This window comes from Corynebacterium sp. p3-SID1761, assembly GCF_055862885.1.
The window spans coordinates 1-48,825 of the sequence record NZ_JBSQBJ010000016.1; the positions used below are offsets into that span (position 1 = coordinate 1).

Sequence of the window (48,825 nt, forward strand, 5' to 3'; positions counted from 1 at the left end):
CTCACGGTTACCGGGGCTTTTTCATTACACTCTTCATTTCTCAACGGCCTGATTGTAGATACAAAAAGTCCAGTGCACGCATCTTGTGCGTCCACTGGACTTCTTTGGCGTTATAAGGCTTTTGCCTTAGGCGCGTCAGGTCTAGGCCTCGACTGCCTCGTTCTCGACGATGTTCACCACGCGACGACGACGCTTGGTAGCGAACTGTACGGCGCCGGCCTTCAGAGCGAACAGAGTGTCGTCGCCACCGCGACCGACGTTCTCACCCGGGTGGAAAGAGGTACCACGCTGACGGATCAGGATCTCGCCGGCCTTGACCTGCTGGCCGCCGAAGCGCTTTACACCGAGACGCTTGGACTCGGAGTCACGGCCGTTGTTGGAGCTAGATGCACCCTTCTTGTGTGCCATTTGTCTCTCCCTCCTTAAGGAAGATTAGTGAAGTGTCTCGGTAGTTTACTTGATACCGGTGACCTTCAGAACCGTGAGGGTCTGACGGTGGCCGAAACGGCGCTTGTAACCGGTCTTGTTGCGGTAGTGCATACCACGGATCTTCGGTCCGCGGACGTGCTCTACGATCTCAGCGTTGACGTTGACAGATGCCAGCTTGTCACCGGTGGTGACGTTTGCGCCATCGACGACGAGAACCGGGGTGAGAGCCACGGACGAACCCGGCTCACCCTCGATCTTCTCGACCTTGACGAGGTCACCTTCGGCAACCTTGTACTGCTTTCCGCCGGTCTTGACGATCGCGTACATGTAGGGCTACCCCTTTAATTTCTCTTATCGGCTCAGGCAGCCTCCTTCTTAAGCCGAAGGCCATCGTGCACGCGATGGATCCCTTCACCCTTAAAGGAAGCATCCTGACTGTTACTTTTGCTTAGCTGCGTCCGTTCCCCCGAAAATCGGAGCACACCATGCGAACGCACCAAGCTGGATAGCGAGTACATTCGCATAGTCCCCGACGACGCGCGCGTTAAAGCTGGTCACCGGCGGAACGAACAGCGACTGGTTAAGACTACCCGGTCAGAGGGGTAAAAACCAAATCCCTTTGCTTTCGCTCGAAACTAATTCTTCTTCCGCACCACTCGACGGCGGCGCCCCCGCGAACGGGTGTTCTTCGAGGCACTTTCGGTGCTTTCTTTCTCGACGCCGAAGTCCTCCGGCCGTGGAGCAACATCAGACTTAGAGTTGCCACGTGTCCGACGCTTACGGCGTGGAGATTCGTCGAACTCGCGCTTGGCTTCCTCATAGTTGGAAGGCCGGCTAGCGGATTTGTCGGCGTCATCCACAGAAGAACGAGCAGCGCGATCAGCACGAGCTACGTGGGCGTTCTGGGCAGTTGCCTGGCGCGAGCGCACTACACGACGACGGCGGCGACGACTCGACGCAGATGCACGGTCGCTAGTCCCACTGTCCTTTGCTGAACTTTCACTGGCCGAGCTATCAGGCGCAGCATTGTGCGCAGAGTTAGGCGCGGTGTTAGGCGCAGCATTGTCGGCAGCCGAAGGCTCGTCTGGATCCGCCTGGGCAGAACGCTTCCGAGCACCAGCCACAATGCTCTCAATATCGCCGGTGCTTCCAGTACGACCAGCGCTTCGAGGCTGGCCACGGCGAACTACGCGGCGGCGTACTCGCCGGCGAGCGCTCTGCGAGACGGTCTCGCGCTGGTCCTGTGGCTCCTGCGACTCTTGAGCTTCTTGCGGAACCTGCTGCTCGTGCTGTTCCTGCTGCTGGCGCTGTTTGCGATCCTGTCGATCTTGCTTTTGCTGCTTTCTCGCGTTGTCTTGTTGCTTGCCCTGCTGCTTGTTTTGCTGCTTGTCCTGGTGTTTGTCTTGGTGCTTACCTTGGTTCTTGGCCTGTTGGCGCTCCTTGCGGTGCCCGTGATCCCGGCGCGGCTCCGGGTCCTTCTGCTCTACAGGATCCGGGTGCATGATGAACCCGCGACCGTCACAGGCCTCACAGGGGGTAGAGAACGTCTCCAGCAGGCCGGTACCGAGACGCTTACGGGTCAGCTGCACCAGCCCCAGCGACGTCACCTCCCCCAACTTGTGACGAGTACGGTCGCGTCCCAGGAACTCAGACAAGCGACGCAGCACCAGATCCTGGTTTTGCTGCAGGAGCATGTCGATGAAGTCCACCACGATCATGCCGCCGATGTCGCGCAGGCGCAGTTGGCGCACAATTTCCTCAGCCGCCTCCAAGTTGTTCTCGGTGACGGTGGCCTCCAGATTTCCGCCCGAACCGACGAACGATCCCGTGTTGACGTCAATGACCGTCATCGCCTCGGTGTGGTCGATTACCAGATAGCCGCCCGACGGCAGCCACACCTTGCGGGCCATTGCCTTTTCCAGCTGCTGATCCAGGTCCAGCGGTGCGAAGGCGTCCTGACCGTCATGCTGCCCACGGTTCCACTTGTGAACTCGCTCCATCAGCTCCGGGGAAGTTCGTCCCAGATAGTCGCGCACGGCCTTCCAAGACTTGTCGCCGTCGATGACGAGCTCGGAGAAGTCTGCATTGAAGACATCGCGTACCACTTGGATAAGCATGTTCGGCTCTTCATAGAGCGTCACAGGCTTCGCGCCCTTGGACTCGCGCTCCTTATTCTCCAGGTTGCGGATTTCCTCCCAGCGCTTCTGCAAACGCTGAACGTCCTCAGTGATCTGCTCTTCGGTCGCATTTTCCGCAGCAGTGCGGATGATCGCGCCGCCATCACCGGCGATAACCTCACCCAAAATGTCCTTGAGGCGCTTGCGCTCGCCAACAGGCAGCTTGCGCGAAATTCCCGCAGTGGTACCCGCTGGGAAGAACACCAGGTAGCGGCCCGCAAAACTAATGCGGTTGGTCAGACGTGCACCCTTATGCCCGATCGGGTCCTTCAGCACCTGGACCAGAATCTGGTCTCCCGGACGCAGAGCTTGGTCGATCTTGCGGTTCTTAGAATGCAGGTGCGGCGAGCGCCAATCCATCTCGCCCGCATACAGCACGGCATTGCGCCCTGTACCAATATCCACGAAGGCAGCTTCCATGCTGCCCAGGACGTTTTGCACACGACCGAGGTACACATTGCCGATCAGCGACTGGTGTGTAGCATCTGCCACGAAGTGTTCAACCAGCTGGCCGTCTTCTACCACGCCGACCTGCGTCATCATGCCCTTGTGGTCGGTGCGCTGCGCATCGCGGACGATCATCGTGCGCTCGACCGACTCGCGTCGTGCCAGGAATTCCGCCCGGGTGATGGCCTTGTAGTTCTTGTCACGGTTCTTCGCGCGCCAGCGTCGCTGCGACTCAAGACGCGTGGAGCCCTTGAGCTTCACCGGCTCGTCCACCATGTCTTCGGTGGAGCGCTCGGCGGGGTGCAGATCCTCAGGTGCAGTGACCTTTGCTACCTCTTCGGCCTTGTTTTGCTTCTTGCCGTCTCGCTTCGCATCGTTCTTGTTTTTCGACGCCCGCATCTCCGCTTGGCGCACGCTTCCCACGCGACGAACGACGCGCCGGACTCGACGGCGACGAGTCGGCTGCTCGGTATTCTCTGCGGACACTGGCGCTTTATTGTCTCCTTCGGACACAGGCGCCTTATTGTCTCCTGCGGACACTGGCGCCTTAGCGTCTCCTACGGACACCTCAGGCTCTACCTGCTCAGGCTCCGCAGTCTTCGCCGGCTCCTCCGCCTTTCTCTGCGTCGACTTCTTCACTACGCGCTTGGCAGTGCGCTTGGCAGTGCGCTTTGCTGTGCGCTTCGCGGGGCGCTTGGACGACTTCTTTCCTGCGTCTTCATCGCGGTTTTCCGACTTATCTTCAGCTGCTGCACTAGCCGCAACTACTGCCGCTTCTTCCGGCGCGGTATCCGCCACAGCATCCGGGCTTTCCTGCTGAACGGGGTTAGGCTTCTCAACTGCCTTTTCAGCTGGCTTATTTACAGACTTCTTCGTGGTCCTCTTAGCGGTCTTCTTCGTGCTCTTCTTTGCAGGCTTCTGCTCAGCGACCTCTTCCGCCTGCTTTTCGGTCGACTTTTTGGCGGCCTTCTTCGCAACCGACTTTTTTGCAGTCTTCTTGGCGGTTTTCTTGGCTGCGTCCTTGGTAGCTTTTTTGGCCGTGGTCTTCTTGGCAGGTTCCTTCGGCTCTTCGGAGGCTTCAGAAACCTCCGTTTCCGCAACCTTCTCATCCGGCTGAGAGGACTGTCCGCTGGAGCTAAGGGCGTCCAGAACAGAAAAGACCTGCGCCTTCGTCAACGTTGAAGCGGTCTTTTTCCCCTCAATACCGTGGTCCGCAAGTACAGCCAGGAAGTCCGTCGCCCGGATCCCCAACTGCTTAGCAACGGTGTGGACGCGAACCTTCTCCCCCACACTTTCTCGATCAATTTTCGCAGCCTGCGCTGCAATTTCCGGGCTAGTAGTCGCCACGAAATCTCCTTATAAAGTCTTCAAAGTTTGCCTGATCGTTGTGCCGCATCGTCGTTGTGGGCATTCGATCCATCCCCATTGTCTCACATCCACCCGCTCATGCAGTGAACAAGCACGAGCGAAGCAAAGCCGGACTGTTACGCTTTACGCTATGGCCACCCCCGCACAGCCTTCCGTACCTTTCGACAGCACAGTGCTCTTAGACGTTGCCAGCAGCACTCGCCCAAGCAAGGGTGCGCAATTGGCCGTGGCAGTCGCATTCGGCATCATGATGTTTATTCTGTGCTCGCCCATTTCCGGCCCGCTACCAGCGCTGGGTATCGCGGTGTCTGCTATCGTCGCCGGAATTCTTTGGTGGCGCTATCTGCGACGCAACGGCCTCCGCGGCAACGACTATTCCCCTCTGAAGACCGACGCCGAAGCCGCCCGCACCCCGTTCAGCTGGAAGGAGGAAGGCCGCCTCGTTCTACTCCTTGCCCTCTTTTTCGGTGCAGCGCAGTTCGCACCACTTTTTTCCGACCGCAGCGGGCTGGCCTATGCCGGAGTTGTCGCGCTCCTCACCGTGGGGTTGACGTACTGGATCATTACTTTTGACGCCTGGCGCCCGGCCCGCTACACCATCCCAGAGAAGCTAGACCAGGGAATTCGGATCGAAAAGCCCGCCGAATGGTTGCAGGCGTTCCTGTACTGCCGCCGCTGTGTGCCCGGTGGGCTGCAGATCCTCAGCGATACGCTGAAAGGCGAACTCGCGCACTACGGTTGGACTGCTAACGACGTAGACGCTGCACTAAACAAGCTAGTTAAGCAGGGCAACGCAGTAAAGATCCGCGAACTTCGCTCGACCGATGGGACGCAAAATTGGCTAACGCTGACCGAGGAAGGTTCGCAGAAGTTTCAAAAGCGCTACCGGGCCGGCTAAGGCAATCTCCCCTGTGGCCTCTGACCCTTATGAACAAAAGAAACCGCGGATGCGATTGCGTCCGCGGTTTCTTTGCAAGCTGCTGTTTACAGGTTCGGGAACCAGATGCCAATCTCGCGCTCTGCGGACTCCGGGGAGTCAGAGCCGTGAACAACGTTCTCCGCAACAGAGAGTGCGAAGTCGCCGCGGATGGTGCCAGGGGTGGCCTTGGATACTGGATCGGTGCCGCCAGCCAGCTGACGCCAAGCTTCGATGGCGCGCTCGCCCTCTACGATGCCTGCTACCAGCGGAGCAGAGGTGATGAAGTCCACCAGCTCGCCGAAGAAAGGCTTATCGGAGTGCTCGGCGTAGTGCTTCTCCGCAGTCTCACGATCAGCGGTACGCAGGTCCAGCTCCACAAGCTTCAGACCCTTCTTTTCGATGCGAGAGATAATTTCGCCCACGTGGCCGTTCTTAACACCATCGGGCTTGATCAGAATCAGAGTGCGTTCAGTCATGTCAGCAATTCTACACATGGCCACCCCGTGTGCAGTGCGACACCTGCAGCGTTATACGCGACTGCGCACCTGATCCATCAGCGCGTACGCACGGTCACCCGGGCACGCCGTTGCGGTAGATACGTCACCCCAGTCACGATGGCCCGTAATGGTTCGGCGTGTCAGATTCAGGCGGGCGGCATTGTTTACATAACGCACGCTGCCACGTGGATCCAGACGCAAGCCACGGCACAGGTGCCCCAGAACCCGCACGAGAGAATTGATAGCGGCGGGGGTCGGAGTTTGCGTCATAAAGTTACCGAGCAAACACACACCAATGTTTCCATCATTCGCGTTGTACACGTGACCTGCGGTGACCGACATTGGCGTACCGCCCAAGCTACCCGGTTGGAATACAGCCTGGCCATCCATACCGGTGGAACGCCCTTGGAACACGGTGCCATCGGGGGCGATCAGCAGGTGATAACCGATATCGCCCCAGCCACGACCGCCGTTAGCGCTGGAGGCGTGGAAACCATAGATACTGCGGACATTCGCAGCGTAATCACCGTTGGCCGGGGTGGCCATTGCGGTGTGGTGCACGGTAATCAACTGCGCGCGAGTGAAGCGGGGCGTCCACCCCATCAGCGCTTCATTCGCACCCCACTCGCGGCGAGAAACCACACGCAGGCCATCAATGACATTCGCTCCACCACCGGCAGGCGCACCCGGAGCGGGCAATCCCGGAACTGCCAACCCGCTGGAGGCAAGAATGCCAGCGATGGTTCCCGCAAGAGCTAGCGAACCCGCTACACCCGCAGCGCCAGTTTCCAAGCTGCTCTGCAGCTCCGCCGGATTAGAAGGCAGATTTATCGGCGCGGCATAAGGCGCAATTCCAGCGCCAAAGATCTGCTCCTCCTGCCCCTTGGGGGCTTCCACAATGTGTAGGTGCAAGCGCGTTGCGGGGTCGTTTGCTTCACCGGGCAGCCACACGGCGGTAGCACCCTCCGGCAGTTCGACGGGATCGGACTTCAGCGCAGAATCATCTTCGCGGTCGTGCGCCTCAGCATGTACAGGGCGATCCTCGGTGCGCCCGCCGGCGAACTCGAAGCGCAGGGTTGCCTGCGCCCCCTCAGGCGCAGCGGGTGGAAAGGTAATCGTGAGGTACCCGGTACCGCCGGGAAGCTGGCCTTTTTGGTTGACGCCGATTCCCGTCCCCGTGAAAGCTTCTGGCTCACTTGAGGTCGGTACTTCGGCGGGGTGGGTGTTATCGGCGGAGGAAAAGACCCCCATGTTGTTGCGGTTAGCGAAGAGGAAAGTGCCACCAACTGCGGCACCTAGGGCGGTGGAAGAGCGGAAGAATGCACGGCGCGTCAACGTCATGCCCGCATAATAAACCACATTCGGGGGTAGTGGACACCTTACCCCCTTCTAAGGGTATTCCCAGGTGAGTGTTGCGGATGTTAAAGCTGTTGCAAATGTGGCGTCATGAAGATCAGTCCGCGGGGGTAGCCGGACGCCGCACATTTCCTTCTTCGTCGAGGTGCTGCGAAGGCAGCAAACCACGCTGCATACGCCGCATCAGGTTCGAACGTAGGTGGTAGATGTACCACCAGCACAGGGCAAAGATCACGCCCATGGCGCCCATCGCCGGGTGCACGATAAAGCCCGCAACAGCTAACACCTGCAACCCAAAATTCAACCAGTCCGCCCACTTAAGCTTCTGCAGGAAAGCCGCGACGATCATGGCCACTCCCAAGCCGATCACGTAGACCATATTGAACGTCGTGGCCGAGGCACCAGCATCTACACGGGTAATTACGGTAAGCACCAGCAGGATCACGATGGCTTCCATGATGTGAGTGCCGGCCATGACTCCTCGCAGCCCCTTCAGCGGATCGTTGGCCGGCGCCTGGCCGGGACCAAGTGGGCCGTACTCACCCTGCTCATCAGCCTTATTGCGCTTGTGAGAGTTCTGTGCCACGGTTTCTGCAGCTCCTTGCTCGCTCTTCTTTTGACGCACTCATAATTGTCTTAAGCCGTCAGCCCTATTAGACCCAATTAGACCCAGCAAGACCTAATCGGAGCTAGGCCGCGCCGCGTCGAACGCCTTAGGCTGGCTCTTTGCCGAATAGCGTGCGCGCCTCGCCAGCGGTCACCACCGAGCCAGTGATCAGTACGCCTGCACCAGACAGCACGCCATCTTCGTCATCCTCGGCCAGTTGCGTAGCCAGCTCCACGGCACCCGGCAGGTTGGTAGCTACGTGCACACGCTCCTCGCCGAATGCGTCACGCGCATACTCCGCCAACACATCCACAGGCAACGCGCGCGGAGAGTTCACCTCGGTCACCACAACCTCGTCCATCACAGGTTCGAGTGCAGCGAGGATGCCCCGGGCGTCCTTGTCCCCTAGCACACCCACCACGCCGATCAGTTTGCGAAATTCAAAGTCGCGGTCGATCGCCGCCGCCAGCGCTTTCGCGCCGTGGGGGTTGTGCGAGGCGTCAATAAATACACTCGGGGTGGAACGCACCCGCTCAAGACGGCCGGGCGAGGCGACGGAAGCGAAACCTTTTCGCACCGTATCCACGTCTAGCTGACGCTTCGCACCGGCGCCGAAGAAAGCCTCCACTGCCGCCAGCGCTACGGCAGCATTGCGCGCCTGATGTTCACCAGACAGTGGCAGGAAAATGTCCTCGTACTCGCCAGCCAATCCGCGAATCGTCAGACTCTGACCGCCTACGGCAATGCGGCTGGATACCACACCGAATTCGCTGCCAGCGCGGGCTACTGCAGAATCCTTCGCTACGGCTTCTTCCAAAACCACGCGCATCGCTTCGGGCTCCTGCTCCGCAACAATGGTCACGTTATCCGGCGGGGTCAGCAGGTCATCAGCATCCCACCGGGTCTTAATGATGCCGGCCTTCTCACCTGCAATCTGCTCCAGGGTGTCACCCAGGTAATCCGTGTGATCCAGGCCGATGGGCGTAATCACTGCGACATCGGAGTTCACCACGTTGGTCGCATCCCAGCGTCCACCCATGCCGGTTTCGATAATGGCCACGTCCACCGGAGCATCGGCGAAGGCCGCATAGGCCATGGCCACGAGCACCTCGAACTTGCTCATCTGCGGACCGCCCTCGGCTTGGCTTTTCGCATCCACCATCTCCACCATCGGCTGGATGTCACGCCACGTGTCCACGTAGTCGCGCGGGTGCATCGGTCGGCCGTCAATGGCGATGCGCTCAGTCACGATCTGCAGATGCGGGCTGGTGGTGCGCCCGGTTCGGCGGTGGAACGCCCGCATCAGAGACTCGATCATCCGCACCACGGAGGTCTTGCCATTCGTCCCGGCCACATGGATCGCAGGGAACGTCCGCTCGGGGTGGCCAAGCAGATCCATCAGCAACTCCACGCGCTCCAGCGTCGGATCGATCTTCGTCTCGGGCCAACGCTGGTTCAGCTCCGCATCGACCTCTGCCAAAGCCGCAAGGTCGTCGGGGGTGATGGTCCTTTCTGGGGTTGACGCCTCCTCAGCCTCATCGGCGCCCAGATGGTCGAGGGGCAGGGCCAGGCCGGCCTCGTCGAGGGTCACCTCATCTGGGTAGTTTTCCCCAGTTGTCTCTTCGGTCATGCCTGTGGCAGGCCTTCCAGTCGGGTGGTAATGCGATCGAACTCTTCCTGCGCCACACGCTGGCGCTCGCGGATGCCTTCGACGACCTTCTCCGGCGCCTTGGAAAGGAAGTTCTCATTACCCAGCTTCTTCGCTGCGTTGTCGAGTTCCTTCTGTGCAGCCGCCAGATCCTTCTCCAGGCGCTTGCGCTCGGCAGCCACGTCGACGGTGCCGGAGGTATCCAGCTGTACCGCAATGGTCGCCTGAGACAGGCGCACCTCAATGGAGGCAGTCTCCGCGAATCCCTCAGCAGGGGTCTCCAGGCGCACCAGGGAACGCACGGCTTCTTCAAAGTCGACCAAGTCGGCAGCGGCGAAGTCCAGCGCAGCAGGTACCTTCTGGGAGGGCTTCACGCCCTGATCGCTGCGGAAACGACGCAGCTCCGTGACCAGCTTGTCGACGTCTGCCATGCGGCGTACTGCATCGGCATCCGTCTCTACGCCCCCATTCGTCAGATCAACGCCTGGCCACTCGGCGGTGACCAGGGAATCGGAGTAGCCCTCTTCCCCATCGGTCAGCGCCTTCCACAGCGTTTCGGTCACGAAAGGCATGGCGGGGTGCAGCAGACGCAGTACCGCATCCAGTACTCGTCCCAGCACGATCTGAGTATTAATGCCGCGCTGCACTTGTTCTTGCGTAGCGCTATCCCAATCGCGCGGGATCTGCACCTTTGCGATTTCTAGGTACCAGTCACAGAACTCGCCCCAAGCAAAACGGTAAAGGTTCTCGTTGGCCAGGGAGAACTCGTAGCGATCCAGTGCATCGTCGACCAGCTGGCGTACTTCCTCCAGGCGGTCCAAAATCCAGCGGTCGGCATCCGTTAGGGTCTCGCGGGCGGGCAGCTCGCCGACGTGCGCGCCGTTCATCAACGCGAACTTCGTGGCGTTGTACAACTTGGTGGCAAAGTTACGGGAAGACTGTGCCGCGTCCTCGCCTACCGGCAGATCAGAGCCCGGGTTAGCACCACGAGCCAGGGTAAAGCGCAGCGCATCCGCACCGTAATCGCGCACCCAATCCATCGGGTCAATGCCGTTACCCAAGGACTTGGACATCTTACGGCCATGCTCGTCTCGCACCAGGCCGTGCAGGAAAATATCCTTAAACGGAATCTGCGGGCGTCCCTCGTTGCCCGTGCCCAGCACCTCAGTAGTGTGCTTGGAAGCGAAGGTGGCGAACATCATCATGCGCGCAACCCAGAAGAACAGAATATCGTAGCCCGTCACCAGCACGCTGGTGGGATAGAACTTCTCCAGCTCCGGGGTCTTATCCGGCCAACCCATCGTGGAGAACGGCCACAGGGCGGAGCTGAACCACGTGTCCAGCACGTCCTCATCCTGACGCCATCCCTCGCCCGTCGGAGCTTCGTCATCCGGACCACAGCACACGATCTCGCCGTTCGGCCCGTACCAGATCGGGATGCGGTGGCCCCACCACAGCTGGCGAGAAATACACCAGTCGTGCATGTCATCCACCCAGTCGAACCAGCGTGGTTCCTGGGAGGCTGGGTGAATTACCGAATCGCCAGACCGGATTGCATCGCCGGACATCTTTGCCAGCTCGTCCACCTTGACGAACCACTGCTCGGACAGGCGCGGTTCCACAGCTTCCTTGGATCGCTCGGAGTGCCCCACACTGTGCACATAGGGGAACTTACGTGCCACGATGCGCCCCTGCTCTTCAAGTGCCAGGCGAATCTTCTCTCGCGCTTCATAGCGTTCCATGCCGTCGAACTCGGTGCCCGTGCCCGCGATGTGACCAGTTTCGTCCATAATCACCGGCATCGGCAGGTCGTGGCGCTGCCCCATCGCAAAGTCATTCGGGTCATGTGCCGGGGTGATCTTCACGGCACCGGTACCGAACTCGGGGTCCACGTAATCGTCAGCAACCACGATCATCTGGCGATCCGGCAGGAACGGGTGTGGCAGGCTCTTGCCCACCAGATCCGCATAGCGCTCATCCTCTGGGTGCACAGCTACGGCCACGTCACCCAGCATTGTTTCCACACGCGTCGTCGCAACAATCACGTGTGGTTCGGCATCGTCCAGAGAGCCATAGCGGATGCTAACCAGCTCACCCTCGTCCTCGGAGTACACGACCTCGATGTCAGAGATTGCGGTCTGCAGCACAGGAGACCAGTTCACCATGCGGTTCGCACGGTAGATCAAGCCGGCGTCAAAAAGCTCCTTAAACATGGTCTGCACGGCGCGGGAGAGGCCATCATCCAACGTGAAGCGCTCGCGGGACCAGTCCACGGAATCACCAATGGCACGCATCTGGCGCTGGATCACGCCACCGTACTGTTCCTTCCACTCCCAGACCTTGTCGATAAAGTCCTCGCGGCCGTAGTCGAAGCGATCCTTACCCTCAGATTCCTTGAGGTTAGCCTCCACCTTGGTCTGAGTAGCGATACCTGCATGGTCGGAACCCGGGAGCCAGAGAACTTCAAAGCCCTGCATGCGCTTACGGCGGGCCATCGCATCCATCAGCGTGTGGTCCAGCGCGTGGCCCATGTGCAGCTGACCAGTCACGTTTGGCGGTGGCAGCACAATGCTGAACGGGGGCTTATCGCTGGCAGGGTCAGCCTTGAAGTAGCCGGAATCCACCCACCCCTGGTACAGGTTTTCCTCTACCGCGGCGGGGTTCCATGCCGCAGGTAGCTGTGCCGAGCGGTCAGCACCAATCGTGTTAGAGCCATTTGCCTTAGAACTGGAGTCACTCACGCTAGCCAAGTCTAGTAGACGGCTCGGACACGTCGTACACCCCGCCTACATCTCGAGCGCCGCCCGCAACACTCCCGCCGCTTCATCCAGTGCTCGCCCGGCATTGCGCCATACGCCCGTAGAATTCACGAACGGGTGGATCAGGCCGGGGTGGCGTCGGAAAGAAACCAGCACACCTGCCTTCCGCAGCTTCTCCGCGTAAGCCGCACCTTCGTCACGCAGCGGGTCGAACCCAGCGACGGCAACATAGGCCGGAGCCAGACCGCTCACATCGTCAGCCAGCAGCGGAGAAACATCCGGATCCCTACGCTGTGCCTCGTCGGTCAGATATTGATCGCGATACCACTGCATATGCGCATGAGTAAGGAAGTACCCCTTGGCGAACTCGCGATGACTAGGGGTATCGAGTGTCGAAAGGTCCGTCACCGGCACAAAAAGCAGTTGCGCCCGCGGCTGCTCCGCCCCTTCCCGCTTGCGGCGCAGGCACACCACTGCGGCGAGGTTGCCTCCTGCCGAATCGCCGCCGACGGCCACCCTTTTCTTATTGACGCCCTTAACCTCCCCCACCATCGCCGCCTCAACCACGGCACAGCAGTCGTCGGGCGCGGCGGGGAAAGGATGTTCCGGAGCCAGACGATAGTCAACGGAGAGCACAGCCACGCGGGCTCGTTCACAAAGCCAGCGGCACGTGGAATCGTGGGAATCGAGGGAACCAACGACCCAGCCGCCACCGTGGAAGTACACCAGGGTGGGCAGCTCCACTTCCGGTGAGGCCGCGCCGGTGGGTCGATAGTGGCGGACTCGCACGCCGCGGATATGTTCCTCCACAACCGAGCCGACGGAGGGCACATGCCCGCCACCCAGGTAGGCGGAACTCTCCACGACCTCGCGGGTCTTGTCTACTGGTTGCTTGGAGTAGTCATCGGGGTGGATCAGGTTGAGGGTCAGGATCGACGCACGGACATCGGCATCCAGGCGATCACCCTCGGAGTTGGTGCGAGTGCCCAGCACCCGCAGAATTGGTTCCGGAATCCCCGGCAGCAGCCACCCGGCGCGGGCGGTGAGCTGGCTGAACAGAGACTGTTGGAGGAGCTGGGAGTGGACCGGCGCGGGGCGGTCGGTGTGGTCGGTGGGATCAGGGCGGTAAGTGGGGGCTGTCATGCCTAACATAAAACCACCCGACCAACAGGCCAGGTGGCGATATGCGCAAAAAAGTTTGGTTCGTGAAACTACAGCAGGCCAGCAGCCTCTACCGCAGCCTTTTCTTCCTGCAGCTCCTTCACGTTCGCGTCGATGCGCTCCTGCTGAGCCGGGCTGATCTCCAGACCCTGCACGATTTCCCACTCACCGTTAACGGAACGGCAAGGGAAGGAGAACACGAGGCCTTCTGGAATGCCGTAGGAACCGTCGGAAGGCAGTGCGACAGAAACCCAGTCGCCCTCAGGAGTGCCGTTCACCCAATCGCGCATGTGATCCAGTGCGCCGTTAGCAGCAGAGGCTGCGGAGGAGCGTCCGCGTACCTCGATGATCTCCGCACCGCGCTTGGCTACGCGCGGAATGAACTCTTCATCGACCCAGGACTCGTCCAGCTTGTCAGCAATCTTCTCGCCGTTCAGGGTCAGCTCGGCCACGTCGGGGAACTGGGTGGCGGAGTGGTTACCCCACACGATCATGTTCTTCAGGTCACGTACGGCCACATCTAGCTTCTCCGCTACCTGCGCCAGACCACGGTTGTGATCGAGGCGGGTGAGGGCAGTCACGCGGCGGGGGTCCAGCCCCTTCGCATGAGCGGCAACAATGGCGGCGTTGGTGTTCGCCGGGTTACCAACCACGATCACGCGCACATCATCGGCTGCGTGCTCGGCGATGGCTTTGCCTTGTGGGCCGAAGATCTTGCCGTTAGCAGCCAGAAGATCAGCGCGCTCCTCGCCCTTCTGGCGTGGCTTGGCGCCCACCAGGAACACCGCGTTAGCTCCCTTGAAGCCTTCGTTGATATCCGAAGTGATGGTGACCTCGCCCAATAGCGGGTAGGCGCAATCCGACAGTTCCAGGGCTACCCCACGAGCTGCCTGCACACCGCTCTCGGTCTCCAACAAACGCAGGTTAACCACGCGATCGCCGAATACTTCACCTTTGGCGATACGGAAGAGCAGGGAGTAGCCGATCTGGCCGCCGGCACCCGTAACGGTGACAGTGACAGCGTTCTGGTTATTGGTGGTCACGCGGGGCTCCTTAAGAGTGTTTTTGAAGATGTTCTCTAATCCCTTCCCACTGTAATAACCCACCCGGACAGCTGCAGGACTCGTTCTACTCGGCCCTGTAGAAGCACCGCGAACCACCCCCGCACGTGCCAGTTTTCGGTACACGTCGCTGCATTTTCACCCCCTTCACAGATAAACTATTCAGGTGCAAAACAAGCCCCACCTCCCCGCCTCTGCGGCCTGGTATGGACTCGGCGACAAGCAGTACATCCAGGCCATGAACGCCACCGTAAACATCGCTGTGCGGGTCGGTGCTGCCTTTACTCCCCAGCACTTGGCCGCCATTGCGCAGGCAGCCCGCCTGTCACCAACGTGTGAGTTGCTCAGTTCCCCCGATCGCCTTTTCGAAGAAGCGCTACGCTATGCACATTCTTCCATCTGGCCAGTGCCGCTCAATGGCTACGACAATCCAGAGATGGATCGCTCTCCCGTTCGTGAAATGCGAAACCTGGTCGGCGCGACGTACACCCGGTTTGCCACTCACCCCAATGCGGTGCGCCTCATTGTCGCGGAGAACCTGCTAGGTGATCCGCAGCTCGTACACCGCGTCGGCGTATTGGAGGATTCCCCTGTCGTGCTGCACATCGATCGTGTGCTCATGCGTGGCCACGATATCGGCGCCTTCCGCAGTGGAGTGTCCGCGGAAGATACTTATGTACTGATCACTTCGCTATGTTCTTTCGCCGTCACCCAAGGGGCGACCTTCCACGCTCTCTACGGCATGGATTCCAACACTGCCGATAATGAGGCTGGACTGCAAAGGCTTACCTGTGACGCGGTTATTGCCTTCCTCACCACCACGATGCCAACGACCCAGGGCACGTCCTACACCCACGCGTCCCATTCTTCGGTGCTCGGTTCTTCCGTTGCCGCGTCCCTGTACCGCGATTGGCGGGACGAGGATGGGGAGGGCGATGACGCCCCCTCAGCGTCATCGGACCTCTATCACGACTAGGCGCTCTTCTTATCCCGCTTCGCCACTTCTTCATGGCTCAGCCGCGTCGGCTCTGCCTCGCCTCGTGCGCAAGCGCCGGTGATGATGACCTCACCGGTTTCTTCATCCTCTGGGATGCTGAACATAGTCGGCAGCAACAGAGTCTCCATGATGGAGCGCAAGCCACGGGCTCCGGTTTCGCGGGCTAGAGCCTTCTGTGCGATCTCCTGGAGTGCGTCCTCCTCAAAAGTCAGGCGCACTCCATCCATCTCGAACAGACGCTGGTACTGGCGTACCAGGGAGTTCTTCGGCTCGGTCAGGACGCGAACCAAAGCTTCCTCGTCCAGGTGGCCGACGTGGGTCAGCACCGGCAGACGACCAATCAGTTCAGGGATCAGGCCGAACTTCACCAAGTCCTCCGGCTCCACAAATTGGAACGGATTCGGGTCTTCCTCAGACTTTGCGCTGATCTCCGCACCGAAGCCCAGTCCCTTCCTGCCGCGACGCTCGGCAATGACGTTCTCCAGCCCGGAGAATGCTCCAGCAACGATGAACAGCACGTTCTTGGTATCGAACTGGATGAACTCTTGGTTCGGGTGCTTGCGCCCACCCTGTGGTGGTACAGCGGCAACAGTGCCTTCCAAAATCTTCAGCAGCGCCTGCTGCACTCCCTCGCCCGAAACATCTCGGGTGATGGACGGGTTCTCCGACTTGCGGGAGATCTTGTCTACCTCGTCGACGTAGATGATGCCACGCTGTGCCTTTGCTACATCAAAATCAGCGGCCTGCAAAAGCTTCAGCAGAATGTTTTCTACGTCTTCACCGACATAGCCAGCTTCGGTCAAACTGGTGGCGTCGGCAATGGCGAAAGGCACATCGAGCATGCGGGCGAGCGACTGCGCCAGATAGGTCTTGCCCGAGCCAGTAGGCCCCAGCATGAGAATGTTGGACTTCGCTAGCTCCACCTCGTCGTCAGAGCGACGCGCCGCAGCGTTGGACTCTTCCACCTGGATGCGCTTGTAGTGGTTGTACACAGCCACAGCCAGGGTGCGCTTGGCTTCGTCCTGGCCGATCACATAGTTATCGAGGAACTCTGCGATGGCGGCAGGCTTCGGCAGCTTTGCCGACCCCTCAGTGGGGTCGACTGCAAGCAGTTCCTCTTCGATGATCTCGTTACAAAGCTCGATACATTCATCGCAAATGTATACACCAGGGCCGGCAATCAGCTTGCGAACCTGTTTTTGGCTCTTTCCACAAAAAGAGCACTTCAGGAGCTCTGCGCTTTCAGGCATGTGGGTTATCAGGCTTTCTTGGATAGGGGAACTTGGGGGACAGCTAGGTTAGCACCCTCATAGGCCTTCAACTCTACAGCGCCACGCCAAATTCGCTTCGAACCTTCAAGCCCCGCGAGTCTCCTGCCTCTAGTCTATCTGCGGGTTCATCCGCACTGTCTCGGCAGCCGGAGCCTGCGCAGACTGACGAGTTCCGCGGGTGGGCTCCACGGGCAAGCCGTGTAGCGTTATCGCATCAATTTGCTGCTTATAACGCGGTGGGTGAGAAGACCGGTCGTCGTGCGCCCAAGCAATCATTTGATGCCCCAGAACGTCGTTTGCACGCGGGTTGAACTTATCCTGCCACCAGTATTCGAAAATGGCGGACTCTCTCGTTAGGTGCACAATGCCGTAGCCGTGATCTGCCCACTCCATGAACTGCGCGGATGGATTTAGATTCAGCAGAGCCTGCTCCGCTGCACGAGTAGCTGTTACCACAGTTGCAGACCCAACCGGGAGGGCACCCGCGATCGCGTCATCTGCTCCACCACGCCCCATGGAGCTAGGTGCAAATTCCACACCTGCGGAGTACTTACGGGCATTCGTCCGCGCACTGTTCCCTGTCGCAATACGTACCGCGCCTGCGTTCCGATTGCCCTGCTGTGCACCGGAACGGCGATTGTTACCCGCCGGCCCCGGGTAGTACGGGTTGAATGGAGTGGAGGCCGAAAGAATGTCCGACCCGAGGTTGCCGTGTGCATCTCCGGAGACCATCACGGAGTTCGGTACATCTAGGCGCAACAGCTCCACAATCGCTTTTTTCTCCTCCGGATACTTCGACCACCGACTCAGTCCAAACTTAGCCTTGGTAGCGCCTGTGGAGCCTTCCACAATGTCGGGTGTATCCATCGGCGATAACCACGCCTGATTAGCAATGACCTTCCACAGCACACCACGATTCTCCGCACCTCGGAGAGCTTCTGATAGCCAATCGAATTGAGTCTTCCCCAGCAGCGTTGGCGCGCCAACCTTGATATGACTCAGGTGCGAGTTGTCCAACTCCCGCCCGTATCGGGGCAGTCCCAGCTGCGCATCGATTGCAGAAATAGATAGCAAGTCCCCGTAGTCCAGGCTGCGATAGCAGAGGGTAACGTCCTCTGGCTCTGGGTAGCTTCCGTCGTCCACCAGCAGAAACTCGCCGCTACCGTCGGCTTTCACCGGTCGCGAAGGAGTCCATTCCCAAAATGCCCGACAGGTGTCTTCGAGCGTGATGGTCTCTTCAATAGGGATCTCAGGGACCTCTAGTTCGTTGCCGTAGTTGGGATCTACATCGTGGTTGTCCCACACGATCATCCAGGGATGTTGCTGGTGTGCGGCTACAAACTTGGGATCTGAGCGGTAAAGGGCGTAGCGGCGTCGAACCTCATCGAGATTCTTCCAATCGCGGTTATCGGGGTGTGTGAGATGGCTAAATGGCACGCGCGAGCGCACAGCCTCATTACCATCGACGAAATCGTAGAGGTAGTCGCCAAGGTGTATAACCAAGTCCACGTCGTTGCGATCTGCAAGCAGCTGCAGCCCTGTCCAGTAGGAGGACCAATAACTGGTGCAGCTCATTACGGCCAGGCGAGCCTCAGAGGAACCAAGCTTTGTCGCAGTGCGGGTTCGCCCAATGATCGAGTTCTTACCATCGTGACTGAACTGGTAATAGTAGGTCGTTTCAGCGTCGAGCCCGGTGACGTCGACCTTAATGGTCCAGTCGTGCGCTGCGACTGCTTTTTGGGTTCCCGACGCCACCACGTCCGTCATTTCCGGATTCCTCGAAACGGTCCAGGCGACCTCCGGTTCGGCGCCTGCGGGGTTTGCACCCGGCGCACCATCCGGGTCACGTTCTTCGAGAGTAATGCGAGTCCAGATGATCACTCGATCCTGCAGTGGATCTCCGGAAGACACACCGTGGATAAACGGCCAGGGAGTGCAACCCGGGTAATCGTCGACGGGCACGGTGCCATCAGTTACCACCTGTTTAGGAAGTTTGTTCGTCCCGAGATATTGGTCGTTCCCCTGCAAAGAGCCGGTGTAGCTCAACGGCCCCAATGAACCCGTGGCCGATCCAACCTGAGCGCGAGCAATGGCGCGGGAGTTTGCGGTAATACCTGCAAACCCAGCCGCAGTACCTAGCAGGCCTCCGAGGACAGTTCGACGATTAAACTTCTTTCGATTCTCCACACAGAAAACGCTAGAGTGGCTGGCTTAATAAAGAGTGAACCCTACGTGTATGAATCCAGAACTAGTCCAGAATCCCCACGTAGGGTTGTCTTTTCGTAGCGTGCCTCTGGGCGTCACCACAAAAATTGCGGCGAGTGCTACTTCTGTGCCGAGAGCTTGCGGTAGTCGAAAACCTGATCGACGATGCCGTATTCCTTGGCCTCCTCGGCCGTCAGGATTTTGTCGCGGTCGGTATCAATGCGCACCTGCTCGGCGGACTTGCCCGTGTGACGAGCCAGCGTTTCCTCCATGAGCTTACGCATACGCTCAATTTCCTTAGCCTGGATCTCCAGGTCGGAAACCTGACCCTGTACCCCACCGGTGGCGGGCTGGTGAATCAGCACACGAGCGTTGGGCAGAGCCGCGCGCTTGCCGGGGGTACCGGCTGCCAACAGCACTGCAGCTGCACTGGCAGCCTGGCCAAGGCATACGGTCTGCACGTCCGGACGGACGTACTGCATAGTGTCGTAGATCGCCATCAGGCTGGTGAAAGAACCGCCGGGAGAATTGATGTACATCGTGATATCCCGATCGGGGTCAAGCCCCTCCAGTACCAACAGCTGCGCCATGATGTCGTTAGCGGAAGCATCGTCGACCTGAGTACCCAGGAAGATAATGCGTTCCTCGAACAGCTTGTTATAGGGGTTGGATTCCTTCGCGCCGTAGCTGGAGTGCTCCACGAACGACGGCAGGATGTATCGCATTTCTGGCATCTGCATCTCTGACATGTCTTAGCTCTCCTTCGCAGAGGTGATGACGTGGTCGACGAAACCGTATTCCTTAGCCTGCTCCGCGGTGAACCAGCGGTCACGGTCGGAATCCTTGGTGATCTGTTCCACCGTCTGGCCGGTGAACTCCGCAATCAGCTCCGCCATTTCGCGCTTGGTGTAAGCGAACTGCTCCGCCTGGATGGCGATGTCGGCTGCGGTGCCACCCACGCCTGCGGAAGGCTGGTGCATCATAATGCGAGCGTGCGGCAGAGCATAGCGCTTACCCTTCGTACCTGCGGAGAGCAGGAACTGACCCATCGACGCCGCCAGACCCATCCCGTAGGTAGCGATGTCGCACGGCGCGTACTTCATCGTGTCGTAAATTGCCATGCCCGCGGTGACGGAACCACCCGGGGAGTTGATGTACAGGCTGATGTCGCGCGTCGGATCCTCTGCGGACAGCAGCAGAATCTGGGCGCACAGCTCGTTGGCGATGTCGTCATCAACCTGGCTGCCCAGGAAGATAATGCGCTCGCGCAGCAGGCGCTCGTAAACCGAGTCTCTGTGATTGGGGTTTTCCGAACTCAACTTCGCTCCTTGCAGAAAGTATGACGAAAGTTCACTTTTGTATGCGCCCCAGCCTAGTCACACCCATGGGCAAAACGGGTGTCCTGGCGGGGTTGTTCGCTGTCAGCGCACGGCAGGCCGCGGGTCGCCAACCGCAGAATAAAGAAAACCGCCGGAACCTCAGAGAGATCCGGCGGGAAAGGAAACTATTTAGTCTTCCTTCTTCTCCGCTGCCTTCTTGGTGGTCTTCTTGGCAGTGGACTTCTTGGTGGTCGACTTCTTAGCCGTGCCCTTCTTGGCAGTGGACTTCTTGGTGGTCGACTTCTTAGCCGTGCTCTTCTTGGTGGTCGACTTCTTAGCCGTGCTCTTCTTGGCAGTGGACTTCTTGGTGGTCGACTTCTTGGCAGGAGCCTTCTTCGGCTTCTCTTCAGCCCCCTCAGCCTTCTCGGCATCAGCCTTGTCAGCCTCTACATCACCGAAGTACTCCTTCGGATCCACGTCAGCGCCGTCGGTATCCTTCACGGTGGTCTTGGCAATGTTCAGCGCCAAAGCCTTGCCACGGCGAACATCAGCAAACAAGCTGCCCAGCTGGCCTGCCTGCTGTAGCTGCATAATGAACTGGTTCGGATCCATGCCGTACTGGTTTGCAGTGAAGGCGATGTGATCCATCAGCTCTTCCTGTGAAACCTCTGGCTGCTCAACATCAGCAACGGCATCCAGGAAGAGCTGGGTACGTACGGAATCCTCGGCAGAGCTGCGAGCGTCCTCTTCGAACTTCTCGCGGGTCATATCCTGGGCGGCGAGCATGGACTCGAAGACCTTCTCATCGCCACCGAACTGCTGAATGATCTGCTGAATCTGAGCGTCGACCTGATCCTTAACAACAGCCTCAGGCAACTCGAACTCGGTCTTCTCCAGCGCTGCGGCCAGAACCTTATCGCGGATCTCGCCAGCCTGGGTGTTCTTCAGCTGTTGCTCGACCTGTCCCTTCAGGGACTCCTTGAGCTCTTCCAAAGTGTCGAACTCGCTGGCCAGCTGCGCGAAGTCATCGTCCAGCTCCGGCAGTTCGCGCTCCTTAACGGAACCGACCTTGACGGTAACCTCTGCCTCTTCGTTGGCGTGCTCGCCGGCGACCAACTTGGAGGTGAAGGTGGACTCTTCGCCAGCCTTCATACCAACCAGAGCGTCATCCAGTCCCTCGATCAGGGAATCGTTACCAACCTCGTGGGACAGCCCTTCGGTGGTTGCCTCGTCAACAGCCTCGCCATCGATGGTGGCGGACAAGTCGATAGAGACGAAGTCGCCCTTCTTCACGGCACGATCAGCCGGCTTCAGGGTGCCGAAGCGAGCCTGCAGGTTCTTCAGCTCCGCATCGATGGCCTCGTCATCAGCCTTCAGCGACGCAACCTCAACGGAGATGTCAGAGAAATCCGGCACCTCAATCTCCGGGCGAACATCAACCTCAGCGGTGAAGGTAACGTGCTTGCCATCCTCCAGCTCGGCGATCTCGATCTCCGGCTGGCCGAGAGCCTTCACGTCGTTCTCCTCGACAGCCTGGCTGTAGCGAGAAGGCAGCATCTCGTTGATGACCTGATCCAGGACAACACCACGGCCCAGGCGAGCTTCCAGAATCTTCGCCGGAACCTTGCCCTTGCGGAAGCCAGGCATGTTTACCTGCTGCGCGAGGGTGGCGTAGGCCTTGTCGAACTCTGGCTTAAGCTCCTCGAATGGAACCTCAATCGTGAGCTTGGTGCGGGTGGCGCTCAGCTTTTCTACAGAGCTCTTCACGAATGCACACTCCTGTGTATTGATAGCTTCTTGGGCGCCACGGTCGTCATTCGTCTCGCAGCACCTATACGGTCGGTGCCCAATTTTATAGAACCAATGGCGAGCGCAACACGCGGGGGTCAGTTTTCCGCCCTCCCCAGCCGAACCTCCAACCAAAACCCGAGCCAAAATCTCTACGGAAAACTCAACAGATCAAAAGCTCGCATTTCCCCCAGCCATACAGCTCGCGAGCACCATTCCGCCACTTCACGGCACCGAGCCGGAGGGTGGCGTCACCAACAAAAAGGGTGAAAATAAAAAATGTCGGGATAACAGGATTTGAACCTGCGACCCCTCGCTCCCAAAGCGAGTGCGCTACCAAACTGCGCCATATCCCGATTCTGAACATCCCACGGAGACGGCACCTATAGGCGCACGCACACACGCGAACGTTGCGCCCGTTACTTTACTGTCTACAGACCGAGAAATACAAAACGGCAGCTCCCCCGTCATCGCGACCATGCGCAATGAAAAGAGAACTGCCGAAAATTTGGAGGGAATGACGGGAATCGAACCCGCGTCTTCAGCTTGGAAGGCTGAGGTATTAGCCACTATACGACATTCCCATTGCGAACTCGCCTGCGAAGTTTACAAGAAATCTGCCACGCAGATCTACTCCGCCAGCGGGATTCCGCTTCGTCCAGTGATGTTACACCATACCCCCCACTGCCCTGCAAAATCATTTGAAAATATGGCCTTCAACCTGCATTGTTGCGGGGGTATGCAGGTGTAGAAGAACAACATTTCCAATTGTGGGCAGCATCCTAGCGGAGTAAATTCTAGTTTTATGGAACCAATTATTGTGGACAAGAAAACCGGCACGGAGCTCTGGACCGCATCACAGTGCGCTGAGTTTTCCGGGACCGCACGTGGCACCTTTACCAGCTACGCAGGACGTGGCCGCGCACCGCAGCCAGCGACCAAGTACCACGGACTCACGCTGTGGGATTCCAACATTGTGAAGGAATGGCAAGCAAAACGCGGTGGCGCACCGATCGAATCGGACGCCACCGCGAATAATTAAAAGTCCAGTTTGTTACTAGTTTTCTGGCAGCGCAGGAGCCTCACCCGTGCGCTCGTACTCGGCCAGGATGTCGATGCGGCGCTGATGGCGCTCGGCCTCCGACCACGGCTGGGAAACAAAAGCATCCACAATCGCCAGCGCCTCCTCCTCGGAGTGCATGCGACCGCCCAGCCCGATGAGCTGGGCGTTGTTGTGTTCACGGGCTAGTTTGGCGGTCTCCACGGACCAGGCGAGGGCGCAGCGAGCCCCCGGAACCTTATTAGCGGCGATCTGCTCGCCATTTCCAGAGCCGCCGAGCACAATGCCCAAAGAGCCCTCATCTTCCACCACGGACTTTGCCGCTGCGATGCAAAAGGCCGGGTAGTCATCGTTGGCGTCGTAGGTGTGGGCACCACAGTCCACAACCTCAAAGCCCTTGGAGTTCAAGTGATCCTTAATCACGTTCTTCATCTCAAAACCGGCATGATCTGCACCTAGGTAAATACGCATGGTGCCCAGTTTAGCCGGTCAAGACGTGCGGGCTGCGCCCTAGCACTGCACCTGCACTACACCAGCGTCGCACGAGCGCTACTACAGCACTACTCTGCTACCGGCGATTCGGTGCGGGAACGCTTCAGCTCAAAGAAGTGCGGGTTCGCTGCCAAGGTCACGGATGCGTCGAACAGCTTGCCAGCCTCTTCGCCACGCGGGATGCGGGTGATCACCGGACCGAAGAAGGCCACATTACCCAGCTGCACCACCGGAGTACCTACTTCATCGCCCACCAACTCAATGGCCTTGTCCTGCGACTCGCGCAGCTGTGCCTCGTACGAGCCCTCCTCGTCGGCACTTAGGTGTCCGTACTTCGCCAGGTCTGCGGGCAGCTCCGCTTCCTCCAGAGATTCGGCAATAAGCTCGTCGTAGCCATGCGGATCGGTCGCGTCCGCACGCTGTTCATTGTGGATCTTGGTGCCCATTGCTGTGTACCAGGCAGAGAGCTTCTCCGGGTGGTTCTGCCAGATTGCTGTAGCCACGCGCGCCGGCGCCCAAGCAGCGTCCATCTTCTCGCGGTAGGCCGGATCCAGATCGCGTCCCTCGTTCAGTACGGAAAGGCTCATCGGCTGGAATTTGACCTCCACGTCGCGCACCTCCTGTACCTCAAGCAGCCAGCGGCTAGTCACCCAGGCAAAGGGGCAAATCGCGTCGAAGAACATGGTTACGGTCTGTGTTTGTGTATCAGTCATGTCACCCACTCTAACCATCTAGCGCCATCACGCGCCGGGGTTGTCCGGGCTGCCTACTAGGGTGGTCTGCATGAGTTCCATAAACCTAACCCGTACAGAAGCCGAGCACCGCGCAAGCCTCATCAGCGATGTTCACTACACCATCCAACTCGACCTCACCGGCGGCGAGCAGCCCGATAACAAGCACTTTCGCTCGCTGACGCGCATCAGCTTCACCTCTGACGCCGGGTCTACCTTCCTCGACCTGCGCGCTGACTCGCTGCTGCGGGCAGAGCTCGATGGCGAAGCGCTCGGTGGTTTTACCTATGACGCCGCAGCGGGGATTCCGCTGGAAGGCCTGCCCAGCGGCCAGCACGAGGTAGTAGTAGAAGCGGAGATCCCCTACTCCAGCACGGGCCAGGGCCTGCACCGCTTCTTCGACCCCAGCGATAACCAGGCTTATATGTACACCCAGTTTGAAACGGCGGATGCCAAGCGGGTCTTCGCTTGCTTCGACCAGCCGGATATCAAGGCGACGTACGACGTGGAGCTGACCACTCCCGCCGAGTGGACTGTGGTGACGAACAATGAGGTTGCTGTAGAGGAGGTTGAGGGCGTCCAAAGCAAACAGCACAGGGCTAGTGTGGACTACCTGTTGTCTACCTACCTCATTGCGTTTTGCGTTGGACCGTGGCACGTGGTGCGCGACGAGTGGCGGGGCACGATCACTGAGCACCCGGAGACCGTAGAAGCGCTGAGCAACAATCCACTGGGTGAGAACCTCCAGACCAGCGGGGAAATGCGAGTTCCTCTCGCGCTATTCTGCCGTCAGTCGCTGGCGGAATATCTGGATGCCGATGAGCTTTTTGAGGTGACGAAGCAAGGCTTCGACTACTACGCAGATAAGTTCGGCATTGGCTACCCGTTCTACAAGTACGATCAAATCTTCTGCCCGGAGTACAACATGGGCGCGATGGAAAATGCGGGTGCGGTGACGATCCGCGACGAGTACATCTTCCGCTCCGCGGCCAGCCATTACCAGTACGAGCGCCGTGCGGATACGATCTTGCACGAGCTGGCGCACATGTGGTTCGGCGACTTGGTGACGATGAAGTGGTGGGATGACCTGTGGTTGAACGAATCCTTCGCTACTTGGTCTGCGGCCATGAGCCAGGCCGGCGCGACGAAGTATGACACGGCGTGGGTGACCTTCAACAGCAAGGAAAAAGCCTGGGCATATGCGCAGGATCAGCTTTCCTCTACCCACCCAGTGTTCTCCGATGCAGGCGATATTGAGACGGTGGAGGCCAACTTCGACGGCATCACCTATGCCAAGGGTGCCAGTGTGCTGAAGCAACTGGCGGCGTACGTGGGGCTGGAGGAGTTCTTTGCGGGCATCCGCGCGCACTTCGCCTCTCACGCCTGGGGTAATGCGACGTTTGCGGATCTACTGGGAGCTTTGGAAAAGGCATCGGGTCGCGACTTGTCCGATTGGTCGAATCAGTGGCTACGAACCACGGGCATTAATACGCTGACTCCGGCCTTCGACGTGGCCGACGGATCCTACACTTCCTTCGCCGTAGAACAGTCTGGCGCACAGCCCGGCGCGGGTGAGACTCGTACTCACCGCATTGCCGTGGGCATTTACAACTTTGATGACGCTGGCGCTTTACAGCGCACCAAGCGGGTGGAGCTGGACATTTCCGGCGAGAGCACCGAGGTGCCGGAGCTGGTTGGTGTCCCTGCTGGTGACATGGTGCTGGTTAATGACGACGACCTGGCCTACGGCAACATGGCGCTGGATGAGGCGTCACTGACCACAGCGATCGGAGGCGAGGAGGTGCCGAACATTGCCCGCATTGCTGATCCGATGGCACGCGCCCTGGTGTGGTCTGCTGCCTGGCAGATGACGCGCAATGCGAATATGCGGGCACGTGACTTTATCCGCCTGGTCGCTGGTGGCGCGGTGGAGGAAACGGAGCTGGCAGTGTTGGAGCAGATCCTGGCTCAGGCACGCTCGGCAGCTGAGAATTATGCGGCCGCGGATTGGACGGATGAAGGCTGGACGCAACTGCGCGAGGCTTTCCTAGCTGCGGCGCACAAGACTAGCGGCCCGGCGCAATTGGCATTTGTCCGCGCGTTCGTGGGCTGTGTGCACTCCGCAGAGTCGGCTTCTGTTCTGCGCGCACTGCTGGGCGAAACTGGCGCATCGGAAGGCGATGGCGAAACGATCCCTGGGCTCAACGTGGACCAGGATCTGCGTTGGGCAGTGATCATTGCGCTTACCGCTGCTGCCCGCGCCACTGGAGAATCCACTGCACAGGTAGAGGCGCGCATCGCCGCCGAAGAGTCCAAGGACAACTCCTCCAGTGGTGCAGCATTGGCGCTGCAGGCCCGCTCCTCCATACCGGATGAGCAGACCAAGCAGCAGGTCTGGCGTGCGTTGACCGTGGAAGCGCCACAGCAGAGCAACCTGAGCCTGCGCCACCGCAACGCGGGCCTTGTGCACGTCGGCCACGGCGACCTGCTGCAGCAGTTCAGCGAGGATTACATCGCCCACGCCGTGGAGTACTGGAAGTCACTGAACTCCGAGATGGCACTGCGCACCCTGGAGGGCATTTACCCCACTTGGGATCACAGCGAATCCACGGATGCCGCCATTGCCGAACTCGTGCAGGCCGAGGACACCCCGAGTGGTCTCCGCCGCGTGCTTTCCGAGGGACGCGACCGGGTGGCTCGTGCCAAGGCCGCCCAGGCTTTCGACGCGAAGGCTCACTAGAAGGCTCGCGAAAGAATCAACGGATCAGTAACTGGGCTGTTCACGCTCTACAAACAGATAAGGTTGAGGCATGACTTCTAGCTTCTACGACGCTGTTGGTGAGGAAACGTTTCGCGCCATCGTGCACGAGTTCTATCGCCAGGTTCGCACCGACGATATCCTCAGGCCGATGTACCCGGAGGACGACCTCGAGGGCGCCGAAGATCGCCTGCGCTGGTTCCTGGTGCAGTATTGGGGCGGCCCTGCAGAGTTCAACGCTCGACGCGGCCACCCTCGCCTGCGGATGCGCCACGCCCCTTTCCGCATCGATACGGCTGCCCGCGACCGCTGGCTTGAGCTCATGGGCAACGCCTTGGCCACCATCGACCGCGAGCAACTGCCCGATGAGCACCGGTCGGCAATGTGGGATCACATGGAAAGAGTCGCGCACATGCTGGTGAATACCCCTGACGAGATCTAAGGATGCTAGCCGAGATTTCCGCCGAAACATTTTCGATCCTCGCGGTGGGATCCTTCGTTGCAGGGACGATCGATGCCATCGTCGGCGGAGGCGGGCTGATCCTCATTCCCCTGATTCTGATCGTCGCACCAGCAACACCCGAAGCCGCAGCAATGGCAACGAACAAACTTGCGGCTGTTTTCGGAACTTCATCTGCCGTCGCTCGCATGCTGCGGGCATCCGATATTCGCCAGAAAATCGACCGCAAACTGGTGGCGTTTGGGGTGCCGCTCGCTTTCGCCTGTGCAGCGTCGGGTGCGCTCTTGGTATCGATGCTGAGCTCCGAGGCGCTAAGGCCTCTGGTGATCTTCCTTCTGCTGGCAGTCGGAACCTATGTTGCCTTCAACCCCGGCTTCGGTAAACCTCAACATGCATCGGCTCAGAACCGCCACCGCTGGCTCGTAGGACTCTTCGCAGTCGGAATTATCGCCACCTACGACGGTTTCTTCGGGCCGGGCACAGGCACGTTCCTGATCATCGCGTTCACGGCACTTCTCAGCAAGTCCTTCGTGGAGTCTGCCGTCCTAGCAAAGATCATCAACATCGCCACCAACTTGGGAGCCCTTACCGTATTCGCCATCGGCGGCCACGTGATCTGGCTCTTCGGCCTAGCCTTGGCGGCCTTTAACGTAGCCGGAGCACAAGTCGGAGCACGTCTTGTGCTATCCAAAGGAACGGGCTTCGTCCGCATTGCACTGCTAGTTATCGTCGTAGTTATGAGCATCAAATTGGGCTACGACATTTACGCCGGTTCCTAGGTCGCCTAAGTCTTCGCGGCCCTAGCGCGGTCCGGGAACCCGCGCCAGCCCACCGGGTCGTGGCGCATATACGCTTCCCACCAGCGCGTCAATGCGGATCCAACTTCCACCGGCGCTCACGCGAACGAAGTCATAGTCCCGCAGCTTCTCCCCAGGCTCTGGAACCAAACGCAGGCCGCCGAGTGCCGCGATGGTTCGGCCTTCGAGCGCGACGGAGGTGGTGGCGTCGCTACCGTCCGAGCGTTTCACCGAAAGAACCTGCTGTTCCAGCAGGCTACGGGCGATGCCCATGGGGCCAGAGTTCGCTTCATTTTCCGCTGCCATATCCGCGTGCAGTGTGCGCACCACGCTTCCTGGCACCGTGTCGATCAGCTCAAACCCCTGCTGCGGAGGCAGCGACCCCATCCACATCAAATCCATGTCCGCGCCCAGGTCCAGGAGCTGCTGGCCGGGTTCAAAAGCAACGATTGCCCCCAGTGCCTCGCTGGCATAGGCCACGGAGCCTGACTTACCCGCGCCGCCTACCTGCCCTGGTACACGCACAGAGGCAACGCAGCCTAGTGGCGTCGAAATAAAAAGATCCGTCGACCGCTCCCCCACTGCACTTAAGCGCACGAGCGCACCCGGATCCATCACCAGCGCGCGCTTCGTCACTGCGCCTGCGCGCCGCATGGCGCTCACCGCCGCGGTCGCGGATCGCGAGTCAACTATTCCCTGCAGATCGATTGTGACGCCCATAATTCCCCCACCTTAGCCCCTCCCCCAGAGCCAAAGCTCGCATAGGTGAGTAGCGCAACATCTAGCGGCGCACTAACGATCAGCTAGTAGCGGGCGGCGGTGGCGGCTTGGCTGGTGACGACTTCCTCGTCACCGGGAATGAGGAAAAGATTAAGGTTATGGATGTCCTGCTCATTCCATTCGCGGGACTTGCCACTCATCACGTCGATTCCCACCATCACGGCATCGATAGTGCAGGTCACTCGCCCGATGGAATCCTGGATTACCTGGCGCATTGTGCAGGACTTACGTCCCACGCCGATGAAGTAGGAGGCGACGGCCACTTCCGACTCTCCCGGCGACAGGGGGTACGGGTAGTCGATGGTGGTGTGGCGCGCGAACATCGGGGGAACCGCTATGTCCATCTCCATCAGCACGTCTTTGAGGAAGACCATTCGCGCGTCTTGGCCAAATTCCAGGTATTTTGCGTTGTTGACGTGCTGGTATTGGTCGAAATCGGACCACCGGAGTTCGCGGTGGCATGTGTGCCAGCGAGTCCCGGTGGGCTCGTGGTCGATGAAGGGCATTGCGTTTAAAACCTCGCTTTGAACCTCACAAGTAACTTTTGTTTCGTGAACCAATCTTGCCACACCCTTCACATTGGTTCACGTTGTTACACGGTTTTAAGCGAGGAAAACACCTAGCGAGTCAGCTTGCGGTGCGTCACGCGGTGCGGGCGTGCAGCCTCCGGGCCAAGGCGATCGACCTTGTTCTTCTCGTAATCCTCGAAGTTGCCCTCGAACCAGTACCACTGCCCCTCGGCAACGTTGCCTTCCCAAGCCAGGATGTGAGTACAGGTGCGATCCAGGAACCAGCGGTCGTGCGAGATGACCACGGCACAGCCAGGGAACTGCTGCAAAGCGTTCTCCAGGGAGGACAGGGTCTCAACATCCAAGTCGTTAGTCGGCTCATCCAGCAGGATCAGGTTGCCGCCCTGCTTCAGCGTCAGCGCCAGGTTCAGGCGGTTACGCTCACCACCCGAAAGCACCTTGGAAGGCTTTTGCTGATCCGGCCCCTTGAAACCGAATGCGGAGAGGTACGCGCGGGAAGGCATTTCATTCTGGCCAACGTGGATGTAATCCAGGCCGTCAGAGACAACCTCCCAAACAGTCTGCTCGGGGTCGATGTTTTCGCGGTTCTGATCCACGTAGCTCAGCTGCACGGTGGAGCCGACCTTAACCTCACCGGAGTCTGGCTGCTCCAGGCCGACAATTGTCTTAAACAGGGTGGTCTTACCCACGCCGTTCGGGCCGATGACGCCCACAATGCCGTTACGCGGCAGGGTGAACGATAGGTCCTTGATGAGGGTACGGCCGTCGAATCCCTTGTTCAGATCCTTGACCTCGACAACCTGGTTACCCAGGCGCGGTGGGGTCGGGATCTGAATCTCTTCAAAGTCGAGCTTTTTGTACTGTTCAGCCTCTGCAGCCATCTCTTCATAACGCTGCAGACGAGCCTTGTTCTTCGCCTGACGGGCCTTCGCACCGGAGCGAACCCAAGCCAGCTCTTCCTTCAGGCGCTTCTGGAGTTTGGCGTCCTTCTTACCTGCAACCTCCAGGCGCTTGGCTTTGGTCTCCAGGTAGGTGGAGTAGTTGCCCTCGTACGGGTACAGCTTGCCGCGGTCAACCTCACAGATCCAGCCGGCTACGTGATCCAGGAAGTAGCGGTCGTGGGTCACGGCCAGGACAGCACCCTTGTAATCCTTCAGGTGCTGCTCCAGCCACAGCACGGACTCGGCGTCCAGGTGGTTAGTGGGCTCGTCCAGCAGCAGCAGGTCCGGCTCGCTAAGCAGTAGCTTGGCCAGCGCCACGCGACGACGCTCACCACCGGAGAGGTTAGTGACAGGCGCGTCGGCCGGCGGGCAGCGCAGTGCGTCCATCGCCTGCTCGATCTTGGAATCCAGCTCCCACGCATCTGCAGCGTCGATCTGCTCCTGCAGAGTCGTCATCTCTTCCATCAACTCATCGGTGTAGTTGGTGGCCATTTCTTCGGCGATCTCTTCATAGCGCTGGCGGATCTCGAAGATCTCACCCATGCCCTCTTCGACGTTCTGGCGAACGGTCTTTTCCTCGTTCAGCGGCGGCTCCTGCATGAGGATGCCCACGGTTGCGCCGGGGTCCAGGAATGCCTCACCGTTGGAAGGCTGATCGATGCCCGCCATGATCTTCAGGATGGAGGACTTACCTGCACCATTCGGTCCCACTACGCCGATCTTGGCGCCGGGGTAAAACGCCATTGTGACGTTATCCAGAATGACTTTGTCGCCGTGCGCCTTGCGCACGTTCTTCATGGTGTAAATGAACTCGCCCACGGTGAACTCTTCTGACCTTTCGTGGTTAGTGTCCCAATGTATTCGCCCACCTAGTGTACGTGGTGCCACCGCGGAAAGGCCTACCTGGGCTACTCCCCCGAGCAGCCCAGATCAGCTACGCTGCCAAACGCCTAGAAAGGCGTTTTCTCTTCCCCTTCCCGTTCCTCCATGCCGGTGGTGGCCGCACCAACTCCCACAAGTTCCTTGGCGGCTTCCTTGGTGACCTCTTGTTCGGCGTTCTTGGCCGCGTTTTGTTCCACCGCCTTGCGAACGTTCACCAATACATTGCGAGTTCCCAGATCCGGCCCGACGTGCGTCGCACGCACTCGCAGCACACTGCGGGTCACCGTCTTACCGTCCTCCCCGCTGGCTTCCCACGTGCTCTGGACGATACGCCCGACCACGATCACGGACATTCCCTTGCCCACTGTCGCGATGACATTGTCCCCCAACGTGCCCCAGCACTGCACTTCCATGTAGCACGGGTCGCCGTCTTGCCACTGTCCATCCGCGCCTTGAAAGCGATGGTTCATTGCCACGCGGAATGTCGTCAACGTCGGCCCGCCGTCGAGCCCCCTGAATCGAATCTGTGGGTTATCTACCGCGTTCCCCACCAGATATGCCTGTGCCAGATTGTTGCTCATCCGACTAGTCCCCTTCCTAATTGCCGCACCGGAGCTTGTTCCCCAGCGCGTGACTCTTATTGATAGCGCGTCGAGGACTTTTTCTTTATCTTTGTGACGCCACCCTGTGGACAACTCCACTCACGCCCAGGGCTTATCCACAAGCTGAAAGGAAGGGGGTTGACAGTCTGTGGCTGGATATGCGTTAGTCCGGATCCTGGTTCGTCTGCTCTTGTACTGGCTTGTGATGGGCCTTATTTTTCGCCTTGTATTTGGCAGAGTGCAGGGTGCTTTGAACGTCCTGATCGTGGTAGTCATCGCCGTAGTAGGCACGGTTACCGGTATCGATTTGACCGGTGGAAAGTCCCGCCAGCATTGCGTTGTAAGCTGCCAGCTCTTCATCCCCAGTACGCTCCTCCTTGCGATCGAAGCGCTTGGCCTCGCGCCGGTCGGAACGTAGCCACTGGAAGCCGTGAGCGATGGAAACGATAAGCAGCGGAATCTCTCCCAGCCCCCAAGTGATGCCTCCGCCCAGGAATTGTTGGTGATCGAGGTCCACTGGGAACGGGAAGTCCAATTGGCTGTAGAAGTCCGCGTTCAGCGGCTCGGAGATCTGCATCATCGCAATACCGAACCATGCGTGGAAGGTCACCATTGCAAACAGGGTCAGCATCTTGATGAAGGGCGAGAGGTGCCGCGGTGCGGCATCTACGCCGATAATCACCCAATAGAAGATGTAACCCGAGATGATGAAGTGCAGCATCATAAACAAGTGCCCGGCGTGCTCAGGCGCGATGGCGTCAAAAAGCGGCGAGAGATACAGGTAATAGAAGCCGACGACGAACTGCGTACCGGCGACGATAGGGTTCGTCAAGAAGCGCGAGACAGGGTTATTGATGAATACAACCAACCATTCGCGCGGGCCAGCCACACCGTTTCGTCCGGCAGCGGGCAGGGCACGTAGCAGCAATGTCATGGGGCCGCCAAGAACCCAAAACACGGGCACGGCCATGGAAAGAATGACGTGCTGCAACATGTGCGGACCAAACATTGCCATGGAGTACATACCCAGACCAGAGCTGGTGGCGAACAAAAGGGTGATATTGCCGACAGACCACCAGATGAGGCGCTGGATGGGCCATTCGATACCGCGCTTCTTGAGGCTCAACCAAGCCCACATGTAACCCGCCTGGAGGATGATCGCGCCCACACCGAAGACGAGATCCAGGCGGAACATGGTGAAGTAGCGCCAGATCGACGGCGGTTCGGTGAGCGTGTACCCGAGCAGCACATCCTGCTGGGTGAGGTTCACTACCTGCTCGATGGGCGGCGGAATGCGCCCCAGCGACACTGCGATGCCGATGGTGGCAGCCATGATGAAGATTTCCAAGGTGGCGAAGCGGATGAAGGGTGCGCGTTGGGCGCTGGTGATCTTGCCACCTTCGCCTTCCCCGTCGCGCAGCTTGGGGATGATGTGGGAGCGCTGCACCCAGCCAAACCAAGCCAGGATCAACGTCATCACCATTTTCGAGGTGATGACGAGGCCATATTGGGTGGTCAGCAATTCGTTCAGATGCACGCGCAACAGGGCGTTAATAAACCCGGACACAGCGACGGCAATGATGCAGAACAGCGCCAAAAAGCTATAGCGCTGGACAATGAGGGCCAGGTGCGGGCCGCGGCGTTTTGCATGTGCCAGCAGCGCGAGCAGGCCACCTACCCACAGCGAGACGCAGATGATGTGCCAGAGCAGCGAGTTAACGCCGTAGTCATGGTTACCGCCCGCCGCGGAGTGCCCCTCCAGGGCCAGCGGGATGAGCGAGAGAATGGACAGCGCCAGGAAGATCGGCTGCCAAATCCATTTGCGCGTGAGCAGTGAAAGCCCACCGGCCACGCCCGCGAAGATGGCAACCCAGAGCCAGGCCTTCGACGCCGACACCTGTTCCAGCGCAATCCCCCAGTACTTGGGCTTTAAAACCTCGTTGAGGGGGCTGCCGGAGATGTCCGACATGTACATCGGAATCAGCAGTAGCGATAGGAGTGCGAAGCCGATCATTCCCCAGGTTCCCGTCCGGGAGGCACGAAAGCCATCAAGGGTGAGATATCCCTGCTTATCGGCGGGCGTGCCAAAGGCAGCCATGAGGAACCCGCCAAGGCCAAGGCAAGCAATGAAGATTGCCGCACCGCGGACGAAAGGAAGACCAATGGTGGTCAGCGGACCGGGGTCCGGGATGCCTAGCAGAGCGAGTGATTCGCCGAGGAAGGAGTAACCGATGGCGGCGCCGAAACACCCGGCGACGAGAGCGCCGATAAGGTACACGAGGCCGGGATTGCCCAGCTTCGCGGGCTGGGTCGGGGCTTGCGCTTCCGCCTGCGCGGGCTTGGCTTGCGCTGTTTGCTTAGCTTCCTGATCTGCCTGGGTGGACATGGTTGGAACCTTACCCTGCGCTCCGGACAGGGTGAACTTCCCGGTTTTGTGATGTCGCTTGCGCCACAGCGGCGGCTTGATTGCCCCGCAATTTCTGCGCGCATGCGCGTGCATTATTATCTACTCGTATGCCTCCGTAGCTCAGCGGATTAGAGCAGTGGGTTTCTACCCCATGTGTCGCGGGTTCGAGTCCTGCCGGGGGCGCCATCTAAAGACTCGGGGTATCGTTCCGGTTAAGTCCCGGGGCATTTCTTCTGACTTGTCCACAGTGCCCAACATGTCGTGAACTAAAACAACAGAATTCAAGGTGATGAATCGGTGCTAGCCGATGTGAATACGCCTCAAGGAGTGTTGGCAGGAACGGTGTCGCACGATCAACGTAGGCCAGGAGGGTTACCATGATGAAAGGACGTAGCCAGCGTTGTCCAACTTCAACGACTTGATTGAGCGAGCTCGCTCTATTGACCCAAACCTTGCGCGAGACCTTGAATCCGAGGTTCGAGACCTCAATAACCAGCGCAAGTTCGGTCTTGTTTTCGAGCGCCACCTACCAGAGTCAGTGAACCTCCCCGGTCGCAAGGTGCGACGCGGCTCAAAGGTTCGCATGCTACCACCCCGCGGAGAGACCACAGAGGTGGATCCCCATGTTTGGACTGTGACTGACCTCGACGGTGACAACGCGACACTTGAGTTTCGCGGTAAGAGTAATCAGGTTAAGACGTCCGAGTGGGCAGTAGAGGACTTGGTTGCAGTCGCCGAGTTCAACGACGTTATCTATCCCGGTCTGGTGCTGGATGGTGAGGTCAATGGTGGGGACGTAGATGCCCCGGCTCATGCGGTGATTAACGCGGAAAATTATCACGCGTTGGAGATGCTGTCGTACACCCACCGCCACTCGATCGACGCTATCTACATCGACCCTCCGTACAACACGGGTGCTAAGGATTGGAAGTACAACAACGACTACGTTGACGGCAACGACGACTACCGACACTCGAAGTGGCTGTCGTTTATGGAGCGCCGCCTGAAAATCGCTAAAGACCTGCTCAACCCGAAGGATTCCGTCCTTATCGTCACGATAGACGAAAAGGAGTATCACCGCCTCGCGATGCTTCTGGAGCAAGTATTCCCGGAGTCCCGGATTCAGATGGTGAGCAGTGTGATTAACCCTAGCGGTTCTTCGAGAATGAATATGTTTTCCCGCTCGGACGAGTACATCTTCTTCGTGTTCTTGGGTAACGCTGCGGTAATTCCAGGAAATGACGACATGCTACGTCCTGTAACGGAGAGAAAGATTAGGTGGGACGGCCTAATGCGAAGGGGCGCTAACGGTAAGCGCACCGCGCGTCCGAATCTGTTCTACCCTCTCCATTTCTCCACGTCGGACGGAAGATTTGTTTCGGCAGGGGAGCCACTAGACATTGACGACGCCCGTGCTACGCACGTACCCCCCACCGGGACATTCGCCGTGTTTCCGGTGTCCGCGAATGGAGACGAGGCCACATGGGGGCTGAAGACAGAAACATTCATTCAAAATCACGGCAAGGGTTACGTCCGGTTCGGTCCATGGAAACCTGGTGACACGAAACGTGCCGTCTACTTCCTCCAATCGGGAACGATCAAGGCAATCGAGGACGGCGCCATAGAAACCCTCGGGTTTGACGACGAGGGTGCAATTTTGACGGGAACCTACGGGAAGTCAGTTCGCCCCATGACGACCTGGACAAAGCAGTCACACAGTGCTGGTGATTACGGCGTTGGCATTACGAAGGCATGTCTCGGTCGTTCCAAATTTGACTACCCCAAGTCGCTCTACGCTGTCGAGGACGCGCTGCGCTTCTTCGTTAAGGACAAGCCTAACGCCACCATCCTTGACTTCTTCTCCGGCTCCGGCACTACGGCGCACGCGGTCATGCGTCTGAATAAACAAGACGGTGGGCTACGCCGCTCTATCTCGGTAACTAACAACGAAGTCTCTGCCGACGAGCAAAAGGCGCTAACCGCTAAGGGCCTGCGACCCGGCGATGAAGAGTGGGAGGCACTCGGCATTGCCAACTACGTGACCAAGCCCCGCGTGAAGGCCGCAATCACCGGGAAAACCCCTGCTGGCGACTACATTAAGGGCGACTACAAGTTCACCGACGAGTTCCCAATGAAAGACGGGTTCAAGGCTAACGCCAAGTTCTTCACACTTACCTACGAGGATCCGCTGGCTATCCAGCTCTCCCGTGGATTCACCCGAATCGCTCCCTTGCTGTGGCTGCGTGCAGGACAACAGGGCTCTGTCATCGACGACCTGACTGAAAAGGGCTACGGCGTCTCGGGACATTACGGGGTTATCGAGTCGCTCGACCATCTCGACGACTTCATCGCCGAGGTCGAGGACAAGCGACCGAACCTAATTTTCATCATCACCGATGACCGCCGACAATTCCAGCATGTCGCGGGTCTTTTGCCGAGCGGTATAGAAACCGTGCGCCTCTACGAGTCGTATTTGTCGAACTTCGAGGTCAACACAGGAAGGTACGCATAAGCCATGCGTTATATTCTCAAGGATTACCAGGAAGACGCAGTGCGCGAGGTGCAGCGAAAGCTCGCTCGCGCCAGGCGCAATTTCGATTTCGACGGCACGACGTCTGGCTTCGCGCTGTCGGCGACAACCGGCGCCGGCAAGACGGTTATGGCCGCGGCGGTCATCGAGGCCATTTTGCAAGGACGAGAGGACAACATCTTCGAGCCGGACCCCAATGCGACGATTCTTTGGTTCTCTGACGAGCCGAGCCTGAACGAGCAGTCGCGTGTAAGCCTACTTCGCGCAAGTGAGGCTCTGGCGGGCAGAACCCAGACCATCGAGTCGGACTTCGACGCCGAGCTTCTCGACCGCGGCATGGTCTACTTCCTCAATTCCGACAAGTTGTCGAAAAACGGACGTCTGGTTCGCGGCGTGCAAGAGGACGGTCAAGAGGCCCTTATCGTGCGTCCCGATACCGCCCAGCACAATTTCTATGACGTGCTACGAAACACCTCCGAGGACGGCACGGTCGTCTACATGTTCCTCGATGAGGCGCATAGGGGTATGAACCCGAAGAACCGGGATACCATTGTTCGTAAACTCATCGACGGCGCACACGGGGCTCCCCCGATGCCGATTCTTCTCGGCATTTCCGCAACGCCGGAGCGGTTCGAGGAGACGATGAGCACCATCGCAGACCGCGACACCATGCCGAATGTGGAGGTTGACCCGGCGAGGGTTCAAGCCTCGGGCATTATCAAAGACGAGATCGTGCTGACATTCCCCAACGAGGTGGGCGATTTCGAAACCACAGTGCTGCGCGCTGGCGCCGAGAAACTGGCGCTATCGCACGAGGCATGGGCACAGTACACCGCGGGCGACGAACAGTTGGCCGACGTGATTCCGCTGATGGTGGTGCAAGTGCCGGACGGTGCGAAACCAGAGGACTTCGCCCGCTGGGTCGCAACTATCGCCGACACCATCGACATTGCCCCGGAAGCGTTTTGCAACGTACTCGGCGAGCACCAGAACATCGCACTGCCCGGCTCCATGCATATTCCCTATGTCGAGCCGGACAAGGTGCAGGGACGTGAGCGAATCCGAGTCGTGTTCGCCAAGACCGCTATCTCGACGGGTTGGGATTGCCCGCGCGCGGAGGTGTTAGTGTCGCTTCGACCAGCCAAGGACCAGACCCACATCACCCAGACCATTGGGCGCATGGTGCGCTCGCCGCTTGCGCGCCGAATAGAGGGCAACGGTCTGCTGAACTCGACCTGGTGCCTGCTGCCGCGCTTTGACGAGGAAACCACCACCGCTGTGGCAAAACGCATCAGTAAGGGCGAGTTCGGCGGCGCTCTTTTGCCAACAATTCTCATTGACGCGGTTGCCCTTGGTCGAAACCCGAAGTTGAATAAGGAGAAGCGTCTTTGGCAGGTGTTATCCGGTGCGCCTACGTATGCCGTGCCGAGAACGATTCGAGACGACATCAGGCGCCTTAACGAATTGTCGCTACTGCTTAGCCAGCACGGCATTATCGAAGGCTGTGTCGCACAGGCCGATGACTTTATGACCAGTGCGATTCGCGGTGCTGTCGCTATGTTCGAGGACAAAGTTGAGGCAGCGAAACGCGATGTGGAAACTGCCTCGCTGCGGGACGTGACGACTGTGGTCGGCGGTGACGTCGACGACACCGCAGAGGCATACACGATGGTCGCCGACGACCGTTCGATTCAGCGCTCGCAGTCGATGGCCGAGCGCGGCCTGTCCGGCAGGCAGCTAAAAAAGTACATCAACTCCCTCATCGACGACCCAAAGAACCCGATGGATACCTACGACGCGACGCTGCAAGGCATTGCCGCAGGGTGGGTCGACGAGCTCGTTGAGCGTGTGCGTATGGACGCGGCGACCCGGGTGAAGACACTGCTGACTGAAACCCGTACCGCACGCAAGGCGCTATCCGACGAGGAGCGTTCGCACTATGAGCGCGTCATCGCCTCCGGCGCGGAGCCGCTGACGACCGACTTTGTGCTGCCGAGCAGAATCATGGTGCAGCGCGAGCAGGTCCGTGGCGCCGACGGTGAGCCGGTTTGCGACAAGTACGTCTACACCGCCCCGACGTATACGGGTCACGTCATTGCGGATGACAAAGGCGTGTTCCCGGTCGAGTTAAACACCTGGGAGCAGCATGTCCTCGACGCCGAGAAAGCGCACGACGAGAACCTGTACTGGTACCGCAACCCGTCTCGTGCCGGTTCGTCTAGTGTCGTGGTGCCGTACCTCTACGAGGATGAATGGCGAGCGATGTGTCCGGACTTCATCTTCTTCACCCAGCGTGGGGATGATGTGGAGATGAGCATTATCGACCCGCACGGCGCACACCTCGGCGACGCGCTGGCGAAACTCCAGGGTCTTGCCCGCTACGCAGAGCGCTACGGTGAGGCGTTTGGTCGTATTGAGGCTGTCGCCGAGATTGACGGGACATACCGGGTGCTGGACATGCAGCAGGAGGTTGTCCGCAACGCTGTGAAGAACGCGACCAGTGCGGTGGGCGTGTACTCGTCTGACGTGGCGACTGACTACTCCTAATCGAGAGTCCAGGCCACAGCCGGGAGGTCCGTTACCTCCCGGCTCTTTTATCCGACGGGCGAACATGGAGCGCTACAGCCCTGCGCAGTTCCCCTGGGGCGTGAATACAACCTCAAAGAATTAGGAATATATGTTCGATTAATTTGGGAGCGATGTCGGATCTGCCCGTATAACTAAATGCAGGTAGCGATTACCACCCTTCAAGCCGACGATACGAAGGGACGAACCAATTTAGTGTTAGGCTCAAATAGAAGTTAAGGAGGTGAAGTTGATGGAACCCCTATTGCAGTTCCTTTCCTGGGCTACCCAACGTGAGTCTGATGAGGGTCTGGCCCCTTCGATTACGAATATGAAGGCACAGAAGTTGTCCTACCTCGCAGAGAGCCTCTATGGACATTTGGAAAACCGTGATTTATCAGCTGGAGTCTTCCAAGCGTGGGATCACGGACCGGCGCAGCCTGATTTGTACCGATTTATCAGATCTCAGGTTGGCGATAGCCCTGCCGCCCCATTGGAGCCTTTTTCTACGGGTGACGCTATACCGCTTGATGTCGAGGAAATCTTCGATGGAATTTGGGAAAACTTCGGCAGGTTGACCGCCACTCAACTGCGAAACTTCACGCACACCTACGGCCCATATGGCCACCATTATCGAGTCGGTGCTCGAGGTATCCCCATCCCGAAGAATGAGATTCACGATGCGTGGCCGGACTTCGTTAACGGTCTCCATATTTTCGAGCGCTCGCCCGAAATGCGACGCCGAGTTGACGTTCTCAAAACGCTACCCCCGCATATTGACCCGTATTCAACGGATGGATTAAACAAAGAGCTAATCCACAACATTTTTACTGGACACGCCACTGAACTATGAGTTCACCCTTTCCGATAGTTGCCCGCCAGGGCTGCCTCTACTACGTGAGCGACGAGAAAATAGTATTCGTCTCCAATGGTAAGCGAACGTGGCATGACACCCGTCGCCCGGTTCTCGTGGTCTCCCGCGACGATGTGAACAGTGATACGTCTAACGAGGCCATTTTCGTATGTCCCATCTCAAGTGGGGGCAACCCATCGGGTTTCGACGTTAAAATTGCCGCTTACGAAGGAGGGCTACGCAAAAAGAGTTGGGTGAGGGTCGACCACTGTCAACGCCTTCTCAAAAGCGACTTGCAAGACTGTCTATCACAGGACGGGATTACACCCGCCGCTATGGAAAACGTTCTCGCTAACCTCGCGGAACTCTTTTTTGCCCCATAATCATCAAAATAGGGAATCGGTGGGTATTCCGTTAGGGAATCAACTTCAACCGGGACGAGCGTACCCGCTGAGAGACTGAATGTCCGCATCTCCCTCATGAGTCGCGACATAGTTGACACCTCAGTCGCAGCAAGGTTGCCATTTCAGCCACGGCATCGCGTACACATTGGCGCCTCAGCCCCCTCTGCTTGTGAGTTGCCATAAATGTGAAATGCACCTCACCTAAGAAAGAGATTAACCTTTTCTGAGAATCGCCCCTTTCCTTGGTCTAATCTAAGAGCGATTGCAATAGAAATTGCATGTTTCTGAAACCTCAAAAAGGAGACCCCCATGAAGCGTTTTGCTACTGCTGCCGTTGCTACTGCGACAGCCCTCAGCCTCGCTGCTGCCCCAGCTCAGGCTGCCCCGAGTACGCCGACAAATGCTCAAAAGGTTGAAATGGCAAAGCTAGCTGGAATTTTCGTACTCCAAGGAACCGGCGCTGCACCCAATACCGGACCGGCCGGAGAAATGGCTGCAGGATCCGTCATGGCAGGCTCCTCCGCCAAGACCGCCTACGGCGCAACGCAGTTCGGCTGGGCACTCACCTGGATCGCCGTCGCTGCAGCAGGCATCGGCCTGATCAGCGCTGCAGCTAAGCAGGCTGGCCTCCTGCGCTAACCCCCTGCGCCACTCTTCCATCCAAGAGGGTGTCTGACGGATTCCGTCAGGCACCTTCTTCTGTAAGCAGCCCCTTCTTGCCAAGCTCCGCGATCGTGCCGTCTTCGTTGAAGCTCAGCTCCACCACGAAGAAGCGTCCCTCGCTGTCCGCAATCTTCCACGCGCGTTGTTTTTTCTCCGGTTCGATTTCTTCGACCGTCCAGTCTTCGCGCTGATTCGCAATCCCTTCGATGCTCCACACCGGGTCGTCACATTCCAACAATATGGCGTCGAACTTGACGAACATCACCGACAGATCCGTCTCCCGTATCGGTGGGTTGAACGAATCCATCAAGTAAATGCGGATCTCGGACTCGTCTTCGTTCGGAATGCTTGCGTAACAAGCATGCGAACCAAAGATTTCGAACGCGCTATCCCCTACATCCTCCGAAACAGCTGCCGCTGCAATTGACTGCGCATACAGCTCGTCGCCTTCTTCGCCTTCCCCATCTTCCGTGTCTTCCCCGCTACCCGATTCAGCTTCATCGCTGTCCCACTCGGGAACCTCGTAAGGCACCACTGGGGTCGTAAACCCGGGCAGGTCTTGTTCCTCACCCCACTCGCGCATCACCTCCGCAGCAAGGCGCCGACCAAGTTCTGCAGCTCCGGAAACAGCCGTTTCATCCGCCCATTCCCACTTGAGAGTCGCAGACTCCACGTCAACGGTCGCGACGAGTTCCACTCGAGCATTGGCGAGCCTAACCCGCCCCTGAAACTGGTAGTACTGCTCGCCTTGAATCTCGCCTACAGCAATTCCCCAGTCATCGCCAACGCGCTCTTCGATCTGTTCCATGATGTGCTCACAGCGCGCATGGGCATACAGCGCGGCGTGCTGTCCAACTCTGCGAATATCGGGGATCATGTATTAAGGCTAACCGAGGCCTGTTTTCCCCGCTGAACACATTCTCCAAACACTTCAACCGACCACGCAAAAACTAGGAACGGAAGTGAACCAAGTGAATTCTGCCAGTATTCGTTACCGGGAACTTACCGCCCCACAAGCTCGCGACGCCTTAGTCGCTGCCCTCGCATTTCTTTCTGTCTGTGGGCTCTTAGTTGCCCAGGTGTTTGGCCTCTCTGAATCATCTGCCAGCGACAAGACGACGTGCATTGTCATGGCCTTCACGCTTCCGATCGCTTTCGGTGCCCCGATGTGGCTTTTGCTTCGATACCTTCGGAAACGAAACATCGAAACTGGCCTTCTTCCGCTATCAAACAAGGCTGGACATCTTTTTTGGCTAATTCCGCTCGTTTCCATCGGCGCTGCTACAGTCGCAATTGGTTCGAGCAACCTGCTGGACAGCATTTTCAGCGAACAATCCCCCGCCGCCGAAGAGTCCAGCTCGATTTCGGTGCACCTTTCGGTAATCTTCGCCCTCATTGCATACCTCATGGTCGGCCCGTTTCTCGAAGAGCTAGTCTTTCGTCGCATACTGATGGGCTACTTTGACACGATCATGCCCGTCGCCTCGAGTATCGGCCTGAGTTCACTGCTATTCGGGCTCGCGCGAATTAGCCCGCCCATCATCATCTACGCCTTCTTGTTGGGCCTAGGCTCCGCGCTCTTCACCCGCTGGCAAGGAACCCTTTGGGGTGGACTTTACCCCTATTTATTCAGCAACTCCCTCGTCACACCTATAGTCCTGATAATGGTGTTCGCCTAAACTTTCCTCGCACTCCATTCACCCCACTTCTCCGCGCTTTAGCGTGCCCCGCACCTTGTCCGCACCGCCCGCTATGGTTGTAGCCATGACTGCGAATAGCCGCTTTAACCCTATTGACGCCCTCCGCTCCCTCCCCCTGGAGCAGCTCCCCGTCCCACTGCCGTTCGGCCTGGGCAAGTCCCAGAAGTCCGCGGAACTGGACCTCCCCGCCCCCACTCCAGGCTCCTACGCTGTGATCACCGGCGCTTCCTCCGGCATCGGTAAGGCCATCGCCGAGGAGCTCGCCCGGCGCGGCTACGACCTGCTCCTGGTCGCCCGCACCGTAGCCCCCATGCAGGAGATCGCGGACGCATTCCCAGATCGCGACGTGCAGATCCGCTCCGTCGACCTGGCGGATGCGCCCGCCCGCGCAGAACTGCTAGAAGAGCTCCGCACCACCCCGGTCAGCATCATCATCAACTCAGCGGGCATTGCCACCTTTGGCCAGTTCAAGGATCTCGACTGGGACTATGAGCGCCTGCAATTCGAACTAAACGCCACTGCTCTCTACGAACTCACGCAGGCCGTGCTGCCGAGAATGCTGGAACGTGGCGAGGGCGGGATCGTCAACGTCGGCTCCGCCGCGGGCAACATGGCCATCCCTGGAAACGCCACCTACGTGGGCACCAAGGCGATGGTCAATACCTTCACCGAATCACTGCACTACGAACTCAAAGATCACGGCATTAAGTGCACCCTTCTGGCACCCGGCCCTGTGCGCGAGGCACGCAAGGAAGATGAACAGCTCACCGAGGTTGACGATGCCGTCCCGGATTTCCTCTGGACCACCTACGAGGACTGTGCCTTGGACACCCTTGCCGCACTTGCCAAGAACAAGCTGCGCGTAGTCCCCGGCCCTTTGTCAAAGGCCATGAATTTCGTATCCACCTATCTGCCGCGGAAGGTCACCGCCCCCATCGTCGGCAAGTTCTACGCCCAAATGGCAACCGAAAGCGACTGATTCCGAGGAGGCGTCACCCAAAAAGACATAGAATTATCAACAACAGAAAGGAACCTCCGTGAACACCACCCCGAACCAAGTTGCCAAGAACGACCGACTCGTATGGGTCGACTGCGAAATGACGGGCCTGGACCCCGACCAGCACGTACTGGTCGAGATCGCGGTCATTGTGACGGATGCGGAGCTCAACCCGCTCGACGACGGTCTGGACCTGGTGATTCACGCAACCGAGCGCGACCTGGCTCGAATGGATGCCGTCGTGACGAAGATGCACGGCGAATCCGGCCTGACGGAACAGATCCGCGCCTCCGATATCACTCTGGAAGAGGCCGAAGAGCAGGTTGTGGAGTACGTCAAGAAGCATGTGCCGACCGCGGGCGTGGCACCGCTGGCGGGCAACAGCATCGGCGCTGATCGGAAGTTCATCACCCGCTACATGCCGCACCTGGACCAGTACCTGCACTACCGCATGATCGACGTCTCCAGCCTGAAGGAACTTGCCCGCCGCTGGTACCCACGTGTGTACAACGGCCAGCCGGCGAAGGGCATGACGCACCGGGCGCTGGCGGACATCAAGGAGTCCATCCGCGAGCTGGATTTCTACCGCCGCGCAATGTTGATTGAGGCTGACCCGACCAACGCTGACGTCACCGCCGCCGCGAAAGCTGCCACGGAGCGTTTCCCGATCTAACCCCAGTTTTAGCCCCCCACGACCTGGCCTTTTGGTTAAGGCACGGGGTGTCGGCTAACATGAAATCCGCTGTTTTCAACAGCAATGGTGACTGTAGTTCAGCTGGTAGAGCACTAGGTTGTGATCCTAGGTGTCGCGGGTTCGAGTCCCGTCAGTCACCCCAAATTTTTTAAAGGTCTAGTGATGCTAATGAGTAACACCGATCTTCAAACAGCGTTTCGGGATGTCTTCCGCGGACACCCAGCGGGGGTAACGCTAATCACCGCAACCGTCGACGGCGAGCCCGTCGGCCTCACGGCATCGTCGGTTTCCTCGCTTTCACTCGCCCCACTCTCGATCAGTTTCTCGCTGATGAAGCGCACGGGTTCGGCTGGCAAATTACTGCGGTCGAGCAGCATGTTGGTGCACTTTCTTAGTGACGCCCAGTCCCCCATCGCGCACTCCTTCGCCACGTCGGGCGCGAACCGCTTCGCGGAATCTCAAGGGTGGGTAACCGCGGAGACTGGCGAGCCGCTACTTCCGAACTCCCGAGCCGTGATCCGCGCGCGGATTTCAGATACAGCGAAGGCCGGGGAGGCCACGCTAGTGGCGGCGGAAGTGCTGGACGTGTCGGCGACCTCCGAGGACTCTGCGTTGCTTTTCCTTGGCCACAAGTTCTACAGCATCGCGGGGTTGCGCCCCTTCTAACGGCGGGCACTCCCGCCTGGCCCACTCCCCTACGCGCGGCGAATAGCTTCGTAGCCCGCCTCGTCGACAGCATCGATAACTTGCTGATCGCTGAGCTCGCCAGCAGTTGCATCATGCTCAAACGTCAGCAGCCCCTTGTCTGCACTGACCTCGATATTCGTAACCCCAGGAAGGTTCGCGACCTCCTCCTTTACGGCGTTTTCGCAGTGTCCGCAGCTCATTCCAGTGACGTCGTAGCTGTATGCGCTCATGATGGCAGTCTCTCTTTCCCTAGCTTTATTTCTCTGCTTTATTTTTCTGGCGCCTAGGAAGCACTCGGTATGCACAACATCTCGCAGGGAACATTCATTCCGCGGAACCTCGCACTAGCCAGCGCATCCAGCGGCTCACGGCGCCGATACGCGCCATGATACGTGCGATCCCCCCGCCCTCTCAGAGGGCAAATGTCCAAAATCAACGGGTTAACGCGAAAAGTAGAAAAATCGCAAAATTCGCACCCCCTCTGACCTGCACAAACAGAATAGCTATATTTTAAGACGTGGAATTTTGGACATTCCCCCGCCACGGCCCTCTCTACCCACCCACCACGGCCCCGCCAATCGCCCACACCACCCTCACCACACCCCCGCCAATCGCCAAACACACGTCGACCACCAATCACACGCCAACTACCACCCCGTCAGCCTCTCGGGTCCGTGGACTAGCATTAATCACCATGGCCCGCCTGCCCAAGCCCCATCTTCGCGCAAACCCCACCGCACACCCCATGGCCCGCATCCACCACGCCCCCGCCGCGCTGTACACGCAGGCCTCTACCTCCGCGGCCGCCAGCTTTATCCGCCATTACTCCACCAGCTTTTACCTGGCCAGCGAACTCCTCGCACCAACCGTCAGACTACACATCCGCAACATCTATGCCCTCGCTCGCATCGCAGACGAAATCGTCGACGGTACGGCTGAGGCGCTTAGCCAGCCGGCCTGCGGCGTCCAAAAGACCCTCGACGACTACGAACGCACCACCCTCGCGGCGCTAGACACCGGCTTCAGCACCGACCCCATCGCGCACGCGTTCGCCCTCACCGCGCGCTGGGCTGGATTCGACCGCGCCTGGACGGTGGACTTCTTCTCGTCCATGCGCTCTGACGCCCCCAGCGCCAAATCCTTGCCTCTCCGCGCATACGTGCACGGCTCCGCGGGCGTGATCGGCTGGATGTGCAACGCGGTATTCGCAGCTCACGCCGCCGAAGCAGGGCGCCCGCTGACCCCGGAGCAGCGCGCGGAGACTGATGCGGGAGCCTACGCGCTGGGTAGCGCCTTCCAAAAGGTGAACTTCCTGCGGGATTACCAGGAAGATACGGTCGGTTTGCAGCGTTCCTATCTGCCAAAACTGACAGAGGAATCAAAGGCCAAGCTTGTCGCAGAGATCCGCGAGGAACTTGCCCAGGCTTGGGCGACCATGCACTTGCTGCCGCTATCCGCCCGCGTGGGCGTTGTCGGGGCGCACGACCTCTTCGCTGCGCTGAATGAGCGGCTCGCCCGCACCTCCGTCGAGCAACTAAAAACGGCCCGCGTACAAGTGCCGCGAGCCGAGAAGGCGAGGATTATCGCGCGTGCCCTCCCCCGCGCTGCACGCCTGCGTTAGGCGCGCGGCTAGCTCCAGCGCTAGCCGTTAGCGTTGCCGGCCTTCCAGGTATTCCACGGGATGTTCCAGTCGCCCAACCCGTCGACACCATTCAGAGTCTCTCCCTGGGTGTTCTTCACCTCAACAATGTCGCCACGCTTCATGTTGTTAAACACCCAGGCGGCGTTTTCCACGGACACATTCACACAACCGTGGGAAGTATTGGTGTTGCCCTGTGCGTACACGCTCCACGGAGCCGCATGGATGTAAATACCCGAGTAGCTCATCTGCGTCGCGTACTGCACGTCAGTCTTGTACGACCCCGCGCCGGTCAGGCCGAACGTCGAGGAATCCATGGTCAGTGTCTCAAACTGATCGCCGATGATGTACTTACCATTCGGCGTGGGGTACTCGTAGTCCCTTCCCAAGGAAACCGGCATAGTCTGCAGAGTCTTGCCGTTCTTCTTGATGGTCATCATCTTCGTGTTGTCATCCACGACCGCGCGCACGTCATCGCCGATAGTGAACTTTGCACTGCGGTCCTCACCGCCATACACACCTTCGCCGAGCTTGGTGCCATACAGGTTGGCCTTCACCTTCACCTTGGTGCCTGGCTTCCAATAGTCCTTGGGTCGCCAGCGGAGGTTCTGGGGCGAGATCCAGTAGAAAGCACCTTCCACCTTCGGCGTGGTCTCCACTGTGATGGCATCCTCGACTGCCTTGCGATCCTCCACTGGGGCGTCGAAGTACAGGGCGATGGTCTGTCCGATGCCAACGGTCGAACCGTCGAGCGGGGCCAGCGCGCCGTTGAGTGTCGTGGCCGGGGAGACGGTCGTAAAGGTCTGCTTAAGTTGCTTATCGCCGGACTTCGCGGTCAGGGTGTATGTGCGCGAGTAGCCGAGTTTCGTGGGCACGGTCCACTTGGTCTTGTCGTCGTTGTACTTGCCCTTAATTTTCTCGCCCGCGTCGTTCGTCAGCGAGACCTTGTCGATCTTCTGGCTACCTTTAACCTGCACATGCTCGGAGACGTCGACATCAGTGCCACCGTCCTTCATGTTGGAGGTCAGTTCGATGTTCTTCTTTTCGCCTTCACCGTCGCTCGTCGAAGCATTCGAACTGATCTTCGGATCGTCGTTATGGTCGATCGTGCACGATGCGGTGAAAGCGACCAGGGCAACGCTTAGCGACGCCGCAGTGATCCGTGAAAAGGTTTGACCCAAAACCTTGGTGCTGCGCAAGTCTTACTCCATGAGAGAAATGTGTGTGTAGAAAATGTGACTGTCCTAAACCATAACGGTTGCTGTTGGAGGAACGTTAGTGATTTGACCGGGTTTCAGCTGTTCGTAGCGTAAACGTTATAAACGGTGGCGATACCTCCTGGCTTGTATTCGTGCACTCGCTTCCGCCAGGCTGTCCACTCTTGCAGCTAACTTCTAGCCACGCTTGCGGACTGCCAATTATCCGCCCCGACCAGGCGATTTGTGTTGTACACACACCAAGGTATAAAGTTTTCCACGTTGCCGAGGCGCACAGCGCTTCGAATAACGCGGGCTATTAGCTCAATTGGCAGAGCAGCTGACTCTTAATCAGCGGGTTCGGGGTTCGAGTCCCTGATAGCCCACACTCTCACCCCCATCGGGATCTATCCCGGTGGGGGTTTTGTCTTACCTACCCGTTACCTTG

41 protein-coding genes and 5 tRNA genes are annotated in these 48,825 nt (G+C 58.9%); 19 read left to right on the forward strand and 27 right to left on the reverse strand.

What is annotated here, in order from left to right; all coding sequences use genetic code 11:
- Positions 1-141: 141 nt before the first annotated feature.
- The 3 genes from rpmA to ACWXWJ_RS08075 form a co-directional block, all read right to left on the reverse strand.
- Positions 142-408: a 50S ribosomal protein L27 gene (gene rpmA / locus ACWXWJ_RS08065; protein ID WP_005296479.1), complete on the reverse strand. Its 267-nt coding sequence runs from the start codon at positions 406-408 to the stop codon at positions 142-144.
- 45 nt (positions 409-453) lie between these two features.
- Positions 454-756 carry a 50S ribosomal protein L21 gene (rplU, locus tag ACWXWJ_RS08070; RefSeq protein WP_273353719.1) on the reverse strand — a complete coding sequence of 101 codons (303 nt, stop codon included), beginning with the start codon at positions 754-756 and terminating at the stop codon, positions 454-456.
- 308 nt (positions 757-1,064) lie between these two features.
- Positions 1,065-4,400 carry an Rne/Rng family ribonuclease gene (locus ACWXWJ_RS08075; RefSeq protein ID WP_473964082.1) on the reverse strand — a complete coding sequence of 1,112 codons (3,336 nt, stop codon included), beginning with the start codon at positions 4,398-4,400 and terminating at the stop codon, positions 1,065-1,067.
- Between the two features lie 151 nt (positions 4,401-4,551).
- Here ACWXWJ_RS08075 and ACWXWJ_RS08080 point away from each other — a divergent pair, with 151 nt between their 5' ends.
- Positions 4,552-5,319, forward strand: a complete 768-nt coding sequence (locus ACWXWJ_RS08080) for a hypothetical protein (protein WP_473964083.1) — start codon at positions 4,552-4,554, stop codon at positions 5,317-5,319.
- An 86-nt stretch (positions 5,320-5,405) separates the two neighbouring features.
- Here the strand turns inward: ACWXWJ_RS08080 and ndk are convergent, their stop codons facing one another.
- The 7 genes from ndk to ACWXWJ_RS08115 form a co-directional block, all read right to left on the reverse strand.
- Positions 5,406-5,816 (reverse strand): nucleoside-diphosphate kinase, encoded by a 411-nt coding sequence (ndk, locus tag ACWXWJ_RS08085; protein ID WP_293791427.1) that lies wholly within the window; start codon positions 5,814-5,816, stop codon positions 5,406-5,408.
- 51 nt (positions 5,817-5,867) lie between these two features.
- Entirely contained in the window at positions 5,868-7,178 is a 1,311-nt protein-coding gene (locus tag ACWXWJ_RS08090; RefSeq protein ID WP_473964084.1) for a peptidoglycan recognition protein family protein, read from the reverse strand.
- Positions 7,179-7,290: 112 nt separating this feature from the next.
- A complete protein-coding gene (locus ACWXWJ_RS08095) occupies positions 7,291-7,779 on the reverse strand; it encodes a DUF4233 domain-containing protein (RefSeq protein ID WP_293791431.1) in 489 nt (162 codons plus the stop codon).
- Positions 7,780-7,906: 127 nt separating this feature from the next.
- Positions 7,907-9,430, reverse strand: a complete 1,524-nt coding sequence (gene folC / locus ACWXWJ_RS08100) for a bifunctional tetrahydrofolate synthase/dihydrofolate synthase (RefSeq protein WP_473964085.1) — start codon at positions 9,428-9,430, stop codon at positions 7,907-7,909.
- The gene (locus ACWXWJ_RS08105) at positions 9,427-12,198 is read right to left on the reverse strand and encodes a valine--tRNA ligase (RefSeq protein ID WP_473964086.1); all 2,772 of its coding nucleotides are present in this window, start codon (positions 12,196-12,198) and stop codon (positions 9,427-9,429) included. Before ACWXWJ_RS08105 ends, folC begins: the two co-directional genes overlap by 4 nt.
- A gap of 36 nt (positions 12,199-12,234) precedes the next feature.
- Positions 12,235-13,350: an alpha/beta hydrolase gene (locus ACWXWJ_RS08110; protein ID WP_473964087.1), complete on the reverse strand. Its 1,116-nt coding sequence runs from the start codon at positions 13,348-13,350 to the stop codon at positions 12,235-12,237.
- Positions 13,351-13,418: 68 nt separating this feature from the next.
- Positions 13,419-14,411 (reverse strand): malate dehydrogenase, encoded by a 993-nt coding sequence (locus tag ACWXWJ_RS08115; RefSeq protein ID WP_293791435.1) that lies wholly within the window; start codon positions 14,409-14,411, stop codon positions 13,419-13,421.
- A gap of 184 nt (positions 14,412-14,595) precedes the next feature.
- Between ACWXWJ_RS08115 and ACWXWJ_RS08120 the strand changes: the two genes are divergently transcribed.
- Entirely contained in the window at positions 14,596-15,405 is an 810-nt protein-coding gene (locus tag ACWXWJ_RS08120; protein ID WP_473964088.1) for a hypothetical protein, read from the forward strand.
- On the opposite strand, the gene clpX is transcribed toward ACWXWJ_RS08120, so the two are convergent.
- From clpX to ACWXWJ_RS08155, 7 genes are all read right to left on the reverse strand, one after another.
- Entirely contained in the window at positions 15,402-16,676 is a 1,275-nt protein-coding gene (clpX, locus tag ACWXWJ_RS08125; protein ID WP_473964089.1) for an ATP-dependent Clp protease ATP-binding subunit ClpX, read from the reverse strand. The genes ACWXWJ_RS08120 and clpX overlap by 4 nt on opposite strands.
- A 129-nt stretch (positions 16,677-16,805) precedes the next feature.
- Entirely contained in the window at positions 16,806-18,884 is a 2,079-nt protein-coding gene (locus ACWXWJ_RS08130) for an alkaline phosphatase D family protein (RefSeq protein WP_473964090.1), read from the reverse strand.
- Positions 18,885-19,021: 137 nt separating this feature from the next.
- Positions 19,022-19,651 carry an ATP-dependent Clp protease proteolytic subunit gene (locus tag ACWXWJ_RS08135; protein ID WP_005296507.1) on the reverse strand — a complete coding sequence of 210 codons (630 nt, stop codon included), beginning with the start codon at positions 19,649-19,651 and terminating at the stop codon, positions 19,022-19,024.
- Between the two features lie 3 nt (positions 19,652-19,654).
- Positions 19,655-20,221, reverse strand: coding sequence for an ATP-dependent Clp protease proteolytic subunit (locus tag ACWXWJ_RS08140; RefSeq protein ID WP_293791439.1), 567 nt, complete (start codon positions 20,219-20,221; stop codon positions 19,655-19,657).
- Between the two features lie 189 nt (positions 20,222-20,410).
- Positions 20,411-21,988, reverse strand: coding sequence for a trigger factor (tig, locus tag ACWXWJ_RS08145; RefSeq protein WP_473964091.1), 1,578 nt, complete (start codon positions 21,986-21,988; stop codon positions 20,411-20,413).
- 303 nt (positions 21,989-22,291) lie between these two features.
- Positions 22,292-22,365 (reverse strand) — tRNA-Pro (locus ACWXWJ_RS08150).
- A 153-nt stretch (positions 22,366-22,518) separates the two neighbouring features.
- A tRNA-Gly gene (locus ACWXWJ_RS08155) sits at positions 22,519-22,593 on the reverse strand.
- A gap of 221 nt (positions 22,594-22,814) precedes the next feature.
- Between ACWXWJ_RS08155 and ACWXWJ_RS08160 the strand changes: the two genes are divergently transcribed.
- Positions 22,815-23,051, forward strand: a complete 237-nt coding sequence (locus ACWXWJ_RS08160; protein ID WP_448307371.1) for a hypothetical protein — start codon at positions 22,815-22,817, stop codon at positions 23,049-23,051.
- Between the two features lie 15 nt (positions 23,052-23,066).
- Here the strand turns inward: ACWXWJ_RS08160 and ACWXWJ_RS08165 are convergent, their stop codons facing one another.
- A complete protein-coding gene (locus ACWXWJ_RS08165) occupies positions 23,067-23,540 on the reverse strand; it encodes a ribose-5-phosphate isomerase (protein ID WP_293791442.1) in 474 nt (157 codons plus the stop codon).
- An 89-nt stretch (positions 23,541-23,629) separates the two neighbouring features.
- The gene (locus tag ACWXWJ_RS08170) at positions 23,630-24,292 is read right to left on the reverse strand and encodes a mycothiol-dependent nitroreductase Rv2466c family protein (RefSeq protein ID WP_473964092.1); all 663 of its coding nucleotides are present in this window, start codon (positions 24,290-24,292) and stop codon (positions 23,630-23,632) included.
- A 52-nt stretch (positions 24,293-24,344) separates the two neighbouring features.
- Here ACWXWJ_RS08170 and pepN point away from each other — a divergent pair, with 52 nt between their 5' ends.
- The 3 genes from pepN to ACWXWJ_RS08185 all read left to right on the forward strand — a co-directional run bounded on the left by pepN (position 24,345) and on the right by ACWXWJ_RS08185 (position 28,289).
- Positions 24,345-27,032 carry an aminopeptidase N gene (gene pepN / locus ACWXWJ_RS08175; RefSeq protein WP_473964093.1) on the forward strand — a complete coding sequence of 896 codons (2,688 nt, stop codon included), beginning with the start codon at positions 24,345-24,347 and terminating at the stop codon, positions 27,030-27,032.
- Between the two features lie 70 nt (positions 27,033-27,102).
- The gene (locus ACWXWJ_RS08180; protein ID WP_473964094.1) at positions 27,103-27,492 is read left to right on the forward strand and encodes a globin; all 390 of its coding nucleotides are present in this window, start codon (positions 27,103-27,105) and stop codon (positions 27,490-27,492) included.
- Between the two features lie 2 nt (positions 27,493-27,494).
- Positions 27,495-28,289 (forward strand): TSUP family transporter, encoded by a 795-nt coding sequence (locus tag ACWXWJ_RS08185; RefSeq protein ID WP_473964095.1) that lies wholly within the window; start codon positions 27,495-27,497, stop codon positions 28,287-28,289.
- Between the two features lie 21 nt (positions 28,290-28,310).
- On the opposite strand, the gene ACWXWJ_RS08190 is transcribed toward ACWXWJ_RS08185, so the two are convergent.
- The 5 genes from ACWXWJ_RS08190 to ACWXWJ_RS08210 form a co-directional block, all read right to left on the reverse strand.
- On the reverse strand, positions 28,311-29,027 hold the full coding sequence (locus tag ACWXWJ_RS08190; protein ID WP_473964096.1) for a DUF8185 domain-containing protein: 717 nt from the start codon (positions 29,025-29,027) through the stop codon (positions 28,311-28,313).
- An 83-nt stretch (positions 29,028-29,110) separates the two neighbouring features.
- A complete protein-coding gene (locus ACWXWJ_RS08195) occupies positions 29,111-29,593 on the reverse strand; it encodes an acyl-CoA thioesterase (RefSeq protein ID WP_473964097.1) in 483 nt (160 codons plus the stop codon).
- A 113-nt stretch (positions 29,594-29,706) separates the two neighbouring features.
- Positions 29,707-31,377: an energy-dependent translational throttle protein EttA gene (ettA, locus tag ACWXWJ_RS08200; RefSeq protein WP_293791449.1), complete on the reverse strand. Its 1,671-nt coding sequence runs from the start codon at positions 31,375-31,377 to the stop codon at positions 29,707-29,709.
- Between the two features lie 131 nt (positions 31,378-31,508).
- On the reverse strand, positions 31,509-32,021 hold the full coding sequence (locus tag ACWXWJ_RS08205; protein WP_473964098.1) for a single-stranded DNA-binding protein: 513 nt from the start codon (positions 32,019-32,021) through the stop codon (positions 31,509-31,511).
- 184 nt (positions 32,022-32,205) lie between these two features.
- Positions 32,206-34,428 (reverse strand): bifunctional copper resistance protein CopD/cytochrome c oxidase assembly protein, encoded by a 2,223-nt coding sequence (locus ACWXWJ_RS08210; protein WP_473964099.1) that lies wholly within the window; start codon positions 34,426-34,428, stop codon positions 32,206-32,208.
- A 130-nt stretch (positions 34,429-34,558) separates the two neighbouring features.
- Between ACWXWJ_RS08210 and ACWXWJ_RS08215 the strand changes: the two genes are divergently transcribed.
- The 6 genes from ACWXWJ_RS08215 (at position 34,559) to ACWXWJ_RS08240 (ending at position 41,440) form a co-directional block, all read left to right on the forward strand.
- Positions 34,559-34,635: transfer RNA gene (locus ACWXWJ_RS08215), tRNA-Arg, on the forward strand.
- A 214-nt stretch (positions 34,636-34,849) separates the two neighbouring features.
- Positions 34,850-36,961, forward strand: a complete 2,112-nt coding sequence (locus ACWXWJ_RS08220) for a site-specific DNA-methyltransferase (RefSeq protein WP_473964100.1) — start codon at positions 34,850-34,852, stop codon at positions 36,959-36,961.
- Between the two features lie 3 nt (positions 36,962-36,964).
- Entirely contained in the window at positions 36,965-39,526 is a 2,562-nt protein-coding gene (locus ACWXWJ_RS08225) for a DEAD/DEAH box helicase (RefSeq protein ID WP_473964101.1), read from the forward strand.
- A 271-nt stretch (positions 39,527-39,797) separates the two neighbouring features.
- Positions 39,798-40,397, forward strand: coding sequence for a Panacea domain-containing protein (locus tag ACWXWJ_RS08230; protein WP_473964102.1), 600 nt, complete (start codon positions 39,798-39,800; stop codon positions 40,395-40,397).
- Positions 40,394-40,780, forward strand: coding sequence for a type II toxin-antitoxin system PemK/MazF family toxin (locus ACWXWJ_RS08235; RefSeq protein WP_473964103.1), 387 nt, complete (start codon positions 40,394-40,396; stop codon positions 40,778-40,780). Before ACWXWJ_RS08230 ends, ACWXWJ_RS08235 begins: the two co-directional genes overlap by 4 nt.
- A gap of 330 nt (positions 40,781-41,110) precedes the next feature.
- Complete coding sequence (locus ACWXWJ_RS08240) at positions 41,111-41,440, forward strand: hypothetical protein (protein ID WP_473964104.1); 330 nt, start codon at positions 41,111-41,113, stop codon at positions 41,438-41,440.
- A 46-nt stretch (positions 41,441-41,486) separates the two neighbouring features.
- Here the strand turns inward: ACWXWJ_RS08240 and ACWXWJ_RS08245 are convergent, their stop codons facing one another.
- Positions 41,487-42,341, reverse strand: a complete 855-nt coding sequence (locus tag ACWXWJ_RS08245) for a DUF6882 domain-containing protein (RefSeq protein ID WP_473964105.1) — start codon at positions 42,339-42,341, stop codon at positions 41,487-41,489.
- 85 nt (positions 42,342-42,426) lie between these two features.
- Here ACWXWJ_RS08245 and ACWXWJ_RS08250 point away from each other — a divergent pair, with 85 nt between their 5' ends.
- The 5 genes from ACWXWJ_RS08250 (at position 42,427) to ACWXWJ_RS08270 (ending at position 45,521) form a co-directional block, all read left to right on the forward strand.
- On the forward strand, positions 42,427-43,143 hold the full coding sequence (locus ACWXWJ_RS08250; RefSeq protein WP_473964106.1) for a lysostaphin resistance A-like protein: 717 nt from the start codon (positions 42,427-42,429) through the stop codon (positions 43,141-43,143).
- A gap of 196 nt (positions 43,144-43,339) precedes the next feature.
- The gene (cmrA, locus tag ACWXWJ_RS08255) at positions 43,340-44,143 is read left to right on the forward strand and encodes a mycolate reductase (RefSeq protein WP_473964110.1); all 804 of its coding nucleotides are present in this window, start codon (positions 43,340-43,342) and stop codon (positions 44,141-44,143) included.
- A 58-nt stretch (positions 44,144-44,201) separates the two neighbouring features.
- The gene (gene orn, locus ACWXWJ_RS08260) at positions 44,202-44,834 is read left to right on the forward strand and encodes an oligoribonuclease (protein WP_434827890.1); all 633 of its coding nucleotides are present in this window, start codon (positions 44,202-44,204) and stop codon (positions 44,832-44,834) included.
- An 87-nt stretch (positions 44,835-44,921) separates the two neighbouring features.
- Positions 44,922-44,997: transfer RNA gene (locus ACWXWJ_RS08265), tRNA-His, on the forward strand.
- A gap of 26 nt (positions 44,998-45,023) precedes the next feature.
- Positions 45,024-45,521: a flavin reductase family protein gene (locus ACWXWJ_RS08270; protein WP_473964107.1), complete on the forward strand. Its 498-nt coding sequence runs from the start codon at positions 45,024-45,026 to the stop codon at positions 45,519-45,521.
- A 29-nt stretch (positions 45,522-45,550) separates the two neighbouring features.
- On the opposite strand, the gene ACWXWJ_RS08275 is transcribed toward ACWXWJ_RS08270, so the two are convergent.
- Positions 45,551-45,772, reverse strand: coding sequence for a heavy-metal-associated domain-containing protein (locus ACWXWJ_RS08275; RefSeq protein WP_473964108.1), 222 nt, complete (start codon positions 45,770-45,772; stop codon positions 45,551-45,553).
- A 464-nt stretch (positions 45,773-46,236) separates the two neighbouring features.
- Between ACWXWJ_RS08275 and ACWXWJ_RS08280 the strand changes: the two genes are divergently transcribed.
- Complete coding sequence (locus ACWXWJ_RS08280) at positions 46,237-47,163, forward strand: phytoene/squalene synthase family protein (RefSeq protein ID WP_473964109.1); 927 nt, start codon at positions 46,237-46,239, stop codon at positions 47,161-47,163.
- Between the two features lie 20 nt (positions 47,164-47,183).
- Here ACWXWJ_RS08280 and ACWXWJ_RS08285 read toward each other — a convergent pair whose 3' ends face one another.
- The gene (locus ACWXWJ_RS08285; protein ID WP_448307401.1) at positions 47,184-48,380 is read right to left on the reverse strand and encodes a L,D-transpeptidase; all 1,197 of its coding nucleotides are present in this window, start codon (positions 48,378-48,380) and stop codon (positions 47,184-47,186) included.
- 310 nt (positions 48,381-48,690) lie between these two features.
- Here ACWXWJ_RS08285 and ACWXWJ_RS08290 point away from each other — a divergent pair.
- A tRNA-Lys gene (locus ACWXWJ_RS08290) sits at positions 48,691-48,763 on the forward strand.
- Positions 48,764-48,825: the final 62 nt, after the last annotated feature.

Bases quoted from the DNA above. Each gene is read 5' to 3' on its own strand.
- ACWXWJ_RS08245 (WP_473964105.1), bottom strand. From the start codon at position 42,341: ATGATCCCCGATATTCGCAGAGTTGGACAGCACGCCGCGCTGTATGCC.
- ACWXWJ_RS08110 (WP_473964087.1), bottom strand. From the start codon at position 13,350: ATGACAGCCCCCACTTACCGCCCTGATCCCACCGACCACACCGACCGC.
- ACWXWJ_RS08135 (WP_005296507.1), bottom strand. From the start codon at position 19,651: ATGTCAGAGATGCAGATGCCAGAAATGCGATACATCCTGCCGTCGTTC.
- ACWXWJ_RS08185 (WP_473964095.1), top strand. From the start codon at position 27,495: ATGCTAGCCGAGATTTCCGCCGAAACATTTTCGATCCTCGCGGTGGGA.
- ACWXWJ_RS08210 (WP_473964099.1), bottom strand. From the start codon at position 34,428: ATGTCCACCCAGGCAGATCAGGAAGCTAAGCAAACAGCGCAAGCCAAG.
- ndk (WP_293791427.1), bottom strand. From the start codon at position 5,816: ATGACTGAACGCACTCTGATTCTGATCAAGCCCGATGGTGTTAAGAAC.
- ACWXWJ_RS08165 (WP_293791442.1), bottom strand. From the start codon at position 23,540: ATGCGTATTTACCTAGGTGCAGATCATGCCGGTTTTGAGATGAAGAAC.
- ACWXWJ_RS08090 (WP_473964084.1), bottom strand. From the start codon at position 7,178: ATGACGTTGACGCGCCGTGCATTCTTCCGCTCTTCCACCGCCCTAGGT.
- ACWXWJ_RS08160 (WP_448307371.1), top strand. From the start codon at position 22,815: ATGGAACCAATTATTGTGGACAAGAAAACCGGCACGGAGCTCTGGACC.
- ACWXWJ_RS08230 (WP_473964102.1), top strand. From the start codon at position 39,798: ATGGAACCCCTATTGCAGTTCCTTTCCTGGGCTACCCAACGTGAGTCT.
- ACWXWJ_RS08270 (WP_473964107.1), top strand. From the start codon at position 45,024: ATGAGTAACACCGATCTTCAAACAGCGTTTCGGGATGTCTTCCGCGGA.
- ACWXWJ_RS08195 (WP_473964097.1), bottom strand. From the start codon at position 29,593: ATGCCCTTCATCGACCACGAGCCCACCGGGACTCGCTGGCACACATGC.
- ACWXWJ_RS08180 (WP_473964094.1), top strand. From the start codon at position 27,103: ATGACTTCTAGCTTCTACGACGCTGTTGGTGAGGAAACGTTTCGCGCC.
- rplU (WP_273353719.1), bottom strand. From the start codon at position 756: ATGTACGCGATCGTCAAGACCGGCGGAAAGCAGTACAAGGTTGCCGAA.
- ACWXWJ_RS08080 (WP_473964083.1), top strand. From the start codon at position 4,552: ATGGCCACCCCCGCACAGCCTTCCGTACCTTTCGACAGCACAGTGCTC.
- ACWXWJ_RS08275 (WP_473964108.1), bottom strand. From the start codon at position 45,772: ATGAGCGCATACAGCTACGACGTCACTGGAATGAGCTGCGGACACTGC.
- rpmA (WP_005296479.1), bottom strand. From the start codon at position 408: ATGGCACACAAGAAGGGTGCATCTAGCTCCAACAACGGCCGTGACTCC.
- ACWXWJ_RS08190 (WP_473964096.1), bottom strand. From the start codon at position 29,027: ATGGGCGTCACAATCGATCTGCAGGGAATAGTTGACTCGCGATCCGCG.
- ACWXWJ_RS08240 (WP_473964104.1), top strand. From the start codon at position 41,111: ATGAAGCGTTTTGCTACTGCTGCCGTTGCTACTGCGACAGCCCTCAGC.
- ACWXWJ_RS08280 (WP_473964109.1), top strand. From the start codon at position 46,237: ATGGCCCGCCTGCCCAAGCCCCATCTTCGCGCAAACCCCACCGCACAC.
- pepN (WP_473964093.1), top strand. From the start codon at position 24,345: ATGAGTTCCATAAACCTAACCCGTACAGAAGCCGAGCACCGCGCAAGC.
- folC (WP_473964085.1), bottom strand. From the start codon at position 9,430: ATGACCGAAGAGACAACTGGGGAAAACTACCCAGATGAGGTGACCCTC.
- ACWXWJ_RS08235 (WP_473964103.1), top strand. From the start codon at position 40,394: ATGAGTTCACCCTTTCCGATAGTTGCCCGCCAGGGCTGCCTCTACTAC.
- ACWXWJ_RS08205 (WP_473964098.1), bottom strand. From the start codon at position 32,021: ATGAGCAACAATCTGGCACAGGCATATCTGGTGGGGAACGCGGTAGAT.
- clpX (WP_473964089.1), bottom strand. From the start codon at position 16,676: ATGCCTGAAAGCGCAGAGCTCCTGAAGTGCTCTTTTTGTGGAAAGAGC.
- ACWXWJ_RS08170 (WP_473964092.1), bottom strand. From the start codon at position 24,292: ATGGTTAGAGTGGGTGACATGACTGATACACAAACACAGACCGTAACC.
- ACWXWJ_RS08225 (WP_473964101.1), top strand. From the start codon at position 36,965: ATGCGTTATATTCTCAAGGATTACCAGGAAGACGCAGTGCGCGAGGTG.